The organism is Acidobacteriota bacterium (assembly GCA_016196035.1).
Lineage (GTDB): Bacteria > Acidobacteriota > Blastocatellia > RBC074 > RBC074 > JACPYM01.
In genome coordinates, this window is sequence record JACPYM010000079.1 from 1 (window position 1) to 40,642 (window position 40,642).

29 protein-coding genes are annotated in these 40,642 nt (G+C 59.2%); 17 read left to right on the forward strand and 12 right to left on the reverse strand.

Going from position 1 to position 40,642, the window contains the following annotated elements; translation table 11 throughout:
• The first annotated feature begins 156 nt into the window (after nucleotides 1-156).
• Genes HY011_23340 through HY011_23350 form a run of 3 tightly spaced genes read left to right on the forward strand, consistent with a single transcriptional unit; the run spans nucleotide 157 to nucleotide 5,989 of the window.
• Nucleotides 157-543 (forward strand): FtsX-like permease family protein, encoded by a 387-nt coding sequence (locus HY011_23340; GenBank protein ID MBI3425874.1) that lies wholly within the window; start codon nucleotides 157-159, stop codon nucleotides 541-543.
• Between the two features lie 5 nt (nucleotides 544-548).
• Complete coding sequence (locus HY011_23345; GenBank protein ID MBI3425875.1) at nucleotides 549-3,203, forward strand: ABC transporter permease; 2,655 nt, start codon at nucleotides 549-551, stop codon at nucleotides 3,201-3,203.
• Nucleotides 3,204-3,208: 5 nt separating this feature from the next.
• Nucleotides 3,209-5,989 carry an ABC transporter permease gene (locus HY011_23350; GenBank protein ID MBI3425876.1) on the forward strand — a complete coding sequence of 927 codons (2,781 nt, stop codon included), beginning with the start codon at nucleotides 3,209-3,211 and terminating at the stop codon, nucleotides 5,987-5,989.
• A 155-nt stretch (nucleotides 5,990-6,144) separates the two neighbouring features.
• Here HY011_23350 and HY011_23355 read toward each other — a convergent pair whose 3' ends face one another.
• The 3 genes from HY011_23355 to aroA are packed head-to-tail and all read right to left on the reverse strand — an operon-like array spanning nucleotide 6,145 to nucleotide 9,073.
• Nucleotides 6,145-7,206 (reverse strand): dipeptide epimerase, encoded by a 1,062-nt coding sequence (locus tag HY011_23355; protein MBI3425877.1) that lies wholly within the window; start codon nucleotides 7,204-7,206, stop codon nucleotides 6,145-6,147.
• Nucleotides 7,203-7,733, reverse strand: a complete 531-nt coding sequence (locus HY011_23360) for a shikimate kinase (GenBank protein ID MBI3425878.1) — start codon at nucleotides 7,731-7,733, stop codon at nucleotides 7,203-7,205. The genes HY011_23355 and HY011_23360 overlap by 4 nt, the downstream gene beginning before the upstream one ends.
• A complete protein-coding gene (aroA, locus tag HY011_23365) occupies nucleotides 7,730-9,073 on the reverse strand; it encodes a 3-phosphoshikimate 1-carboxyvinyltransferase (GenBank protein ID MBI3425879.1) in 1,344 nt (447 codons plus the stop codon). Before aroA ends, HY011_23360 begins: the two co-directional genes overlap by 4 nt.
• Before the next feature lie 355 nt (nucleotides 9,074-9,428).
• On the opposite strand from aroA, the gene HY011_23370 reads away from it, so the two are divergent.
• A complete protein-coding gene (locus HY011_23370; protein MBI3425880.1) occupies nucleotides 9,429-9,911 on the forward strand; it encodes an ATP-binding protein in 483 nt (160 codons plus the stop codon).
• Nucleotides 9,892-10,248 (forward strand): STAS domain-containing protein, encoded by a 357-nt coding sequence (locus HY011_23375; protein MBI3425881.1) that lies wholly within the window; start codon nucleotides 9,892-9,894, stop codon nucleotides 10,246-10,248. The genes HY011_23370 and HY011_23375 overlap by 20 nt, the downstream gene beginning before the upstream one ends.
• Before the next feature lie 65 nt (nucleotides 10,249-10,313).
• Here the strand turns inward: HY011_23375 and HY011_23380 are convergent, their stop codons facing one another.
• The 3 genes from HY011_23380 to HY011_23390 all read right to left on the reverse strand — a co-directional run bounded on the left by HY011_23380 (nucleotide 10,314) and on the right by HY011_23390 (nucleotide 13,774).
• On the reverse strand, nucleotides 10,314-11,471 hold the full coding sequence (locus tag HY011_23380; protein MBI3425882.1) for a VCBS repeat-containing protein: 1,158 nt from the start codon (nucleotides 11,469-11,471) through the stop codon (nucleotides 10,314-10,316).
• A 95-nt stretch (nucleotides 11,472-11,566) separates the two neighbouring features.
• The gene (locus HY011_23385; protein ID MBI3425883.1) at nucleotides 11,567-12,457 is read right to left on the reverse strand and encodes a 3-hydroxybutyryl-CoA dehydrogenase; all 891 of its coding nucleotides are present in this window, start codon (nucleotides 12,455-12,457) and stop codon (nucleotides 11,567-11,569) included.
• A 336-nt stretch (nucleotides 12,458-12,793) separates the two neighbouring features.
• Entirely contained in the window at nucleotides 12,794-13,774 is a 981-nt protein-coding gene (locus HY011_23390; GenBank protein MBI3425884.1) for a rhomboid family intramembrane serine protease, read from the reverse strand.
• Between the two features lie 387 nt (nucleotides 13,775-14,161).
• Between HY011_23390 and HY011_23395 the strand changes: the two genes are divergently transcribed.
• The 7 genes from HY011_23395 to HY011_23425 all read left to right on the forward strand — a co-directional run bounded on the left by HY011_23395 (nucleotide 14,162) and on the right by HY011_23425 (nucleotide 24,454).
• A complete protein-coding gene (locus tag HY011_23395) occupies nucleotides 14,162-15,745 on the forward strand; it encodes a cytochrome c biogenesis protein ResB (protein ID MBI3425885.1) in 1,584 nt (527 codons plus the stop codon).
• A gap of 1,065 nt (nucleotides 15,746-16,810) precedes the next feature.
• On the forward strand, nucleotides 16,811-17,611 hold the full coding sequence (ccsA, locus tag HY011_23400) for a cytochrome c biogenesis protein CcsA (GenBank protein ID MBI3425886.1): 801 nt from the start codon (nucleotides 16,811-16,813) through the stop codon (nucleotides 17,609-17,611).
• A gap of 81 nt (nucleotides 17,612-17,692) precedes the next feature.
• Nucleotides 17,693-18,427 carry an MOSC domain-containing protein gene (locus HY011_23405; protein ID MBI3425887.1) on the forward strand — a complete coding sequence of 245 codons (735 nt, stop codon included), beginning with the start codon at nucleotides 17,693-17,695 and terminating at the stop codon, nucleotides 18,425-18,427.
• 46 nt (nucleotides 18,428-18,473) lie between these two features.
• Nucleotides 18,474-18,887: a hypothetical protein gene (locus HY011_23410; protein ID MBI3425888.1), complete on the forward strand. Its 414-nt coding sequence runs from the start codon at nucleotides 18,474-18,476 to the stop codon at nucleotides 18,885-18,887.
• A gap of 131 nt (nucleotides 18,888-19,018) precedes the next feature.
• A complete protein-coding gene (locus HY011_23415) occupies nucleotides 19,019-22,144 on the forward strand; it encodes a CHAT domain-containing protein (protein ID MBI3425889.1) in 3,126 nt (1,041 codons plus the stop codon).
• A 595-nt stretch (nucleotides 22,145-22,739) separates the two neighbouring features.
• Nucleotides 22,740-23,381, forward strand: a complete 642-nt coding sequence (locus tag HY011_23420; protein ID MBI3425890.1) for a sigma-70 family RNA polymerase sigma factor — start codon at nucleotides 22,740-22,742, stop codon at nucleotides 23,379-23,381.
• 122 nt (nucleotides 23,382-23,503) lie between these two features.
• Complete coding sequence (locus HY011_23425; protein ID MBI3425891.1) at nucleotides 23,504-24,454, forward strand: hypothetical protein; 951 nt, start codon at nucleotides 23,504-23,506, stop codon at nucleotides 24,452-24,454.
• A gap of 947 nt (nucleotides 24,455-25,401) precedes the next feature.
• Here the strand turns inward: HY011_23425 and HY011_23430 are convergent.
• Complete coding sequence (locus HY011_23430) at nucleotides 25,402-25,983, reverse strand: HDIG domain-containing protein (GenBank protein MBI3425892.1); 582 nt, start codon at nucleotides 25,981-25,983, stop codon at nucleotides 25,402-25,404.
• 235 nt (nucleotides 25,984-26,218) lie between these two features.
• Nucleotides 26,219-26,734: a hypothetical protein gene (locus HY011_23435; protein ID MBI3425893.1), complete on the reverse strand. Its 516-nt coding sequence runs from the start codon at nucleotides 26,732-26,734 to the stop codon at nucleotides 26,219-26,221.
• Between the two features lie 380 nt (nucleotides 26,735-27,114).
• Here HY011_23435 and HY011_23440 point away from each other — a divergent pair, with 380 nt between their 5' ends.
• Entirely contained in the window at nucleotides 27,115-27,450 is a 336-nt protein-coding gene (locus HY011_23440; protein ID MBI3425894.1) for a DUF4870 domain-containing protein, read from the forward strand.
• A gap of 22 nt (nucleotides 27,451-27,472) precedes the next feature.
• A complete protein-coding gene (locus tag HY011_23445) occupies nucleotides 27,473-28,720 on the forward strand; it encodes a membrane dipeptidase (GenBank protein ID MBI3425895.1) in 1,248 nt (415 codons plus the stop codon).
• 158 nt (nucleotides 28,721-28,878) lie between these two features.
• Here HY011_23445 and HY011_23450 read toward each other — a convergent pair whose 3' ends face one another.
• The 4 genes from HY011_23450 to HY011_23465 all read right to left on the reverse strand — a co-directional run bounded on the left by HY011_23450 (nucleotide 28,879) and on the right by HY011_23465 (nucleotide 34,181).
• On the reverse strand, nucleotides 28,879-30,822 hold the full coding sequence (locus HY011_23450; protein ID MBI3425896.1) for a uroporphyrinogen-III synthase: 1,944 nt from the start codon (nucleotides 30,820-30,822) through the stop codon (nucleotides 28,879-28,881).
• Between the two features lie 131 nt (nucleotides 30,823-30,953).
• Entirely contained in the window at nucleotides 30,954-32,285 is a 1,332-nt protein-coding gene (locus HY011_23455) for a 4Fe-4S dicluster domain-containing protein (GenBank protein MBI3425897.1), read from the reverse strand.
• A 132-nt stretch (nucleotides 32,286-32,417) separates the two neighbouring features.
• The gene (locus tag HY011_23460) at nucleotides 32,418-33,755 is read right to left on the reverse strand and encodes an FAD-binding oxidoreductase (GenBank protein ID MBI3425898.1); all 1,338 of its coding nucleotides are present in this window, start codon (nucleotides 33,753-33,755) and stop codon (nucleotides 32,418-32,420) included.
• A gap of 69 nt (nucleotides 33,756-33,824) precedes the next feature.
• Nucleotides 33,825-34,181, reverse strand: coding sequence for an iron-sulfur cluster assembly scaffold protein (locus HY011_23465; protein MBI3425899.1), 357 nt, complete (start codon nucleotides 34,179-34,181; stop codon nucleotides 33,825-33,827).
• 390 nt (nucleotides 34,182-34,571) lie between these two features.
• Here HY011_23465 and HY011_23470 point away from each other — a divergent pair, with 390 nt between their 5' ends.
• From HY011_23470 to HY011_23480, 3 genes are all read left to right on the forward strand, one after another.
• The gene (locus HY011_23470; protein ID MBI3425900.1) at nucleotides 34,572-38,276 is read left to right on the forward strand and encodes a TonB-dependent receptor; all 3,705 of its coding nucleotides are present in this window, start codon (nucleotides 34,572-34,574) and stop codon (nucleotides 38,274-38,276) included.
• 118 nt (nucleotides 38,277-38,394) lie between these two features.
• A complete protein-coding gene (locus HY011_23475; GenBank protein MBI3425901.1) occupies nucleotides 38,395-39,042 on the forward strand; it encodes a Uma2 family endonuclease in 648 nt (215 codons plus the stop codon).
• 103 nt (nucleotides 39,043-39,145) lie between these two features.
• Nucleotides 39,146-40,357: a trypsin-like peptidase domain-containing protein gene (locus HY011_23480; protein ID MBI3425902.1), complete on the forward strand. Its 1,212-nt coding sequence runs from the start codon at nucleotides 39,146-39,148 to the stop codon at nucleotides 40,355-40,357.
• The last annotated feature ends 285 nt before the right edge of the window (nucleotides 40,358-40,642 follow it).

Here is a 40,642-nt window from a genome sequence, read left to right on the forward strand (position 1 = left end):
CAGCACAAGCCGTGCGGATGAAGCTGCTGCGCCAACCACAACGTGCAGGCTTCGGCATCTAGGAGATCGTTAAGGGGAAAGTCAATCATTCCCTAAGCTTACCCCTGGCGATGCAAACTGACTACACATGAGCCAAACTTTTTTGCGCCCGTCAGGATGGCAATGGGCGTGCTGGGCTACGCGGGCGGACTGGCGCTCCTGCTCAGCGCCATCGGTCTGTACGGAGTGCTGGCGCAGGCGGTCAGCGGGCGGACGCGCGAAATCGGCATTCGGATGGCGCTGGGCGCACAGCCCGCCACTGTAGCGCGTTTGATCTTGCGCGAAGGGCTAAGCCTGACCCTGGTTGGAATTCTGCTTGGACTGGTTTCCGCAGTGGCTTCGACCCGTTTCTTATCCAGCTACCTTTACGGAGTCACGCAGCACGACCCGCTGACATTCACTGCCGTTGGATCGTTGCTGCTCGGTGTCGCCTTGTTGGCCTGCTACCTTCCGGCACGCCGCGCCACCAAAGTTGATCCGCTGGTCGCACTCCGGCACGACTGAAACCGATGGCTGATTCGGCAAATACAACCCGCGATCGCTTTTGGCTCTGGCTGATTCGCTTCATCGGCCTGCTCGTGCCGCGCCGCTTGCGCGCCGATTGGCGGCAGGAGTGGGAAGCCGAATTGCAGTATCGGGAAGCGATGCTGGCGGAGTGGGACAAGCTGAATTGGCAAACCAAGCTGGATTTATTGCGACGCAGCACCAGTGCGTTTTGGGATGCGCTGTGGCTGCAACCGAAACGCTGGGAGGAAGAGATGTTTCAAGATTTGCGTTTGGGCGTGCGGATGTTGCGGGCGCAACCGGCATTTGCGTTGGTGGCGGTGCTGGCGTTGGCGTTGGGCATTGGCGCGACGACGCTGATTTTCAGTGTGGTCAATGCCGTGTTGCTCAGACCGTTGCCGTACCGCGAGGCTGACCGCATTGTGCGGTTGGAAGAGCGCCACGGACGCGGCGGGCCAGGCAATGTTAGTTACGCCAGTTTCCTTGACCTGGGCGCGGAGACGGCCTCGCTCGAACAGATTGCGGCATCGCGCTTTTGGACGGCGAATCTGACCGACAGCCGTAACGCCAACGTCGAACCGGAGCAGGCGCCGAGCGCGCTGGTTTCGGCCAGTTTCTTTTACGCGCTGGGCGTGACGCCGTTGCTGGGCCGCACCTTTTTAGCGGCAGAGGATCAGCCGGGCGGCCAGGCCGTCGCGGTGTTGAGCTATGCGTTGTGGCAACGCCGCTATCAGGGCGACCCGGCGATCATCGGCAAAACGATTCGAGTCAGCGATGTTGATCGAACGGTCGTCGGCGTAATGCCCAAAGACTTTCAGTTTCCGACCAATACCGAATTGTGGACGCCGTTGGTGGCGGGTGGCGATTTGCGCGACAACCGGCGCGCGCATCTGTTGGCGGTCATGGCGCGCTTGAAACCCGGCGCCACGCTCGCACAAGCGCAGGCCGAGTTAAGCGTGACGGCTAGCCGCATCGAACAGCAGCATCCGGGCGTTGATCCGCATCTGAGTTTTGGCGCGCTGCGTTTGCAAGACCGGTTGGTCGGCAACATGAAAACGGCGTTGACGGCGTTGCTGGGCGCGGTCGGATGTTTGTTGCTGATTGCCTGCGCCAATGTCGCCAATTTGCTGCTGGCGCGGGCGACGGCGCGCGAAAAGGAAATGGCGATCCGCGCGGCCCTGGGTGCGGGGCGCTGGCGGCTGATGCGGCAGTTGTTGACCGAAAGTTTGTTGCTCGCAGCCCTGGGTGGCGCGGTTGGCCTGTTGATCGTGTATTGGAGTGTCCGCTTCATCGCCACACTCGACCGCTTCGCTTTGCCGCGCATCAACGAAGTCAATGTTGATGCGCGCGTACTAGGCTTCACGCTGCTGGTCACGCTGGTAACGGGCGTGTTGTTCGGGTTGGCTCCGGCGTTGCAATTGCCCAAACACGCGCTGCAAGCGGCGTTGAAAGAAGGTGGACGAACTTCGGCGGGCACGCGGCGGCGCTATTTGCGGCACGGGCTGGTCGTCGCCGAGATGGCGCTGACGTTGCTGCTGCTGATTGGCGCGGGGCTTTTGGTGAATAGTTTCTGGCGCTTGCTGCAAGTGCGGCACGGCTTCGATCCGCAAAATGTCGTCACATTCAACCTCTTCCTCTCGCCGACGCGGTTTTCGACTGAACCGCAAAAGATCAACTATCTCAAACAGGTGCTGGAGCGTGTGCAGACTACGCCCGGCGTGCGCGCGGCAGGGCTGACCTCGACGACGCCACTGACGGGCGGCCCGGCCACCGATTTCGAGATTGAAGGTCGCGCGCCGGTTGACGATGCCCACGCGCCAGTGGCTGACATTCGCATTATTGATGCGAACTACTTCCGCGCGATGAGTATCGGCTTGGTGGCCGGACGAGCGTTCAGCCACAACGACACTGCCGAAGCACCGCGCGTGCTGATCATCAACGAAACGCTGGCGCGTCAGTTCTTCTCCGATGAAAGCCCGCTCGGTCGGCGCATCACGATGAAAGATTGGGGGCCGCCGCTGACGGGTGAAATTGTCGGCGTGGTGGCCGATGTCAAAGAGAACGGGCTGGATGCGGCCATGCAGCCCGAAATTTATTGGCCCTATCCGCAATTCCCGTCGAATTTCAACACGCTGATGGTCAAGGCGGCGGGCGATCCGGCGGGCATCGTGGCTGCCGTCAAACAGCAAATCTGGGCGGTAGATGCGCAACAGCCCATCGCGGCGATTGCGACGATGGATGAAGTGCTGGCGCGTTCGGTCGCCAGTCGCCGCTTCAATCTGTTGCTCTTCGGTGCGTTCGCGGCAGTGGCCTTGTTGCTGGCGGCGGTGGGTGTTTACGGCGTGATCTCATACACCGTCTCACAACGCACGCACGAAATCGGCGTGCGGATGGCGCTGGGCGCAAAGACTGCGGATGTGTTGCGGCTCTTCCTCGCGCACGGTCTGCGCCTGGCCAGCGCGGGCGTCGTGCTGGGCCTGGCCGGAGCCTTAGTGCTGACGCGAGTCATGCAGGGTTTGTTATTCGACGTAAGCGCGACAGACCCGTTGACCTTTGCGAGCGTCGCCTTGGTGCTGACGTTGGTCGCGCTCCTGGCCTGTTTTATCCCGGCGCGGCGGGCGGCGCGCGTTGATCCGCTGCGCGCCCTACGCCACGAGTGATGCCAATGAAAGAGCCGAAGCAAACAACACGGGGTCATTTTTGGCGCGGGCTGATCCGCTTCATCGGTCTGCTTGTGCCGCGCTGGTTGCGCGCGGATTGGCGGCAGGAATGGGAAGCGGAGTTGGACTGCCGCGAACGGCGCTTGGCCGAGTGGGAGCGGCTCGACTGGCGCAATAAACTGGATTTGTTCCGGCGCAGCACCAGCGCGTTTTGGGATGCGCTCTGGCTGCTGCCCAAACGCATGGAGGACGAACTGATGCAAGACATACGATTTGGCTGGCGCGTGTTGCGGCAACGGCGCGGGTTCACGCTGGTGGCGGCGCTCTCGTTGGCGCTGGGCATCGGCGCGAATACGGCAATTTTCAGCGTCGTGGATTCGATCCTGCTGCGGCCCTTGCCGTATCCGGGCGCGGCGCGGCTGGTCAAATTGGCGGCGGCGAATTTTCAGCAACAGGTGCAATGGGAGCACTGGAACCGTGCCGGCGTGCCGTTGGCCGATTTCCGCGAATGGCAGGCGCAGAGTCAGAGCTTTGAAGAGATGGCTTTGTATACTGGGGCAGGGGCCTATCCCACTACGGTGGACGATGACAGCCGCTATTTGCTGGGCAGCCGGGTTTCGCTGAATCTGTTTGCGATGCTGGGCACGCGGGCCGCGCTGGGGCGGCTTTTCGTACCGGCAGATGAACAGCCCGATAGCCCGCGCGTGACCGTGTTGAGCCATCAATTTTGGGCGGAGCGCTTTCAGGCCGACCCGCAAATCCTGGGCAAGCAACTGGCGTTGAAAGACGAGACTTACACCATTGTAGGTGTGCTGCCGGCAAGCTTCCGCGATTATTTCACGCAGATGCCGCGCGACTCGGGCTTGCAGATGGCGCCTTTGCGTGTGTTGAACCTTCCACCGACGCAGTTTTGGCTGCCGCTCAAGGTGACGCACGAAGCCGCGACCTGGCACGGTTACGGCGGCAATCGGCACGGTTCATATTCTGTCTTGGCGCGGCTCAAACCCGGCGTTACCCAGGCGCAGGCGCAGACTGAACTTTCGGCTATCGCGGCGCAACAGGCCGAGCGTTACCCCGAATCAAACAAAGACCTGGGCGCAACCGTGGTTAATCTGCACGCAGAAGTGACGGGCGGCACGCGCGGCAGGCTGCTGTCGTTGGTCGTGGCGTTTGCGCTGGTGTTGTTGATCGCCTGCGCCAATGTCGCCAGTTTGTTGCTGGCGCGCGGCATCGAACGCGCCAAAGAATTGGCGATTCGCGCGACGTTGGGCGCGGGCCGCTGGCGGTTGTTGCGGCAATTGCTGACCGAATGTTTGTTGTTGGCCGGGTTGGGCAGCGCGCTGGGCTTGGCGCTGGCATACGCGCTGGTCGCGGGCCTGCGTCCGCTCATCCCCGTGGACATCCCGCGCAGCGATGCCATCACGCTGGATTACCGCGCCTTGCTCTTTACGCTGGGGCTGTCGTTGCTGGCGACCTTGCTGGCCGGGCTGTTGCCCGCCTGGCAGGCCGCCAAGCTGAATCTGACTGAAGAGTTGAAAGAAGCCGGGCGCAGCGCCACCGAAAGCCGCCGCAATCGTGGATGGCGGCACGCGCTGGTCGTGAGCCAGGTGGCGCTGACGATGATTTTGCTGACCGGGGCGGGGCTGGCAACCAAAAGCTTTTGGCGCGTCGCGCACCAAGCTTTGGGATATGACACCGCGAACCTGGCGCGGCTGAGAGTGTTGCCGCCAGGGCCTGAAAACAGGGAGCGGTATCGGCGTTTGCTTCCCGATGCGCAGGATGCCGCCGAGTGGCAACAGTATTGGCAACCGCTGCTGGCCCAGGTGCGCGCCTTGCCGGGCATTGCGGATGCGGCGTTCACTTCCGGTTATCCGCCCGAAGGCGTCAATTTCGGTGCGACCATGCGCATTCCCGGTCATCCGCCCGTCAAGCCACGGCTGGGCACGGCGATCACTGGCGATGTGGTTAGCGACGATTATTTCCGCCTGTTAGGGCCGCGCGTGCTGGCGGGGCGGTCTTTCAACGCCGCAGACAATTTCGAGCGTCCCCGCGTACTCGTCGTCAACGAAACTTTTGCGCGCACCTACTTCCCTCATCAAGCCACCGTGGGACAAACCGTGACGCTTAATCCAGGCTCAAAGATCGAAGCCCAAGCCACGATTATCGGCGTCGTGGCTGACACGCTGGGACGGCTGGATCGCCCGCTGGAACCGCAGGTTTATCAGGCGCTCACACAATTGCCGTTGCGCGATTACAACCTGCTCGTGCGCACCACCGGCCCGCCGGAAGCCAGTTTTGAGGCGCTCCGCAAGCTGGCGCGGACGTTCAATTCTGAGCGGCCCGCTGACCAACCGGTCACGCTTGCTGAAGCGCGCACGCAGTTGACGGTGAAGCCGCGTTTTTATCTGGCGCTGCTTGGCAGCCTGGCGCTGCTGGCCTTGGTGCTGGCCGTGACGGGCATTTACGGCACGCTCTGGCTGACGGTGAATCAGCGCACGCACGAACTGGGCGTGCGCCGCGCGCTGGGCGCACAGGATGGCGACGTGTTGCGTTTGGTATTGCGGCAAGGGGCGGGCTTGGTGTTGGCCGGAATGTTGCTGGGCCTGTTGGGCGCGTGGGGGCTGACGCGTTTCATACGCGGCTGGCTGGTCGAAGTCAGCCCGACCGATCCGTTGACGTTTGTGGCGGTGGCGCTGTTGTTGTTATTGGCCGCGCTGCTGGCGTGTTATGCGCCCGCGCGGCGCGCCGTGCGGGTTGATCCGTTGGTGGCGTTGCGCAGTGAGTGAGTGAAGCAGCGCAACCTGGGTACGCACCGCTTCCAGCGTGCAGTTTCGGCGGCTGGCGGAGTAATGCCGAAGGGAAATCCTGCCGGATTGAAAACGTCCTCAGCCGAGACTGCACGCTGGAAGCGGTGCGTACCCAGAATTGCCGTACTGAGGCTCTATTCGATAACCGAAATACCTAACCCCGCACCTGCGCCGACGTGGACGAAACCATCCGTCACAAAAATCCCACCCTTCGCTACGTCGTCCAAAATGTCCAGATGTCCATCGAGATCGGCGTAGGCGCAATTGTGCAGCGCCAACGCCAGATGAGCTGCGGCGGACAGCGAGATGCACGATTCATCCATACAACCAATCATCGTGCGAATGCCGCGCGCTTCGGCGACGGCGTTGGCTTTGAGCGCACCGGTGATGCCGCCAGTTTTCATAAGTTTTAGATTGATGAGCGGGGCGGGCGTCAGCAGCACGTCAGCGGCGCTCAAGACGGATTCATCGGCCATGACGGGAATGGGCGCACGCGCGCACAGTTCGCGCATTCCTTCCACATCAGCGGCGTCGAGCGGCTGTTCGATAAAGGCGATGTTGCAAGCGCGCAGTGCTTCGAGCACGCGCAAGGTTTCGGCCAGCGTGTAGCCCTGATTGGCGTCGAGCGTCAATCGCATGGCAGGGCCGACGGCGGCACGCACGGCGCGCACCCGCTCGACATCGGCGTCCGCAGCCAACCCGATTTTGATTTTCAGCGCTTTGAAGCCTTGGGCTTGAAATGCCAACGCCTGAGCGACGCTGGTGGCGGTTACGGCAATGCTGAGCGTGACCGTCGTTTCGATAGCGGCGCGCGCCGCACCCAACAAGCGATAGAGCGGCAATCCGGCCAATTTGCCGAGCAAGTCATAGAGCGCGATGTCCACGGCGGCAATGGCGCTGGGCGCGGTTGGGGCGAGCGCGGTCAGTTGCGCCCACAACGCTTCGATGCGTGTGGCATCAGCGCCCAGCAACACGGGTTTGAAAAGCCGTGTGATGGTGTGTTCGACACTCGCGGCGGTCTCGCCCGTGACGTGTTGATCAGGCGCGGCGTTGCCGTAACCGACCAAACCATTTTCCAGTTCCAAACGCACGACGATGTTGGGTGCGGCCTCCAGCGCTTCATACGCGACGACCGAAGGGTTGCGAAGTTGGAAGTCGTGGCGGGCAACGGTCAACGAGACGATGCGGGTGTTCATAGTCGGTGCAGTTGGCGCAGGCAGGCTGCGGCAATTTCGGCGGCGGATTGCGCGGGTTGAATGGCGATGTGAATGGGCGCAGCTTGATAAAGCGGCAGGCGTTGTTCATAGCGGGTGTGGGCCGTCGCTTCATCCGGCGCGAGCGGGCGCGTGATGCCGTCCTGCCGAATGCGCTGCCAGCACAGTTCAAAAGGCGCATCCAGCCAAATCAGCACGCCGCTGTCTTGCATCAAGGCGCGATTTTCGGCGCGCGTGATGGCCCCGCCGCCAGGCGCAATTACGGCAGGTTCGCCTTGCGCCGTTTCCGCCAGCGTTTGCGTTTCGAGTTGGCGGAAACGCGCTTCGCCCGCGCGTTGAATCAGCTCGAAGATCGTGCCACCGGCTTGGGCTTCGATCAGGCGATCCAGGTCAATGAAGGGGCGCTGCAAGCGGGCCGCCAGCACGGGGCCTACAGTGGACTTGCCGGAGGCCATAAACCCCACCAGAAAAATTTGAGATTTGAGATTCGAGATTTGAGATTCGCTCATGGGGCGACAGGCGCGCCGCAAGCGGCGAGTAGCCGGTAAAACTCCGGCAATGAGACCGACGCCGCCTCGGCATTGGCGATTTGCGTCGCGCCCTCGGCCCCCAGCGCCGCCACCGCGAAGGCCATCGCAATGCGGTGATCGCCGTAAGAGTCTACCGCCGCGCCGCGCAAAGTTTGCCGGCCTTTGATTTGAAAGCCGTCTTCGAACTCTTCAATTTGGGCATTCATCCGGCGCAGGTTGTCCACGATGGCGCGGATGCGGTCGCTCTCTTTGACGCGCAATTCGCGGGCGTCGCGCACGGTCAGCGTGCCCTCGAGTTGCGTGGCGGCGACGGCCAGGATCGGCAATTCGTCAATCAGGTTGGCGATGACCGCGCCCGACAGTGTGAGATCGCCTTGCAGTTTGGACGAACGCGCGCTGAGATCGGCGACGGGTTCGCCGTGCACCAGGCGTGGATTGGTGATGTCAAGCTGGCCGCCCATTTGCCGCAACACGTCGAGCAAGGCCGTGCGCGAAGGGTTGATGCCGATGTGGCGCAGATGCAATTCGGCATCCGGCACGATCAATGCGGCGACCAAAAAGAAGGCGGCAGAAGACAAATCGCCTGCGACTGTGTATTCGCCCAATGCTTTGAGCGCTTGGCCGCCCACGATAGAAAGGCGTTCGCCCGTGCTGGTTTGTTCACGCTGCAATGCAACGCCGCATTCGCGCAGCATCACTTCGGTATGGTTGCGCGTGGGCGTGGTTTCAATGACGGATGTGACACCGTCGGCAAACAACCCCGCCAGCAGCGTGCACGATTTGACTTGGGCGCTGGCGATGGGCGGCGTGTATTCAATGCCTGAGAGATTGCCGCCGTGAATGTGCAGCGGGGCGTAGCTGCCGTCGCGGGCTGCGATGCGCGCGCCGAGCAGGGTCAGCGGTTCGATGATGCGTTTCATCGGGCGGTGCTGGATGCTTTCGTCGCCGGTGATTTCGGTGGTGAAGGGTTGTCCGGCCAGAATGCCTGAGAGCAGGCGAATGGTCGTGCCCGAATTGCCTGCGTCGAGGACGCGCGTGGGCGCTTGCAAGCCGTGCACGCCGACACCCGTGATTTCGATGGCTGCGGGCGAACGTTTGGCGGGCACGCCCAGAGCTTCCAAGCAATCGAGTGTGCTTTGGCAATCGCGCGCTGAGGAATAATTCAGCAGTCGCGACGGGCCGTCGCCGAGCGCGGCGAACATGGCGCTGCGGTGCGAAATGGATTTGTCTCCGGGAATTTGAAAAGCGCCGCGCAGCCGTTCAACAGCAGCGAGGGTGACCGATGAAACCGTGGTTGCAGTGGATGATGATGAAGCCATGAGAAAAGAAGTTTTGCCGGTGAACTGAAACTTTCGCGCAAAGAGTGCCGTACAGACGGACGGCACTCCACGAATGATCCAAAAAAATGCGTTGTTGCGGTGAAGCACGCGGCCTGCCAAGCAGCCGGCCAGCACGCAGGTTCCGAAGCGAGCCAAGGCGCGTAAAGCCCGACGGTTGACAGGTTTTTTCGGCCTGTGTTACACAGGCTCGCGTTTTACCGAACTTGTTTACGTGATCGTCCTTGCGGTGTCCGAACGCGCGCATCTTATCACACGGTTTTCGTACCCCGGATGAAGAGCGCAGCTATTTTGGCCTCTCACTTGGACGGGGCCTGAAAGAAGGAACCTCCGGCTTATGATGCTAGCCGAAAATGTCGTCGAATTGACTATCGCCAGCCAACTGGAATTCATTGATCTGGTGACGACCCTCACGGACAACGTCACGCAGATGGTCGGGTTCGATGAGGAAGCCGCCTATTGGGTCAACATGGCGGTGCGCGAATCGGTCGCCAATGCGGTCGAGCACGGCAATAAATACGATCCGAACAAAACCGTGGACATCCGGTTCACCATCGGCGTGGACGCCTTGCGGGTGACGGTGCGCGATCACGGCGAAGGCTTCGATCCCGCGACGCTGCCCGATCCGCTTGATCCGCACAACATCCTGAATCCGGCTGGGCGAGGCATTCTTTACATGCGCACGTTTATGGACAGCGTCGAATACGAGCGTCATCCCGAAGGCGGCATGATCGCGACGATGTCCAAACGCCGCGCCCCGAAAGCCGTCGAAGCCTCTCAAGAAGGAGATCGCAAACACGATGCAGTTGGAAATTACTGAACGCAACGTGACCGCTATGTGGGGCGACATCGTTATCCTCGACCTGCGCGGCAAAATCACCATCGGCGAGGGCAGTGTGCTCTTGCGCGACTCCGTCGAAAACCTGCTGCAAGCCGGACGCAACCGCATCATCCTCAACCTGGGCGGCGTCAGTTATGTGGACAGTTCCGGCATCGGCGAATTGGTCTCGCGGTACACGACGACCAAAAACATGGGCGGCAAGTTGAAGCTGCTCAACCTGCCCAAAAAGATCAAAGACCTGCTGATGATCACCAAGCTGCTGACGGTTTTTGAGATTTACGAAGACGAACAGACGGCGTTGGAAAGCTTTCAATAGCCGGATGCTTGAAACAGGTAAGCCCGAAAGGCGCGCTGGACAATTTCCAGTCGCGCCTTTTGTTTTTAAGGTACAGGCAAGTAGCGCGCTTTCTTACCGGCCAGTTCGCTAAAGGTGAGCGCTTTGCCCAAGAGCACGGTCACATTATTCGCGGTCGTATTGGCGGTGGCTAAATCGCGGTTGCCGTCGCGGTCAAAATCCGCCACGGCCAGCATCACCGGGCCGCGCCCGACGGCGAAGCTCTGTTTCGCCGGAAAGGTACCATCGCCTTTGCCAAGCATGATGGTGACTTTGGCTTCGATGCTGTTGGCGACGGTAAAATCGGTTTGGCCGTCATGGTTGAAATCGCCCGTGATGACAGCGCTGCAATCGCCGATGGCGTAATTGGTGGCCGTCTGAAAATTGCCGTCGCCGAGGCTCAGCAAAACGTGTGCGCCCCGGCTGAAATTGTTGGCCGTGACCAGGTCGAGTTTGCCGTCCTGGTTGAAATCGCCCGTGGCGACCTGGTAGGCATTTTGTCCGGCGTAAAAGCGTTTGGCTTCGGCAAACGTGCCGTCGCCGTTGCCCAGATAAACGCCCAACTGCGTCGGGCCGTTGCGTTGCCAGGGACAGGTGATGAAATCGGGCTTGCCGTCATTGTTCAGATCGGCGGTAGTGACGAAGAAGGGCACATAGCCCAGGTCGAGCGTTTGCGGCGCGGCCCAATCATCAGCGCCTTGGCTAAGCAACAGCGTGGCTTGGTTGGCGCTCAGGCTGGCGACGATCAGATCGTCGCGGCCATCGCCGTTGAAATCGGCGGCGGCCAGCGAGCCGGGCGCTTGGGTAACGGCGATTTTGAGCGGCTCCTGAAATTCGCCCTTACCTTTATTGAGGAAAATCAGGATGGCGTCCTGGCCGCTCAGCGCAACGGCGAGATCGCGTTTGCCCAGGCCGGTGAAATCGGCGGCAATGACGGCGGTGGGAGCTTTGCCGACTGCGAGGTTGGTGGCGGGTTGAAACGTGCCGTCGCCTTTGTTGCGCAAGATGCTCAGGTTTCCGCTGTTGTGATTGCTGACGATCAGATCGGCGCCGTTATCAGGGCCGCCGAGCTGCGCGGCGGTGAGGTAGTAGGGTGCGGAATCTGCGGCATAATTTTGCCCAGCAGTTTGTGCGGCAGTGCGGACGAAATGAATCGCAGTGAACAGTATCGCGGCGGCCAGCGTGGGGATGAAGATGCGGCGCAAGATAATACCTCTCCTTGAATGCCTAATCGGATGCGCCTGCCCAGTGCAGGCGCATTGTATGCGATGTTCACCGCACTGTCAGTTACACGAGAGCTTCACACCAGCTTCATCGGTTTCGGATTCTTCGGATCACTGTAATCGTAAAAGCCCTTCCCCGACTTGCGCCCGTAAAGCCCGGCCAGCACCATTCGTTTGAGCAACACCGGCGGGGCGAAGCGTTTCTCTTTGAATTCGTCGAACATGATGTTGGCGATGTAATAGGTCGTGTCCAGGCCTACGAAATCAGTCAGTGTGAGCGGGCCCATCGGATGGCCGCAGCCAAGTTTCAGCGCGTTATCAATCTCTTCAATCGAAGACAGCCCCTCTTCCAACACGCGAATCGCATCGAGCATATACGGTACGAGCAGGCGGTTGACGATGAAGCCGGGTTTGTCGGGCGCGGTGACGACCGTTTTGCCGACGGCCTGGCCAAAGGCAATGACTTCCTGAAAAACGCTTTCGTCGGTGAGGATGGTGCGGATGACTTCGACCAGCTTCATCAGCGGGACGGGGTTGAAAAAGTGCAGCCCAACGAAACGGCGCTGCCGTTCGGCGCTGGCGGCCGTCATCATTTCGGTGATCGAAAGCGAAGAAGTATTCGAGGCGAAAATCGTTTCCGGCTTACAGAGCGCGTCGAGCTTGGCGTAAACATCGCGCTTGATCGCCAGGTTTTCGATGATGGCTTCGACGATCAGGTCGGCGTCGGCCAGGTCTTCGTATTTCGTCGTGCCGCGCAAGCGGCTGAGCGCGGCGTCTTTTTGCTCAACGGTGAGCGCGCCTTTTTCGGCGAACTTGGCGAGCGATTTCTCGATGCCGCTCAGGCCTTTTTGAATGAGTTCGTCACTGACTTCGACGAGGGTGACTGTGTGACCGCTCGTGGCGGCGATTTGGGCGATGCCTGCGCCCATCAGGCCGGCGCCGAGCACGCCGATTTTTTGGATTGCCATTGGGATTCCTCCTACAAAGAAAAATAAAGGCGGTATAGACAGGAGAGACTACGGAACAGACGGAAATAACGGAACAGACGGAAAGAGAAAGGGCTGCAAAGAGTTCTTTGATAACCACGAAGAAGCGAAAGGCACGAAGCGGAGAAGAGAAGGGAAGAGATGAATGCTTATTGTTTTCTGCCTTGCTTCGTGCCCTTCGTTTCTTCGTGGTTGCAAGCCTTTGTCAATGGATTTTGGCAAACTGCTAAATGACTGGCAGCAGGTTTCCTTCCGTCTGTTCCGTTATTTCCGTCTGTTCCGTAAGCTCTTTCCAGCCGGATTGAATAAAGTCTGGCATTACCGATTCAATTGGAGTGCCGTTTGCTCAACCGCCGGCATATAACGCGGCCTGACTTGATAGGCGCGCACAAAAGAAATTGTCACGAGAAAAGTGCAGGCGGCGATTAGCTCCACTTGCCGCCAAGTCACGCGTTCGCGGCCCGGCGCCAGATACGGGATGATAAACGCCAGTCCGGCTCCTGCCAACAGGCCGCCCATATGAATTGAGTTGTCAATGAACGGCACCGTAAAGCCGATGAACAAATTCACCGCGATGGCGGGCAAGACGGCAATGGCGAAGGAATTGATAAAGGCTGCGGGCAATTCGGCGCGATATTTGAAACTGAACACGGCCAGCACGCCAAACAGGCCAAAGATCGCCCCCGAAGCGCCGACGGCCACCGTATGAGGTTTGCCACTCAAGGCGTGCGCCAACACGCTGCTGAGCAGGCCGCCCAACCCGGCCAGCAAATAAATCAGCAGGAAGCGCACCGAACCGTAAAGCCGCTCGACCTGCGGCCCGACAATCGCCAGCGCGAAGCTGTTCGAGAGCAGATGCAGCCCGCTCAGATGCAAAAAGATCGGCGTGACCAGCCGGAAGTATTCGCCGTCCAGCAACGCCGCATTGGTTTTCGCGCCAAAGGCGAGCAAGGCGGGGCCGTCTACGCCGTGTAATAGGTTTTCAAAGGGTGAGCCGCCAGCCAGGGCGGCGATCAGTAAATACACCAGCAGATTCGCCAGAAACAGCGCATAGGCCACTGGCGTTTCGCGCGCGAAGAAGGCCGCCAAGAAGCGGCGTTCGATTTGTGTTTGCGCATTGAGCGCGGCCGTCGAGAGCCGCCGCATGCCGCAATTCACGCACAGCGGTTCGCGCGCGGGCGTGGGTTTTTTGCAGTGGCGGCAGACCTGAAACGATTGAATTGCATTGACGACCGGATGCGGGACAAAAGTCCGGATGGATGATTTGGGTGTGTGCTGTAGTGAAGCATTGGCGTTCATAAAGACACTTTCTCTCGAAATGGGGGAACATGGTTATCGGGAACTGGGAAAGGATGCGGCGGCGGGATGTGTGGATTGGGATGTCTGCTGGGATGCAACCGGTACGAGCGGTCAGTGCGGGCGCATTTTACCGGTTGACCAAGAGCTTTCAAAGAAAAATTTCTGTCGGTCAAAAGTCGGGCTTGTTGGGGCAGCGGGACAGTACCGCGCGCGTGAGCAAGCGAGATAGTGCGATTACGCCAAGGTGCCTGGTTTGACGCGCCGCTTGCTCACGCGCGCGGTACTGTCTCAATACGGCGGTGTGTTGCGTGGGCCTAGAGCGGCTGATAGACTGACGCTCCGCTCATCAAACTGAACGAAAACAACATTGGAAGTAGTTAGCGCATTATGGCAACCGTGCAATCATCACCCGCCGGGACGCAACCGGCAGCCGAACCCGTCGAAAGCCCAGTCGGAAAAAAGGCTGGCGCTAAAACCAAACCGTTGACCATCTGGTCGGCGGTAGATTTTGTGCTCGATCTGCTCAGTTCCGTGCCGTTCGGCCTGATTTTGCTCATCCTGCTGATCTCGGCTTGCATGACCGGGATGCTCATACAACAACAGGAACTGCCGGAATTTTCCAAGTATTATGCCAGCTTGACCCCGGCGGAACGGATCGTTTACGGGCGGCTGAATTTCTTCGACATTTATCATGCGTGGTACTTCAACGTGCTGCTGCTGCTGCTCAGCCTGAATATCATTCTCGCTTCGATAGACCATTTCCCAGCGGCCTGGAGCTTTATCGCCAAAAAGAAACTGACCGCTTCGCCCACCTTCGCCAAAGCGCAACGCACCAAAGGCGAAGTCGAATTGCCTGGCGTCAATCGGGCTTCGCTGGTCGAACGCGCCCGGCAGGCGGCGCGGACTTTGGGCTTTAAGACCAAAGTCACCGAAGAAGAAACGCGCACCACCATCTTTGCCGAACGCGGTGTCTGGAACCGCCTGGGCGCCTATCTGGTGCACATTTCGTTGTTGACGATTTTTGTGGGCGGCTTTCGCACCAGCCAGGGTTACACCGGCATGATGCGCGTGGTGCCTGAAAAGCAATCCGACCGGATGATGCAAAGCGTGTTTAGCATTGATAACGCCGCGATGTTGCACAATTCCGGCATGCGCGAACTGGAGTTGCCATTCACCATCGAGGGCGTGGACATTCAGCAAAAGCTGATTGATAAGAGCAAAGGCATTGATATGCCCAACACGCTGGATTGGATCACCCGCGTGCGCATCCACGACAAAGAAACGGGCAGGAAGGACGAAGCGCTGATTCACATGAATCATCCGTTTGATTATCGCGGCTACCGCATGTTCCAAACCAACTGGATCGCGCAAGGCAATGCCCGCCAGGTCAAAATCCGCGTCACGCCGACCGCTGGCGGGACTGCGCAAGACATTACGCTCGAACGCAGCGGGCAGGCCAAACTCCAGGATGGCACCATCGTGCGTTACCGCGAATTCAATCCCGCCTTCACCGTTAATCGCGAAGGTCACGTTGAGATGTCCTCAGCCGATTATGACAATCCGGCGGCGCACCTGGATGTGATCTATCCCGATGGCGACAACCGCGATGTCTGGGCCTTGAATGAGGCAGGGCGATTGATGTTTGAACAAGCGCCGTTTTTGAAGGAAAAGTTCGGCGACACGGGCAAGTACAGCTTTACGCTCACGGATTTTGAGAAAGTCGGCACGGCCCACGACATTTCAATTCAGTTCGATCCGGGGATCAAAATCGTTTACACGGGCTTCCTGATGCTGTGCCTGTCGCTGATGGCGGTGTTCTTTTTTTCGCACCAACGGCTTTGGCTGGTGGTTGAAGAGGGGAAAATTACGCTGGGCGGCGATGCCAACCGCAATCGGCTGGGGTTTGAAGACCGTATGAAGCGTGTGATGGCGCGCATTCGTGGTGAACAGGAATTGCAGACGGCCCCATAGTCAGGCTGAGTTGAGGGAATTTACCCGGAGCGAGATGTTCAAAATGGGAATGCGTACTTTTACTGCAATCGTTCACAAAGAAACGGATTTGTATGTTGCGGAATGTCCTGAGGTGGGCACAGTCAGCCAGGGTTATACGATTGAAGAAGCAGTGGCGAATCTGTAAAGAAGCCACCGAATTATATCTACAAGAATGCTCTTGATAGACCAAGTCTACCAAGGTGTGGTCTTTTTGCTGGTCTTTCTTGATGGAGGCTTACGATGAGTCAGGCAATGAAATCAATTAACGTCCCGCTGCCCGCCGCGCCCGAATTCGTCGCGCCGCGCTTTGGGATCAAAAATTATCTGCCCGCGCTGCTGCCTTTGCTGGCGGCGTTCGCGTTAGTGGCCGTTCGTAAAGCCGGCGGGCCGGGTTCGACGCCGACCGATGGCACGCTGATCGTGTGGGCGCTGTTGGCCTATATCTTTGCGGCGGCTTCGCTGCTGGTCAATTTCTGGGCACCGGTGCCGTTCCTGCAAAAGCTGGGTCTGTGGGCCGGGTCGTTCGCGTTCTTTGCCAATCTCGCAAGCTGGCTGGTGCGTTGGGTCGCGGCCGGTGAGCGCGAGAGTTGGGTGCGCATGACCGACCAGATCACGGGCCAATATCATTTCTGGTGGTTCTTCGGTTACATCCCGTTTACCAATCTGTATGACCTGTCGGTGGCGTTTGCCTTCGGCGCGGCCTTTGGCACCTTGCTCTGGAGCCAGCGTGAGAATGCGCGATTCGTCGGCGCGCTGTCATTTCCACTCATTACGCTCATCTTGTTGTTGGCCGTTTTTATCGGCAACACCTTCGTTGATCTGCCGCCGGTGCTGGATAGTTACTGGCGTCCGATTCACGTCGGCGTCGCCTCGCTCAGTTACGGCATCGCGCTGGTGAGCTTTGCCATCGCCGTGATGTACCTGATCAAAGACGGCGTGAAGATGGAGGCGATGGGCATCGGGGTCGGCATCTTTGTGCTGGCGGGCTTTTTGCTCTTCAGCAATGGCTTCAACATTCTGTCGTTGAATTACACGCTCAATCCGATGCTGCCGACGATGCGCAGCGAGATCTCCGCCGTGCGCGTGCCGGTGCCGGGCATGGGGCTGATTCTGCTGGCGGCGCTGGTGTCGTTGTTGATCGGCACGCTGGGATTTGCACTGTATGTCTATCGTAACGACGAAAAAGGCAAACGCTTCGGTCATTTGGCCTGGCGCGTCTCGTTGGCGTTGCAAGCGTTGGGCATCGGCTGGTTTTTCTACCAAGTGAAAACGGCGGGCAGCGTGGCAGGCGCCATCGGCGCGAATCAATACCGCGCGCTGGGCGCATGGTTGAGTGGCGACCAAGCCGCGCAAATGTCCGTTGAACAATTGGTGCAAACGGGTTCGCAATGGCTGCAACAGGCGGGCGGCAACCTGACGCTCAATGCGCGTTCCAATCCGGTCGAAGTCGCCGCATTGCTCAGTGCCCTGGTGTTGACGGGCTTCATTGCCTTGTTCAGCTTCCGCACCGAAAAGATTCGCGCCGCCTTGCCGCCGCTCGAACGCATTGACCAGATGGTTTACAAAACGGTCGGCGTCGCCTTTGCCGGGTTGGCGATTCTGTTGGTGACGGGCGCGGTCTGGGCCAACGAATCGTGGGGCCGGTATTGGGGCTGGGACGCCAAAGAAACGGGCGCGTTGGTGGCGTGGCTGGCCTATGGCGCTTATCTGCATTCGCGCATGGCGCACGGCTGGACGGGACGGCGCAGCGCCTACTTCGCGCTGCTCGGCTTCCTGCTGGTGATCTTCACCTATCTGGGCGTGAGTTACCTGTTGCCGGGATTGCACTCTTACGCCAAGTTGTAGGGCCAAATTCAATAAAGTCGAGAGCGTCAAGTTACCTGTGGGTAGCCTGGCGCTCTCGGCGTCTTCGCGTTTGATAAGCACATGAATCACTTGATTGGTACCGTCCAAGCCCTCTACCGCTATCCCGTTAAATCCATGGCGGGCGAAGCCTTGCAAACCGCTACACTCGGTTGGCATGGGATGGAAGGCGACCGCCGCTTTGCGTTCCGCCGCGTGGCGGAAACGGGCGGGTTCCCCTGGCTGTCGGCGGGCCGCTTACCCGCGCTGATTCGCTATCAACCATACGCGTCTAGCGCCGGTTCCTCGCCTACCCACGTGCGCACGCCTGATGGACGTGAATTGGAATTGCACGGCGCGGCGTTGTGCGATGAGCTGGCTGCCTTGCACGGCGCCGAGTTGCAACTGATGCACCTCAAGCACGGCATGTTTGATGAAGCGCCGCTCGCGCTCATTACCACCGAAACGCTCGGCACCCTGTCAACAAAGGCTGGGACTGTATTGGATGTGCGCCGCTTCCGCCCCAACATTTTGCTTGCCACCAACCTTGCAATTGGCAGCGGCGCTCCGTTCCCTGAAAACGATTGGATCGGCAAGCTGATCGTTTTTGGCGAAACTGACGACGCGGCGGCGATGAATGTGACGCAGCGCGATGTGCGTTGCGCGATGGTCAACCTTGATCCTGAGACGGGCGTGGCGACACCTGGGATTTTGAAAGCCGTGGTGCAGGCCAACGAAAATTGCGCGGGCGTGTATGGCGGCGTCTTCCGCACGGGAAAGATTTCGTTGGGCGACCGGGTTTTTGTGGTGGATGTGTAGTCATTCCGGCGCAATTGCGCTAAGCTCCGCCGCATTGGATGTGGTTATGAATCTACAACTCGATTACACAATTTTTTGCGAAGACGTGCGCTTCGAAGCTTCACAACATTTGAGCCTGATGGGCGTAACGCATCAAATTGTGGTGCCGCAACTGCCCGTCTCGCTGATCAAACTGGCCGTGGTCAATCACTGGCGCGGAGCGGGCCAATTCATGAGCGAAGTGCGCATCCTGACGCCCGATAAAAACCAGGCCATCGCCGTTTCGCAACCAACCAGTTTCGTCGTGCCGCCCGATGGTTATGCCGACAACGTGACCGTGTTTGTGAATACCTCGTTTTATCAGCCCGGCCATTACCTGGTGCAAACGCTCATCAATTCCAGCCTCTTTGCCGAACGCGTCTTGCCGGTGTTGCTGATGCAGGCGCCGGAAGAGTTCACCGAGAGTGAACGTGTGAATTGAAGCGCCCGCCGGTTTTTCTCCCGTCGTTAGGACTTTCCAGTTGGCAAACCGCCCCGTGTCTTTTATCTTGTCCGCGCGTTCCCCAACGTATTCTCGATTAGTCCTCTTCGCTTCTCGTTTGAAGGTCAACCATGAGCACGCCACGCTTTGCCTTTCGTCTCCTGGTTGGTTTGAGCCTTTTGCTGTGGCGGTCGCCTGCCTCACGGGGACAAGGCGCCGCGCCTGAGCCGCTCCGACTAAACCAGCCCCTCGAACGCGCGCTTGAGCGTGGGTCTAGCCATCTTTATCAATTCACACTCGCAGCCGGTGAATATGCGCGCGTTGAAATAGATCAACACGGAGCGGATGTCGCCGCACTCTTAGCACACGCGGACGGCGAAAAGCTGGCGGAGGTGAATCTCACCGGCAGCCGGGGCTATGAGTTTGTTTCGGTGACCGCCGCTGAGTCCGCCACTTATCGCCTTGAAATCCGCGCTCTATCAACGACGGCCAAGTCCAGCCGCTATCAGATCAAACTCGCCGCGCAACGGGCCGCGACTGACCGCGATCAACAATGGATGACAGCCGAACGCCTGCTGCTGGAAGGCGCGCGCCTGTACAAAGACCCTGCCCAGTTGCGCCAGGCGGTGGAAAAACTCCAAGCCGCATTGCCGTTGCTGCGTGCGGCGGGCGACCGTTACGGTGAGGGCGTGGCGCTGCGTCTGCTGGGGGTGGCACACTTCAGAAAGAACGAGAACCAGCAGGCGCGTGCCTATGCGAATCAAGCCGTGGCGCTGTTTCGTGAATTGGGCGATCAACGCGAAGTCGCTGTGACGCTGGGAACAGTGGGCGATGTGTTGATTGCCTTGGGTGAGGCGCAGCAGGCGCTGGACGCCGCCAACGAAGCCCTGCGAATGTGGCAAGCCGTGGGGGATGCCTATTACGAAGGCCGCGCGCTTTATGACTTGGGGCTGGCTTGCTCGAACCTGCGCGATCAGCCGCGCGCGCTTGCCTATTTTGAGCAAGCCCTGCCGCTCTTCCGCCAACTGGGCGAGCGTCATCTCGAGGCGGGCACGCTCGGTAATTTGGGCAACATGTATCGTCGGCAAGGGGACTTGCTGAAGGCGGCCCAATATTACGAACAGGCGCGCCTGTTGCAGCAAGCGGAAGGGGACACCGCCAATCTGGCCGGGACGTTGAACAACCTCGGCATCGTCTATAAAACGCAGGGCGATTACCCCAAGGCCATCGGCGCCTACACGCAAGCGCTCCAGGTCTGGCACGGCATGAAGCTGCGCTCCGGCGAAGCGCTGGCGTTAATCAATCTGGGCAATCTCTACAACGTGCAGGAGCGTTGGCGCGACGCCCGCGAGGTCGCCATGCAAGGGTTGTCGTTGGCCGAAGAGCTCGGCGAGTCGCGCAGTATTCTGGGCGCACGCCAGGCCTTGGCGTTGGCCGCGTATGGCGCGGGCCAACTGGCGGAAGCGCGGCAACAGCTCGACCAAGCACTGGCCCTGACGGAAGCCATGCGGGCGCGCATCCTCAATCGCAGCCAGCGCGCTTCGTGGTTCGCGGCCCAGCACGAGGTCTACACGCTTTACTTTGATGTGTTAATGGCCCAGCACGCGCAACAGCCCACGGCTGGTTATGCGGCCCAGGCGTTGCAGGTGTGCGAAAGCACGCGGGCGCGCGTCTTGTTGGAATTGCTGACCGAAGCCGGGATTGATTTGCGGCGTGACCTGCCGCCCGCGCTGGCCGAACAAGAACGCGCACTGCAAACGCGCATCGAAGCCGCCGACGCCGCGCAACGCAAAGTGCCGGCTGGCCAACCGGCTGCCGAACAAAACGGCGCGGGCAACGCGGCGGCGCGGGACTTAGCGCTGCTGACGGCGGAATACGAACAGTTGCAAACGCAGATCAGGCGCAGCCATCCGCAGTATGCCGAATTGAAACAGACGCACCCCCTCAGTCTGACAGAGTTGCAACAGCAAGTGCTGGATGAAAAGACGTTGTTGCTTGAATACGCTCTCGGTCAAAAACGCAGCGTCCTCTTTGCGGTGACTCCCACGGCTTTGCACAGTTTCAAGCTGCCGGGTGCTGCCGAAATTAACGCGGCGGCCAAACGCTACTATCAACTGCTGACCGCGTTGGGCAAGCCGCCGGTCTTTCGCGATCTCGTTGCGAAAGAAGTTTGGCGGAAACAATTACGGCTGGATACCGCAACGGCGGCGGCGGCGTTGAGTCGAATGTTGTTGGAGCCTGCGCGCGACTTGCTCGGGCAAAAACGGCTGTTGATCGTGCCCGATGGCGCTTTGCATTACGTGCCGTTTGCGGCGCTGCCAGAACTGGGGAAGAGGGATGGGGGATTAGGGGCTAGACAGAAGCGGCCCCAGTCCCTAGTTCCTAACCCCCAGCCCCTGATCGCCAGGCACGAAATCATGAGCCTGCCTTCGGCTTCCACGCTGGCCGTCTTGCGGCAGGAGTTGAAGGATCGTCCGCCTGCCGCCAAGACGCTCGCCTTGCTGGCCGATCCCGTTTTTGACGCGACCGACGAGCGCGTGCAGGGAAACGTCGCCAAAGACCAGCCCTCAGACGTTAAGGCGGAAGCTAAGGGCGAACTCGCGTTGTTGCGCGATGCCTGGATTGATTTTGCGGCGGACGCCGGCGAGTCATCCGGCAATGCGATGCTCACGCGCCTGCCCGCGACGCGCCTGGAAGCGCAGGCACTACAAAAGCTGGTACCCGCGTCAGAACGCTTGATGGCTTTGGATTTCGAGGCCAATCGCGCGACGGCTTTGAGCGAGGCGCTGCGCCAATATCGTTACGTGCACTTCGCTACGCACGGCTTGCTGAACAGTGCGCAACCTGAATTGTCGGGGCTGGTGCTGTCGCTGGTTGACCGGCAGGGGCAACCGCAAAACGGTTTTTTGCGCGCGCTGGATGTCTTCAATCTGAAACTTCCGGCGGAGTTGGTGGTGCTGAGCGGCTGCCGCACCGCGCTCGGCAAAGAAATCAACGGCGAGGGACTGGTGGGGCTGACACGCGGCTTTATGTATGCGGGTGCGCGGCGCGTGCTGGCCAGCACTTGGTCGGTGAATGACGCCGCGACGGCGGAGTTGATGCAACGTTTTTACAGCGGTCTGTTAAGTGCTAAGGCGCATACGCAACCGCTCAGCCCAGCCGCCGCCTTGCGCGCGGCGCAACTTGCGCTGTGGCGCGACAAGCGCTGGCAAGACCCCTATTACTGGGCCGCCTTCGTGTTGCAAGGCGAATGGTAAGGCTGCCAAGAAATCTGCCCCGGCATGTGACTTGAGGTTGGCAAAAGCCACTGGCTCTCGTATCTTGTTGCGGCGTTCCCCAACGCTCCTACAGTTCGTCCTCAAATAACGCTTCACGCAAACTCAACCCGGCGGCCGCCGGCAGCCGCTGTGTATGCTGGATTTTCTCCCGCTATTTACCTGTGGCGCTTGCAGCGGCGTGGCATGGCGCAACACCCTAGTACTCCATCAAGCTGTAAGTGATGGATGCTGAGAGCGCATCCGGGATGTAGGGCGGGATTAAATCCCGCCCTACATCCCTCATTTTCAGCTTGATGGAGTACTAGCGCCCGGCACACGGCGTTTTGTGTTGGCCGACAAATGATGAGATAAGTTTGGTGTCGAAGACAGAGGCAAAGGCAAGGACTTAACCGTGTTAAACAAAGTTTGAGGCCCGGCAATTTTGCCCGGTTCCCATACCTTTTCTAAAAATGGCTTCCTCGTATGGCGTTGGACTGTCCCGTTCGATGCCCAGGCACTGCCACAAAAAAACAAAAAACCACGCGACGACAATGCGCCGTAGGTCGTTCCTTTATGCAAGACTTGAAGATCACCCATGAACACCACCACTTCAGTCGTGAGGTCGCGCAAACCCCGTGACCTGACGCCGGAGCAATTCGACAAACTGCTTGCGACCTTGGCGGCTGACCGCGAATCAGCCGCCGAAGAGTACGAGCAGTTGCGTCGAGCCTTAATGACGTTTTTCGAATTTCGCGGCGCCCTCCAACCAGCGGATGAAGCCGATGAGGTCATTGACCGCGTCGCGCGCCGCTTAGACGAGGGCCGCGAAATCTTTACCGCCCATCCGCGCAATTACTTTTACGCCGTGGCGCGCAACGTTTGGCGCGAACGGCTAGCCAGCCCGGTTACCGAAGTCGAGCTTGCTGCGCAAGTCCTGCCTGCCTTTGCGCAAGCGCGCAATCCGCTGGAGCTTTTGGAAGCGTCCGAAGCAGAGCAGATCCGCCTGCAACGGTTGCAATGCCTGCAAAGTTGTCTGCAACAGCTTGAAGAGACGGAGCGCGCCTTGATCGTCAGTTATTACGAAGGCAGCGGCGGCGACAAAATCAGAAATCGGCAGGCGCTGGCCCTCCGGCTGGGCATCCCGGTCACGACCTTGCGCGTGCGCGCCTGCCGCTTGCGCGAGAAATTGGAGACGCGCGTCCGGCGCTGTTTGCAGCGCTCCAAAAAAGAGAAATAACCGAAATTGTGTTGCAATGTTTTTCGCCTTTGCTCATTTCTAAGCACGCTTGAACGCGTGTCAGGTAAAGCATGGGGTGGCAGCGATTCGTGCGGAAAATGGCGCGGTGGTACTTGGTTGCTATGAAAGAGGAAAGCGTAAACAAAGAATTGTTGAAAGGCTATTTGCTTGGCGGCTTGAGCGAAGCCGAGGTGGAAACGGTCGAAGCACGCCTTTTTGACGAGCCGCTGTGGTTGGATGACTTGCTGGCCTCCCGTGATGACTTGCTGGATGCCTGGGTGCGGGGCGAATTGGCGCAACGTGAAGAACAGCAGCTCAGCGCGCGGTTACAGTGTTTGCCCGCGTTGCGTGGCAAAGCGGCCTTTGCGCATAGCTTGCAACAAGCCTTGGTTGTGCAAGCTGATTTGGATGACCCTTCATCCTCTACGCCGCCGCTTACCTTCATTCCGAAGAAAGCACAGCCACCGGCTTCCGGTAAAACCTGGCTCAGTGTGTCGCGGCGGACATTGGCGTTGGCCGCGCTGGTCGTCTTGCTGTTAAGCGGTGGGATTGGATTGAAAGCTGTGCGTTGGCGCGCGCAACGCGCGACGGAATTGACACAAAACGGCGTGCCTGCGCTCCCGTCCGTTTCGCCAAGTGCGCCCTTGTACGCGTCACAGGCACAGCCGCCCGCAGCGAAACCAAAAGCCGCGCCGGTAACAATTCCCCTCTCACCGCAACATGCGGCGCGGGGAACCACGGTCGCCAATTTTCTCTTATCGGCGGCAGTGACGCGCGGCGAGCAAGACGCGCCGGAGTTGGTCGTGCCATCTCAGGCTAAAACGCTCCGGTTGCAATTGGAATTGGACTCTCCCAAAAAGCTGCCGCCGCAGGCGCTGTTGCAAACCGCCAGCGGCACTGTTGTGTGGCAGCAAGCACGGGTGCGGACGCAAGTCTCTCGCGGCATCCCGCTGGCGATCTGCGAAGTGCCGGTTGGATTGCTGGCAGAAGAAGTTTATCAATTGCGGTTGACGCAACCCGGCGCGCACGAAGTTGTTTACCGGTTTCGCCTCAATAAGCCCGCAGTGAACTGAGTCCGGCGTTGTCATTCAAAGAGAAACCATGAAAAAAATCTCTTTCTGTAAATAATGCGGGACTGAAAAGAAAACCAACGTTCAGAGTTCGCGCTTCAGCGTGCCTGCCGGCCGCCACTCACATGCTGAAGCGTGAACTCTGAACCGCTGTGACCGAAAAATTTACAGCAAGAAAAATTGAAACGTTTTTTGGGTTTTCCCATTGTTAGTACGGCATCGGTCTGTGACTCCTGGATTCGAGGCGAGTGAATTCAGTAGACCGAAGTTGGCATTGGTGACTCAACGCCCCGCCAGCGAGCACATTGCTTTCTCTTATTCTGCCGCGCCCTTTGCTTAGATCGGTTTTCATCTGCGTGTACGGTAGGCGCGCCGCGCCGGGACAGTACCGCGCGCGTGAGCAAGCGGCGCGTCAAGCACGGCTGATTCACGCAACGCCGAAGCGCCGCTTGCTCACGCGCGCGGTACTGTCCCGCTGCGCGGCTTTTTGCCATACACCGAAGTGAAAACCGATCTAGAACTGCCGGAGCGCTTGGCATGCGGTAGTTTGCGCAACAATTTTTTCGAGTACTGACCGCGGTAGCAGGCAGTGGAACCACCAACATCAAGCGCTTGTGGGGAGTGCTTGATGCAGGATCTCCACGCTCCCTGCTACCCGGTTGGTAGAGCTGGAGCGGCTGTTCGCCAGGCTGGCGCCGTTGTGGTAGGGGCGCACTACCAGGGACGCAACGACGACACGGGCGGCAGCCCTCCGGCGTCCACACAACCGTCTAAGGGACGAGAAGGTTGTGACTGGACGCTGGCGTTATCGGTTCGGTTCAATGGGGATTGGCCGGGCTGGTAACAAAAGAGGGTCAGGGCGGATGCTGCGCTAGCATTCGCCCTGATTCATATAGAGGGGACGGGTCGCCGTTGTTTGCGCCGTTACAGCACAGGTGAACTTAGCGCGGCTAGCTCGGCACGCTGCGCTGCAATCCTAATTCTTCCTGAATCTCACGTAAGGCCGCGATTACAAAGGCGCAGTGTTCGTCAAAGCTCAGCCCCAACTCTGCCGCGCCGCCCCATAAATCTTCGCGTTTGACCGTGCGGGCAAAGGCTTTGTCTTTCATGCGTTTTTTCACGGATGCGACTTCCAACGAATCGAAACTCTTGTCGGGCCGCACCAAGGCGCACGCCGTCAGAAAGCCGCACAATTCATCACAGGCGAACAGCGCGTGTTCCAGCAAACTCTCACGCTGCACGCCTGAATAATCGGCGTGCGAGAGGATGGCGCGCCGCACCGTTTCGGGATAGCCCTGGGCGAGTAGCTCTTCGGAACCGAGCATGGGGTGGCGTTCATCGGGGTAGCGTTCGTAATCGAAGTCGTGCAGCAACCCGACCACGCCCCAGGTGTCTTCGTCCGCGCCATACTTGCGGGCATAGCTGCGCATGGCGTACTCGACGGCGCGCGCGTGTTTGCGCAAACTCTCGCTCAGCGTCCACTCACATAACAAATTCCACGCGGCTTCTCGTGCAGGGCACTGCTCTGGCATCGTTGCCTCCTCCAAATTGATGATGATGTTGTTGGCGGGCAGTATCTTCAGCCGAGTGCTGCAAACAAGGCAAGCGCAACGCGCCGTTCACCGTGTCGAAAACACAGCGGACGGCGCGTTCAGTGCACGGCAGCCTTTGACCGAATGACCTCAGCGACTAAGTCAGAGGGCGAACTGCCGTGCGTAGGTTGATGCGGCGTTGCGTGCAGTGCCACACGGGACGCCGCGCGCATCGTTAGGGCGTAGGTTTGATGGGCGTTGTCGCGGGCGTCGTCTTGCCCCGGCCGTTATGTGCCGCCCGCAACTCTTCAACGGTAACGAAGCCGTCGCCATCGCGATCCAATCTGGCGAAGCCTTTCGGGTTGCCTTTCCATTCATCGCGCCCGATTTTGCCATCGCCGTTGGTATCCATCTGCCGCAGTTTGCCGTTGAAGGCCTGCGCCTGGTTGGCCGCTTCTTCGCGCGTGATCACGCCATCGCCGTTGGCATCCAGCCGGTCAAAGCCTTGCGGGCGTCCCTTCCATTCCTCGCGCGTAACCTTGCCATCGCTGTTAGCATCCATCTGTTGCAGCTTCTTGGCATTCATACGCCCTTGATGTTTGGCCGGGGCGGCGGTCGCCGTATTTTGCGGCGGTGTTTGTTGGGGATCTTGTGCGGCGGTTGAGCCAGCCAGCGCGCCAGCCAGCGCGCCAGCCAGCGCGGTGGTTAGCCCGACAGACAGGCAGGCAGCGCTAAATAAATTTCGGTTCATTGCTTTCACTCCTCGGTAGTGGGTCAATGGGGAGAGAGTCACGCCGCAGATCAACGCCGACCGACGCAGATCAATTCAATTGGCTAACAGGACTGATCCGCGTTTTCCAGCGTTCATCCGCGGCAAGACCTCTCCTCTTTGAGCCACCACCCACTCCTCAAAAAATGTTGCTCATAGCGCGCCAACGCCGGACGACGTTGTTGCGTATTGCTAGGAGGCCAGCTCCTGCGCCTTGGTCGGAAATTTTTCCGCCGGTTTACAAATTCACGGCCTTTCAAGATACTGAGGCGCATTGGCGCACGGCAATTTTCTTCAAACCACAACCATCCCCAAGGAGGCAGATCGTGTACACCCCAACGCAACAGGAACGCACCCTAGCGATGCTTTGCCATATCGGCGGACTGCTCGGCATTTTTGTGCCGCCCGGCAATCTGGTCGTGCCGCTGGTGATTTGGATGTTGAAGAAAGATCAATCCGCCTTTATCAACGAACACGGCAAAGAGGCGATCAACTTCCAGATTAACCTGAGCGTCTGGGCCGTCATCTGTTTCGTGGTCAGCTTCATTCTGATTTTTATCATCATCGGCGCCTTTCTGATGCCGCTGACGTTGGGCTTGCTCGGACTGGCGGGGTTGGTGCTGGGCATCGTGGCGGGCGTCAAAGCTTACGAAGGCAATTACTATCGCTACCCGTACATCATCCGGTTGGTGAAATAACCAAATACCTGAGGGAGAAATCATGTCGCGTTCGACTGTTTGTGCGCTGCTGTTTGGTGTGTTTATGACGGCTGTTTTTTCGAGTGCAAAGGCGCAAACCCCCAGCGATCCGCTTTGGCAAAAGGCGTTGAAGATTCACCGCGCGGCCATCGTGGTGGACACGCACGCTGATACGCCTTCGCTGATTTTGGATGCCGGGCTGGACATCGGCGACCCGCAGGCCAAAAGCCATCTGAACCTCAAACGCATCAAAGAAGGCGGCCTGAGCGCGCAATTTTTCGTCTCGTATGTCAGCAAATCCTTCGTGCCCGAAAATCGCTCGGCCTTTCGCGCCCTTGAGATGATGGACGCCATCCGCCACGACATCGTCGAGCGTTACCCGAATGATTTTGTCTTCGCCACTTCTGCGGCAGACATCCGCGCCGCCAAACGCCAGGGCAAGATCGCCGCGCTCATCGGTATCGAAGGCGGCCACGCGATTGAAGACAGCTTGCGCTTGCTGCGCCAGTTCTATCTGCTCGGCGCGCGCTACATGACCTTGACGCACACGAACACCAACGGCTGGGCCGATTCGTCGGCGGATGTGGCGAAGTGGGATGGCCTGAACGAACTGGGCCGCAAGGTTGTGCTGGAAATGAACCGGCTGGGCATGATGGTAGACATCTCGCACGTCTCGGATGCCACGTTTTTTGACGTGATCGAAACGACCAAAGCGCCGATCATCGCCTCGCATTCCTCGGCGCGCGCGCTCAACAATCATCCGCGCAATATGACCGATGACATGTTGCGCGCCGTCGCCAAAAATGGCGGTGTGGTGATGGTCAACTTCTATCCGCTATTTATAGATCAGGCGCTGCTCGACGCCGACCGTAACCGCGACCCGCTGGTCAAAGCCATGATCGCCGAGGTCGAAACCAAATACGCCAAAGACTGGGCCAAACAGCAGGAAGAACTCGCCAAGATCGAAGCCGCGCATCCGTTGCCGCCCGCGACGCTGGCAACGTTGATGAAGCATTTCGACCATATCATCAAAACCGCCGGCATTGACCACGTCGGCATCGGCTCCGATTTTGACGGCATTGATAAAGTGCCGGTCGGGATGGAAGAAGTGTCGAAGCTGCCACACATCACATACGAATTGCTCAGGCTGGGGTACAGCGAACGGGACATCAAAAAAGTGCTGGGCGAGAACGTCTTGCGCGTGTTTGGCGAAGTGGAAAAGGTGAGCCGGACTTGGCCGAAAGGGAATCAGACGGCGGCGGGGAAATGAATGAAGCTATGAGTAATTCAGCAAGCTGGTAAACCTGGGTACGCACCGCTTCCAGCGTGCAGACTCGGCGATTCGCTGATTGACTCGCATTGCGTCTCTCGCCGGAACTGCACGCTGGAAGCGGTGCGTGCCCAGGTTTCTTGCGAAAGTTCAAGCCACTAACCCCACGCAAATTCCTGCTGCAAACAATCCTCCTGCAACGCGCGCACCAACGCCGCCACATTCACCTCATTCGGTTGCAAATGCACCTGCAAGCTGTGAGCTTGCGCCGCCTCGCGCGCGCCGTCATTCGTGCACAGCACGCGGGCCGCGCCCAGAAAGACGGGCAGGGGGCTGGGTTCGAGCACCGTGGCCAGATTCTCGACGCTCGATTCGCCGTTGAACAGCACGTAATGGAAGTGTGCGGCGCGCAACTCCGCCGCGATTTCAGCGCTGCCGGTTTCGGGCAATGAGGTGCGGTAGGCTTCGCCCACTTCGACATAGACGCCGAATTTGTCCAGGGCGGAACGCAAGTCTTTGTGCGATGTTTGTGAGGCGAGCAGTAACATTGACGTGCCGCGCAACCGTTCGCGCACGCCATAGCGTTTGCGCACCGCTTCGGCCAAACATTCCGCCGTGAATCGTTCGAGCACGAGATCGGGTTGGACGCCTTCCGCGCGCAACGCTTCTGCCGTGCGCGCCCCGACGGCGGAAATGCGGCGGGCTTCGATTTCGCTCAGATGATGGCCAAGCGCGAGAAAGCGTTTGAAGAAATAGGTCACGCTGGCGGCGCTCACAAACGTCACCCAGTCGTACCAGCTCAAATGCAGGAGCGCTTTATCCAGGCTTTCCCAACCGGTCGGCTCGCTGGTGCGCACGGTCGGGCAGACGACCACTTCGGCACCCAATTCTTCCAGTCCGTTGACCAGTTCCGCGTTGGCGCGTGTGGCGCGCGCAATCAAAATGCGGCGCTCCTTCAAGGGCGCTTGCTCACGCGCTTTGCGCGCTTTGGTCGCGACCAGGTCGAACTCGTGGGCGGCTTCGCTCACAAACGCAGAAACCGCTGCCGTTTGTTCTTCCGCCTGCGCTACCTCTGCGCCACGCGTTTCCATCAGCGGCGCGGAGGCCGCCAGGGCGACAGCGGATTCCTGCAAGACGGGGAACAGTTCCTCGACCGCCGCATAGAGGTTCATTGGCGAAGCTTGCAGCAATTCGCGCGCGCCGTTGTTTAACAGATCATGCGCCAGCGCGCTGCCGATTAATTCACCTTGGCGCAGCGGGCCACGGCCTTCGCTGCGCACCAACCGGCTGCCGTCGGCATCGGCCACCGTGGCGGTGACGATCAATTGCGGCCCGTCAGCACTTTCTTCCACCCGCGCCAAGGCTGCCGCCGGAGCGCGGCGTTCATTGAATGGTTGAGGCAGCAAATTGCGCAAGACGGCGCGTTCCGCCGCCGTGGCATAACGCGTCGGCCAATGATTGAGGGCTTCCAGCAACAGGTTAGTGCGTTGGTCTTCGAGGCGTGTTTGCAAAGCGAAGGCGCCCTGCCCGGCGGCGGGCAAGACTTCATTGGGTTCCAGCAAGGCCGCGATGCGCCCGCGTTCGCCCAGATGCAATAACGCCGCCGCCGCCACGACCAGCGCGTCCACTTCACCCAAGTCCAATTGCTTCAGCCGGGTTTCGAGTGGCGCATAGAGATCAACAATTTGCCAGCCGTACAGCAAGGCTTGCAATTGCGCGCGCCGCACAAAGGTGTTGACGCCGATGCGCGCGCCGTCGGGCAGATCGAAAAGGCGTTTGACCTGCGCGTGCCAATCGTCGCGCACGACCAGCGCCTCGCGTGGCTCCGCGCGTTCGGTGATGGCGGCCAGGTGAAATTCGAGCGGCAAGTCCAACGGCAGTTCGCGCAGGCTGTGCAAGACGCCATCCACGCGGCGCGTTTGCAGCGCTTCTTCCGCGGCGCTTTGAAAGGCGTCTTGGGGCGTAGCCTCGGCCTCCGCCAGTTCGATAATTTCCAGGCCGACCAGCAAGCCGGGATGCAATTTTTCCAACTGGGTCTTGACCCAATTGGCTTGGCTCAGCGCCAGCTTGGCGGCGCGCGAGCCGATGAGCAGATGTGCCATAGCGATTCGACTCCGAGTCGTGGCTCAGATGAGTGTGGCGACCGTTGGGGGCAGCAACGAGCGGGGTGATTTACCAAGTCTGGGTAAGGTCTGAACTTTCTTTTGTGGGGAAGGCGCGGTCGTCAGTTCAATTACTTCATTGCTTCGTAAAAGCCCGCGCGTTGGTACGATTCATCGAGCAGTTCGACCAAATGCGCGATGCGGCACTCGGCCTCAAACAAACGCGCGCCCGCGCTCAATTGCATGTGGCAGCCGGGATTGGCCGTCACCAGCACCTCGGCGCCGGTCGCTTTCACTTTGTTGATTTTGTCAGACAGCAGCCGGTTCGACATCTCCGGCTCGCTCAAATTGTAAATGCCCGCGCCGCCGCAGCAATCCTGAAAGCCTTCGAGTTGTTTGTATTCTAGCCCCGGAATCGCGGCCAGCAATTTTTGCGGCGCGGTCAGCACGCGCTGAGCGTGGTACAGATGGCAGGGCGCATCGTAAGTCACACGCTGGTCGAGCGGCGCGCCGGTTTTGAATCCACCTGCATCAATCAACGCCGCCAGGAACTCAGTGACATCTTTGACCCGCGCGCTGAACGTCCGGGCGCGTTCGGCATAGAGCGCATCGTGTTTGAGCAACTCGCCGTACTCTTTCAACAACGCGCCGCAACCAGCGGCATTGATGATAATCGTGGTGTTGGGGGCGCTGCGTTCAAAGGCGTCAATGTTGCGGCGTGCCAACTCACGCGCCGTCTCGATGTCGCCCGCGTGCGCGTGCAAAGCGCCGCAGCAAACCTGCGCCTTCACGCGCGTATTCGCGCTGCCATTCACGGCCAAGACGCGCGCGGTTGCCTCATTCGTAGATTTGAATAACCCCTGCATCACGCAGCCCGTAAAGACTGTCACGGGCCTTGTGTCATCTACTTCAAATTTCGTTTTCGCGCCGCGTCGTCTCGCGTGTGGCGTTGTCGAGTCGAGCAGGGAAGCCGCGAAATCCGCCGACGGCGCAAGGGTTCTTAACAAGCCCGAACGCAGCAGCCATTTCGTCAAAAAGAAACCGCGCGCTAGCCGCATAAAGAAAAAGGCCACACGCAAGCGCCAGGGATACGGGAAGACGTGGCGCAGCGTCAGCTTGAGCATGGTTTTCTGCAACGTCCCGCGCGCGTCTGCGCTTTCGGTGTGCAGCAAATCTTCGCGCGCCGCTTCGAGCAAAAAGCCGTAATTGACGCCCGCCGGACAAGCTGTCTCGCAAGCGCGGCAACCCAGGCACAGATCAATGTGTTTGTTGAAACTGGCCGATTCCAACGGCAAGCGCCCTTCCGCCACGGCGCGCATCAGGTAAATGCGCCCGCGCGGGCTGTCGTTTTCATTGCCCAATTGCTGATAGGTCGGACAGGCGGGCAGACACAAACCGCAGTGAATGCAGCCCAGAATCTTATCCATCTCAGTGTTGAGCGCGGTTTGTAGTTTGATGGTCATAGTGTTGTTCCTAGGTACGCACCGCTTCCAGCGTGCGGACGTGGCAGCGGACTGACGAATGCTGAAAGGCAACTCTTCGGCCTGATTCCGTCCGCTGCCACGTCCGCACGCTGGAAGCGGTGCGTACCCAGGTTAAATCCCGGCAACGAAACGCCCATAATTCAACCGGTGTTGCGGGTCGTATTGTTCCTTGATGCCACGCAACAGCGCGGCATTGGCGCCCACCTCGCCCCACACGTCCAACTGGTTTTTCAATTCAAAGGGCGCGCGCACGATCAGCATTTGCCCGCCGCGCGTCTGCATGGCCTCGCGCAATTCGACGAGCAGTTTGTAGCGGAAGCGCGAACGCAACTCATCCAGCATGTCTTCGCCGCCGAGAATGCGCACCACACCATTGGCGGCGTGCGCGCGCAGCACCGCCGCCGGCATCAGCCGTTGCACATCGGCCAACGTTGCGCCTACGTCTGAAGGCAGGGCGGTCGCACGCAAACTGAATGTCCAATCTTTCGTTGTCTCGCTCGCGTGATAAGCGCGCCAGAATTCAGCGCTGTCCGCCTCGCTCAAAACGGTATGCGGCAATTCACCGCCGAGCCGTTTGGCTTCATTGATCTGCCAGTCGGCGGTCTCGGCTTCTTCGTTCCAAAAGCGCAGCACGAGCGCATATTTCTCTTCGTCAACCGGCAAATCGGCCTGTGGCGAGAGCAGTTCCCACGCCGCCGGCTGCAAATCCGAATCCATGACCCGCGCCGATAACGCGCATAGCGGTTCAGCCGCGTTGGCATAAAAAACCAGCGTGCGTTCGCTGACGGGTAGCGCGCGCATTTTGAAACTCAGCTCGGCCAGCACCGCCAGCGTGCCGTAACTACCCGCATACAGTTTGCACAGATCGTAGCCCGCGACGTTTTTGACGACCTTGCCGCCCGCTTTGGTAATCGTGCCGTCCACGTGCGCAACGCGCGCGCCGATCAGCCAATCGCGCGGCGTGCCGTAATGACAACGCAAAGGCCCGGCGCTGGCCGTCGCCACCGTCGCACCCAAGGTGCCGCGCGCATCGCCAAACGGATCGAGCGGGATGAATTGATTGTGCTCAGCGGCTTGTTCGTTAAAGGCGCGCAAGGCCACGCCCGCCTCAACGGTGCAGGTCAAATCGGCGGGTTCGTATTCCAGCACGTGATTCATCCGCGCGGTTGAAACGATCAGATGAAACTGCGCGATGTGGTTGCCCATTTCCAGCCAGGTGCCCGCGCCCGCCGGGACAATGCGCCAGCCTTCGGCAGTAGCGAATTTCAGCATCTCGCTCAACTCCTCGATGCTCTGCGGATAGGCGATGACGCGGGCGTCTTCGTCGCTGACGCGGTAATGACTGCCGATGGCATGTTGGGCGCGTTCGGGGCCAAAGGCTTGCGTCAGGCGGTAAGCGACTTGTTCAGGCGCAATGTAGGCAATCGCCTCGGCGCTCGATATTTCCATGGTGTTTGCTACGATTTCGATGGGGTAGTCAGTGACGGAACATCGCCAACGGTTGCGGTTATACCATGCTCAATCCATTTCAGCGAGCGCCGCCCGCAACGCATCCATTGCCAGCACGGCGCAATGTTCTTTGTTGCGCGGCAAGCCGCCCAGCGCCGCGCTGACATCTTTAGCGTTCAATTGCCGAGCTTCAGCCAGCGTTTTTCCGTTGAGCATCTCGGTCAATACCGAAGCCGCCGCGATGCAGGGCGGACAACCTTGCACCTGAAAGCCGCTGGCGCCGATGCGCGCGTCTTCAATTTTCAAATACAGATGAAGCAGGTCACCGCAAACCGGATTGGTCGCCATGCCTCGCACAGAAGCGTCGGCCAGTTCGCCCACGTTGTGCGGATTGTCGAGGTGTTTGAGGATTTGGGGACTGTACATAATGCCGGGCAGTTTAGCGTAGCGGCTGGGTTTGCGCCTAATTGGATAAGGTTAGAAAACGCGGCCTGTGGCGGTACCGCGCGCGTGAGCAAGCGGAGTTGGCGCGGTTGTGCCGTTGTGCCTGGCCTGACGTGCCGCTTGCTCACGCGCGCGGTACCGTCCCGGCTCCAAACAACTTGCTAGTTCAATGGCGCTGGCTACAATATAAACACCGAAATGGTGGCGCTTACGTTTTGTTGGCTCACTGGATTGATCAACACCTGAATCCTTGAAGAAGTAGACCACCAGCCACACGGATCGTTGCTCTTAGCGCGACGGTACCGCACACGAACGCATCGGCTAGCTGACTGAGAAACCAACCAACTGCATATGCATTACAGGAGAATTGCCATGAGATTGCAGAGCCTTGTTAGCACTTTTCTGCTGCTCGTTGCCCTTACCCTTTGCGCCAGCGCGCAAACCGTGACTGGGACGTTGAACGGCACTGTCACCGACACGTCGGGCGCGGTGGTGCCGAGCGTGGAAGTCGTCGCCAAGAGCCTGGAAACCGGCATCACACGCACTACCCGCAGCAACGCCGAGGGCTTTTACAACATGCCTTTTTTGCCCCTGGGCAGTTACGACGTGACGGTGGGCGCGAACGGCTTTAAGAAAATCATCAAGAATGGCGTGCTCATCGAATTGAACAGGACCACCGTTTCGGATTTCAAACTGGAAATCTCCAGCATCGGCGACGCCGTGCAGATAACCGGCGAGACGCCGCAGATCGAAACTTCCACTGGTGAATTGAAGCATTCGCTGGATGAGAAGCGCGTCGAAGACACGCCACTGGCCGGGCGCAATTTCATTTCGCTGGTCGAACAGATTCCCGGTTTCCAAATCTCTTCGTTCGGCGGCGACGCTTCGAGCGGCCAGAATAATCCGACCAATTCCAGCGGCTCGTTCGCGGCCTTTAGCGGCTTGGGCGGACGCGCCACGACCTTTCAGGTGGATGGCGTGAGCAACAACGATTCGTCTGAAAACCAGAATCGGCAGGGCGTCAATATCAGCACGATCAAAGAGCTGCAAGTCTTGACCAACGCCTTCTCGGCGGAATTCGGCGGTGGCGGCGCGGCGGTGCTGGTGCAAACCAAGTCGGGCACGAACAGGTTTCATGGCGACGGTTACGATTTCATCCAGAACGACGTTTTCAACGCCAACGGATTTTTCAGAAATGCGGCGGGCAACTCTTCGACGACGGGCCTGCCTTTGCAGCCGCGACCGGCGGTGCGGCGGCAACAATACGGCGGCACGTTTGGCGGCCCGATTTGGCTGCCGCAAAAATTCTTTGGCCCGGCGGCCTATGATGGACGCGACCGGCTCTTTTTCTTCATCAGCGCGGAAAAGCTTTTCAATAAGACCGGCAACAACTACACGCGCGTGATCTTTTTGCCCGGCGAAGAACCGAAGGCCTGTCCCGTGGTCAACGGCGTGACAGTCAACCCGAAGCCGGGCGATCCGTTGCGCACGTTCTGTGTTGATCCGCTGACGCATCCCAATCTCGAACGCGATTTGGCATTTATGCGCTCGGTCATCCGTCTCTATCGCACGCCGGAATTGCAGGGCATTGCGCCAAACGATCCGAACGCCTGCGCACAGTTGATTTCCAGCGGGCGCGAGCCGCGCTGCGTGACGCTAGGCATCACGACCGTGCAGCCGCGTTCCGATTACACGGGCCGGCTGGATTTTCGCGCCACCCGCAGCGACAACCTTTGGCTGCGTTATCAATACAGCCGCCAGCGCGACACCACCGGGCGCTTCATCCTGGGCGACACCTTCGGCGCGCGCAACGACCGGCAATACAATCTGGGCCTGACCGAAACGCACGTCTGGTCGTCGCGCCAGGTCAGCGAATTCCGCTACAGCTTCGGCAACCGCACGACCTTGCAGGATGTGAGCGACGGCAATGACATTCCGGTCATCCGCTTCAACACCAATCTTTGCACGGGCAACAACACGGGCGCGTGCGGCGGCATCATCGGCACTTCGACCAACGTGCCCATCAATCGCCGCCAGCACGATCAGCAGTTTGTCTTTAACCACACCTTCAGCTTCGCGCGCCACACGTTGAAGGCGGGCGTTGACCAGCGCAAACAGTTGCTGGATGACGTTTCGGGCGACCGCTCACGCGGCTTCTGGACATTCGGCACGAATGACTCGACCGCCAACATCGTGGCGCGGCTCGGCTACACCAGCTTCGAGAACTTCATGCGTGGTTTCATCACGACCTATCAGAAAGGCTACGGCAACCCGATTGGCAATAACCGCTTCGGCGAGACGAATCTTTATTTGCAGGACGACTTCCGGCTCAAACGCAACCTGACGCTCAACCTGGGCGTGCGGTATGAGTACGTGCGCGCGCCGAAGGAGCAAGACAACCGCTTCAGCTACGGTTTTGAAGACGACCGCAACAACGTTGATCCGCGCTTTGGCTTCGCGTATTCGCCGGCCTTTGAAAGCGGCTGGTTGCACAAGCTGACCGGCGGCGCGGGCAAATCCGTTATTCGCGGTGGTTATGGCATCAACCACACGCGGCTTTTCCAATCACTTTTCTCGCAAAACCAGTTGAGCATCCGCACGCAACCGCCCAACGGTTACGCCGATGTTTTCAGCGGGCGCTGTCCGAATGAAATTTCCGACCCGGCCTGCGGCTTTGTTTTCACGCCGGGCTTTGCGATCACCTCGACGGCTTTCACGGCGGCCAGCGCCAACAATACCGGCGCGGTGCGCGACATCGGCGGGCGGCTGGCTTCGACGCTGCTGATTCCCAACAAGCATTTGCAGATGCCTTACGTTCAGCAATGGAACCTGACGCTGGAACGCCAACTGCCGAAAAATTACGCCGTGCAACTTAGCTACAGCGGCAATCGCGGCATCGGCTCGCCGTGGTTTGACAGCGGCAACGATGCGGTTTTCCCCTTTGTCTCGCCCTCGCTGTTGGTGGATGTGGGCGGCGGCAATTTCAAACCGGTGGTGTTTGATCGCGCCTGCACCGGCATCACCGATCCGATCTGCCTGAATCCGGCGAATGCGGCGGATACGGCGGTTGGTTCGCTGCGCAGCTTTTCCGCGCTCAACAGCACGACCGCGACGCTGGCGCAAAAAGGCATCGTGATCGAAAACGGCGTGCCGCACGGTTACATCTCATTGGCGCAACCGCGCACCAACGAACGCCGCCCCGACGCGACGCTGGGCCGTTTCGTCAACTTGAACAACTTCGGTTGGAGCTACTACCACGCGGCCACGGTCAAGATGACCAAACGGCTGTCGAATGGGCTGAGCTTTAATGCTTTTTACACCTTCAGCAAAGCGATTGACACCGGCTCCGAACAAACTTCGACCGTGGTGGACACCAATGCGCCAGCCAGTAAAAAAGGCGGCGCGGCGGCTTCGTTGCGCGGTCTGAGCGCCTATCACGCGGCGCATCGGATGGTCGCCAGCTATTCGTATGAACTGCCGTTTATGCGGCATCAGAATGGCGCCGCCGGGCGCATCTTGGGCGGCTGGAACATCACCGGCGTGACGACGCTGCAATCGGGCAATCCGTTCAGTGTGACGCTCGGTTACGACGCCAACGGCGACGGCTTGGCCGGTGACCGCCCGCGCGTGGCTGACCTGAGCGTGCTGGGCCGTTCGGTGGACAACGGACGGCGCAATGCGCAGGGCGTGCAAATCTCGACCTTGCAACTGCCAGGTACGGCCTTCATCCCCGCGCAATCCGCAGCCATTGGACAACAGGATCGTTTGTATCTGCCGGGCGGCGGCTTGGACGGGCAGATCGGGCGCAATACGTTTTTCCTGCAAGGACTGAATCACACCGATATGACGGCGTTCAAAACCTTCCGCGTGCGCGAAAGCGTCAAGCTGATCGTGCGCATGGAGTTTTACAATGTCTTCAACCGTGTGACCTTTGGGGCGCCGACACGCACGATCCTGAGTGGCAATACGCTGGGCACGATTTCGACCGAGCGCAATGTGTCGAGTTACGTCAACTCCGGTCGTCTGGATGGCAGCAGCGGGCGGCAGGGCCAGATAGCGTTGCGCCTCGTTTTCTAAAATATGACTTTCGTTTCGCGTGGGCCGCGTGGCAAGACTGTAATAGTTGCGCCACGCGGCCTTTCTTGTTCGTACTGCGCGGCCTGCGCTATGCTGCGCGCCGAAGGAGACCAAGCGTATGTCCGCCCAACCTGCTTTAGCCGCACTTGAGCTTATAGACGATGATGCCTTGCCGGATGAGACTGATCCGGTTGTACTGCATTTCGCGCCAATTCTACGCCGGTTACGGGGGGATGATTTCTTCCGCTTCTGCCAGGCCAACGACCGTTGGCGGTTGGAGCTATCCAAGGAGGGCGACTTGATTATTATGATGGCGGCGGGTTCCAACACGGGCCGCCGCAACGCAAAGTTGACGACGCTGTTTGGCATTTGGGCTGCTGAGGATGGCACTGGCGAATACTTCGATTCCTCAGCAGGTTTCACCCTGCCCAATGGCGCTGAACGCTCGCCTGATCTGTCTTGGGTGAAGAAAGAACGCTGGGAAGCCTTGAGTCAAAAACAACGCGAAAAGTTCGCCCCTCTTTGCCCTGACTTTGTGGTCGAGTTGCGTTCGGGTACCGACCGCCTGAAACCTTTGCAAGCCAAACTGGAGGAATACATCGAAAACGGCGCGCAACTCGGCTGGTTGATTGATCCGTACAAACGCAAGGTCTACGTTTATCGTCCAGGCACGCCGGTTGAGCGGTTCGATGAACCGGAAACCATCAGCGGCGAGCCGTTGCTGCCGGGCTTCGTTTTGCCCGTCGCGCAACTTTGGCAACGCTGAAAGCGGAACTACCTGGCCCAGTTAGCGTGAAAGACTCTGTCACACTCGCTCTCACTTATCCCCGCAAACTAATTCCACCATCCCAAAATTGTCTGCTGAAGTTATGTCCAAGCTCAAAAAATCCATCGCCTTACTCGTGTTGTTCAGTCTGCCCGCCTTGGCCCAGGCCCCCAAAAAGCCCAGCGACATTGCGCGCGAACAGGGACAGGCCGTCGTTGTCATCGAAGCGCTTGATGCTAACGGCAACGTCAGCGGTCAGGGCAGCGGGTTCATCGTGACGGCCAAGGGAGCCATCGTGACGAATCTGCATGTCATTCAAGGCGCCCACACCGTGCGCGTCAAATTGCCGAACGGCGATGTTTATAAAACGCAGGACTTGGTGGATGTGGACGACACCAAAGACCTCGCGCTGCTGAAAATCAAAGGCTTCAAACTGCCCCTGGTCGCGCTGGGCGATTCCGACAAGACCGAAATCGGCGAGAGCATCACCGTCATCAGCAGTCCCGAAGGCCTGACCAATTCGCTTTCGACCGGCGTGGTCAGCGGTGTGCGGCGGCTGGAAGGCTTGCGCGTCTTTCAAATCACCGCGCCGATCAGTCAGGGCAGCAGCGGCGGCGCGGTCTTTGACGGCAATGGCAATGTCATCGGCATCGTGACCTATCTGTTGCGCGGCGGGCAGAATCTGAATTTCGCCGTGCCGGTCAATTATGCGCGCGGGATGATCGGCGATGAAGTCACCAAGACCCTGGCGCAACTGGGGCCGCTGGCCAAAACTCCGCCGCCCGTGCAAGCGCCACCGCAATTGGGCGCTGAACCGCCGCGCCGTGAGGAGGCGTTGCCCAATGAACAACTCAGCACGGCTGCGCGCGGCTTGTTGGGGCGCACACAGCTTGACCCGTTGTATGCGCAACCGGCCCAGGCGCTGGCCTTTTTCTACCGCATCGTGGATGGCATCGGCATTATGCGCGACACTGAACTGGCCGACCTGACGCGTTCGGCCTGGCTGATCAAAGGCAAAGAGACCGCGATGACAGAAGATTTCACGATCAATTTTTTAAGCCCGGCGCTAGGCATGACCCTGACCCTCAACAAAACCGACCGCGTGCTGGGAGGCGTCGAATTGCTGGTGACCTGGACGCTTGACGATCTGGAGCGCGTCTTCGGCAACAAATATACCAAGCGTCCGCAAGACGCGCAAAAATTGCTGGAATTCAAGGTCAAGAAAACCGAAGGCAAAAAGGAAACACAGAAGATCGTGGCTGTTCAAGAGGCCAACGGGCTGGTACGGTCGGTGCGATTCACCAAGGTGAAGTAACATCTGGTGTTAAAGGTGGAATTATGTACTGCGCGAAATAGTCGTTGAGGTTGAATTGTTGTTGCCGAGTTAGTGAATAGCTAGCTCGGTTAAACTTCGCTTGAAAATAATTGCTAAAAGTCGGAATTTTTTGTTGATACTTTTGTGGCTCATGTGTAGTCAGTTTGCATCGCCAGGGGTAAGCTTAGGGAATGATTGACTTTCCCCTTAACGATCTCCTAGATGCCGAAGCCTGCACGTTGTGGTTGGCGCAGCAGCTTCATCCGCACGGCTTGTGCTGTCCGG

Bases quoted from the DNA above. Each gene is read 5' to 3' on its own strand.
- HY011_23395 (MBI3425885.1), top strand. From the start codon at position 14,162: ATGGCAACCGTGCAATCATCACCCGCCGGGACGCAACCGGCAGCCGAA.
- aroA (MBI3425879.1), bottom strand. From the start codon at position 9,073: ATGGCTTCATCATCATCCACTGCAACCACGGTTTCATCGGTCACCCTC.
- HY011_23475 (MBI3425901.1), top strand. From the start codon at position 38,395: ATGTCCGCCCAACCTGCTTTAGCCGCACTTGAGCTTATAGACGATGAT.
- HY011_23370 (MBI3425880.1), top strand. From the start codon at position 9,429: ATGATGCTAGCCGAAAATGTCGTCGAATTGACTATCGCCAGCCAACTG.
- HY011_23445 (MBI3425895.1), top strand. From the start codon at position 27,473: ATGTCGCGTTCGACTGTTTGTGCGCTGCTGTTTGGTGTGTTTATGACG.
- HY011_23465 (MBI3425899.1), bottom strand. From the start codon at position 34,181: ATGTACAGTCCCCAAATCCTCAAACACCTCGACAATCCGCACAACGTG.
- HY011_23425 (MBI3425891.1), top strand. From the start codon at position 23,504: ATGAAAGAGGAAAGCGTAAACAAAGAATTGTTGAAAGGCTATTTGCTT.
- HY011_23435 (MBI3425893.1), bottom strand. From the start codon at position 26,734: ATGAACCGAAATTTATTTAGCGCTGCCTGCCTGTCTGTCGGGCTAACC.
- HY011_23420 (MBI3425890.1), top strand. From the start codon at position 22,740: ATGAACACCACCACTTCAGTCGTGAGGTCGCGCAAACCCCGTGACCTG.
- HY011_23350 (MBI3425876.1), top strand. From the start codon at position 3,209: ATGAAAGAGCCGAAGCAAACAACACGGGGTCATTTTTGGCGCGGGCTG.
- HY011_23345 (MBI3425875.1), top strand. From the start codon at position 549: ATGGCTGATTCGGCAAATACAACCCGCGATCGCTTTTGGCTCTGGCTG.
- HY011_23385 (MBI3425883.1), bottom strand. From the start codon at position 12,457: ATGGCAATCCAAAAAATCGGCGTGCTCGGCGCCGGCCTGATGGGCGCA.
- HY011_23430 (MBI3425892.1), bottom strand. From the start codon at position 25,983: ATGCCAGAGCAGTGCCCTGCACGAGAAGCCGCGTGGAATTTGTTATGT.
- HY011_23450 (MBI3425896.1), bottom strand. From the start codon at position 30,822: ATGGCACATCTGCTCATCGGCTCGCGCGCCGCCAAGCTGGCGCTGAGC.
- HY011_23470 (MBI3425900.1), top strand. From the start codon at position 34,572: ATGAGATTGCAGAGCCTTGTTAGCACTTTTCTGCTGCTCGTTGCCCTT.
- HY011_23360 (MBI3425878.1), bottom strand. From the start codon at position 7,733: ATGAGCGAATCTCAAATCTCGAATCTCAAATCTCAAATTTTTCTGGTG.
- HY011_23390 (MBI3425884.1), bottom strand. From the start codon at position 13,774: ATGAACGCCAATGCTTCACTACAGCACACACCCAAATCATCCATCCGG.
- HY011_23480 (MBI3425902.1), top strand. From the start codon at position 39,146: ATGTCCAAGCTCAAAAAATCCATCGCCTTACTCGTGTTGTTCAGTCTG.
- HY011_23460 (MBI3425898.1), bottom strand. From the start codon at position 33,755: ATGGAAATATCGAGCGCCGAGGCGATTGCCTACATTGCGCCTGAACAA.
- HY011_23410 (MBI3425888.1), top strand. From the start codon at position 18,474: ATGAATCTACAACTCGATTACACAATTTTTTGCGAAGACGTGCGCTTC.
- ccsA (MBI3425886.1), top strand. From the start codon at position 16,811: ATGCTGCCGACGATGCGCAGCGAGATCTCCGCCGTGCGCGTGCCGGTG.
- HY011_23375 (MBI3425881.1), top strand. From the start codon at position 9,892: ATGCAGTTGGAAATTACTGAACGCAACGTGACCGCTATGTGGGGCGAC.
- HY011_23455 (MBI3425897.1), bottom strand. From the start codon at position 32,285: ATGACCATCAAACTACAAACCGCGCTCAACACTGAGATGGATAAGATT.
- HY011_23355 (MBI3425877.1), bottom strand. From the start codon at position 7,206: ATGAACACCCGCATCGTCTCGTTGACCGTTGCCCGCCACGACTTCCAA.
- HY011_23405 (MBI3425887.1), top strand. From the start codon at position 17,693: ATGAATCACTTGATTGGTACCGTCCAAGCCCTCTACCGCTATCCCGTT.
- HY011_23440 (MBI3425894.1), top strand. From the start codon at position 27,115: ATGCTTTGCCATATCGGCGGACTGCTCGGCATTTTTGTGCCGCCCGGC.
- HY011_23340 (MBI3425874.1), top strand. From the start codon at position 157: ATGGCAATGGGCGTGCTGGGCTACGCGGGCGGACTGGCGCTCCTGCTC.
- HY011_23415 (MBI3425889.1), top strand. From the start codon at position 19,019: ATGAGCACGCCACGCTTTGCCTTTCGTCTCCTGGTTGGTTTGAGCCTT.